A 57671-nucleotide genomic window follows, 5' to 3' on the forward strand; every position below is an offset into this window, starting at 1 on the left:
GTGAAACCGCTCAGCGCCGATGGTAGTGTGGGGCCTCCCCATGCGAGAGTAGGTCATCGTCAGGCACTTATCTGAAAAATCCCCCCGGGCATGCGCCCGGGGGGATTTTTTTTGGAACTTTAAAGGAATTATTTGTTGAAGCTATCAAACGCTTCAAGGGCTTGAGCAGCATAGGTAAAAGAAGGGCCACCACCCATATAGATACATACGCCTAACATTTCCATAAGTTCTTCTCTTGTTGCCCCGAGTTCCGCGACGGCTTTTGCGTGAAACGCGATACAGCCGTCGCAACGAATGCTTATACCGATAGCGAGGGCCATGAGTTCTTTGTGCTTATGTGAAAGGGCGCCATCTTGGTTTGCGCTCTTCGCCATCTGTGAAAAACCTTTAGTAACGTCAGGTATGTTTTTACCAATATCTTGCATTAAGGCTGAAAGGTCTTGCGTTGTCTTTTGCCAATCTTTATGCATCGAAAACTCCTCGTTCTTAGTACAGGCTAAATGACGAAAAGAGAGTATAAGGCATGATATTTTGTTATGGAATTAGCATATTCTTTATGGGTGATCTGAGTCAGGTTTGACTCTGCAAAAGAGTAAGTATTTGCTTGTGCCTTTCTAAAGCAGCCCATTGAATCGCCGTGCGCTCTTCATTATCGCTTTGATGGGGATCTGCGCCATGTTTTAAAAGCCTACGGGCGCTATCGATTTCATTCTGCTTTGCAGCCCAGATCAAGGCTGTCCAACCCAGTGTATCTTGATGATTAACTTCAGCATCATGAGATAAAAGGTAGTGAACCGCCGCCGGCTTTTTGCTGACGACAGCAATCATTAGGGCTGTATAGCCACTTTCATCTTTGTGTTCGATGTTTGCCCCGGCTTGATGAAGCGTTCGTAAAATTTCAATGTCACCCAGCGATGCGGCTTTGATGAAGGGAGACCAGCCGCAACTATCATCTAAATCGACTTGTGCACCGTTTTTGATAAGTTGCTCGACGGCGGCCACATCTCTTTCTTCTACGGCGCGAAATAGAGCGGTTCTGCCTAAATTGTCGCGTTCGTCAATATTGTAATTGAGCCACTGGTATACGCTAAAAAGCGCTACCAGTGCGATCAACATCGATACTATGCCGCTTATCAAAGGATAGCGCGCAAAAATGGTGGGAGAGAAAACAGGCACTATGTCTTTTCTCTTACCAAGTAACTAGCCGGATGAAGGAGCAGATACGCCAAAATAAAAATACCCACCACACCGCTTATTAAGGCCACCCAGTCAGAAGCCGTTGCGATATAGCTAAGTTGAGAGTTAGTCATCATGGGTATCCAGGCGATGGCGGAAAGTCCAACCAGTCCTGAAACAATTAATGCTCCGTTACAGCGGTAGTGGGTAATCTGATAGCCGCGTAGATAGGCTACGATGTGCAGTATGACCAGGAACACTGCGCCAGCCACTAGCCACCAGGCATAGGGCGCAATGGCGTACATCAAAATGGTTAAGGCGCCATAAAATGTCATTGCTCTCTCCTCGGTTACGCTTGGCCTTCAAGCACGGCATAGTAAGCAGGTTGCAGCATACGGTCTTTCATAACCCAGACTGCCCAGGATTCGTCTTTTGGATCGATAAACGGGAAGGAGGGCATAAAGGCGAAGTCGTCTTCATAACCAAACTCGACAAGCATTGCTTTTCCTATACCGGTAATTAGCGGGCATGACGTGTAACCGCGGTGCCGCGCAGGGGGCTCTTGACCCTGCATCACCGCGATGAGGTTTTCTTCGACAATAGGGGCTTGGGCTTTTACGCTTGCTGCGGTCTTGTTGATAGGAGCGCCGATAACATCACCGATACCAAACACTTCCGGGTAGCGTTTATGTTGCAGGGTGTGAATATCAACATCAATCCACTCACCGCGGTAAGGCCCTTCTTGAGCGATAAGGTCGCTTTGTTTGATAAAATCATGGGCGCTCATTGGTGGAACGACATGAAGAAAATCATAGTCGGAAACAACGGTCGACAAGCCTTCACGTTGGTACTCTGCTGCACGAAGCTCATGGTGTGAGGTAAATTCACTCTCGGGCCCAACGAAGGTGAATTCAGCTTGTTTTGCCTGTGGGTCCACCGCTGACAAGCGAAATTGATGCCGTATATTAACGTTTTGTTGAGTAAAACGTTCCCGTACAAAGTCATCGACCCAAGGTTGTGAAAAAAGCCCGGTACCCGGTGTCATATAATCGACATCAAAAGCCTCTCTACGTCCACTATCTTCCAGATGGCTCAGGGTAGTGAATGTCATTTTTAGTGGCGCACCAGCACATTTCACGGGTGTAGGCGCAGCCGTAAAGATACCTTTACCCCCTCCACTGTCGACCCATGTTTTGATCGCTTGACGTGTGCGTGAAGCTGCTTCGATGCTAGCGTAAACGCTACCGATGCCGTGTTGGCCGACGAGGTCAGGTGACATCCCTTCGATTAAGTGATAATTCAGCTGAATCCCGGTGGCGACAATAAGATAGTCATAACTAAGAACTTCTCCATTGGCGAGCTCAACGAGGCGGTTTTCCGCATCAACGCCAGCGGCATACTCGCGTACCCAGGTAATTCCCTGTGGCACAAATTGTGCGTTGGGCCGCATGGTTTTATCAGGGTTATTCCATACGCCTGAGGCCACCATGGTCCATCCTGGCTGATAGTGGTGCGTCTCGCGTGGTTCGATTAGCGTAATTTTACCGCCTCGCAGGCGAGAAGCTAGGCGGTTGGCCATCGCCATGCCTGAAGCACCGCCCCCCATAATGACGATGTGTGCTTGGGTGTCGACGGTGTTGGCAGATAATGGCGAAAAGAAAAGCGTGCTAGCACTGAGGCCGGCCCCTGTTTTTAATAACTGACGGCGGCTGAGTGTTACCTGGCGGTAGCTCATTGTGTGCTCCCAAAAAGAAATATGTCGTCAAAGTATTTATAGTTATATTCTTATTATTAAGTATAGGTTCACAGAGCCGTTCTGATATAGGCATTTTGTCGCAGTGCCTAAGTCGTAGAGGGTCCATGTGAAGGCCGAGCGGGAGTAAACCGGTAGAATGAGGCGGAAGGTAAACGTTACTGCTTTAAAAAATAAAAGAGCGTTGATAAAAGAGTGCTAATGAAAAAGGGCTGCCATTTCTGACAGCCCTTCACGCTCTTTATGCGAAGCGTATTTTTGCTTGGTGCTTATGGGACTATCGCGAGTCAAAGTGGGCTTTCACTCGCTAATTGGCACAGTGGGTATATGCATCAACCGGGATAATTGCGATGAGCGTCCTTCAAGCAAATCCGCCAACGTATAATGATCCAACACGGCCAGAAACGCTTTCAGTGCCTCGTTAAGGATGGGCTGTAACCGGCAAGACGGGGTGATGATGCAGGCGTTGTCCTCACGGAAACACTCCACCAGCGCCATGTCGTGCTCGGTATCCCGCACTAAGTCGCCGAGCGTGATGCTTTCGGGTGGCCGGTCTAGTGATAACCCCCCGTTTTTGCCCCGGATCGCGGTCAAATACCCCTTTTGGTTAAGTTCCTGAACAATTTTCATCAAATGGTTGCGCGAGATAGAAAACGTCTCGGCAATCTCGGTAATGGTCGCACGCTGCTCACCCTTCACTGCGAGGAAGAGCAAAACGCGAATGGAGTAGTCGGTAAAACGAGTGAGATGCATAAGGCGCCGCTAGTATGCGAAAGCCCCCATTGTACGGCGTTCACCAGCGAGGAGGAATGTTTTGCTGTGGCGTATTTACGCAGGAATACGAGGCTGATATCTTAAAAATGTATTTTAAATAAATCTTTAAAGAGACATTTATGCTCTCATCGGCACAAGAAGACATCATCGAAGCCACCGCGCCTATCGTGGCCAAGCACTTAGAAACCATCACGGCGCGTTTTTACCCGCTAATGTTTGCGCGCTACCCGCAGGTCGTGCCGCTGTTTAACCCAACGCACCAGCAAAACGGCGGCCAGCCGCGCGCGTTGGCAAAGACCGTGCTGGCTTACGTGCAGCTGCGTCAATCGCCGCAAAAGGCCCGCGAAACGCTAGAAACCGTGGTCAATAAACACGTGTCGTTGGACATTCAACCGGCGCACTACCCAATCGTCGGCGAGTGTTTGATGGCCGCGATTGGCGATGTGCTCGGCGATGCCGTCACGCCGGAGGTGGCTGACGCCTGGAGGGCACTGTACCAAGAGCTTGCGGATTTGCTGATCGAGCTGGAAGCCCAGCGCTACAGCGCTTTTGAGCAGCAAGTCGGCGGTTGGCGCGGACCGCGGCGTTTTCGTATCGCGGAAACACATCAAGAGAGCCGTGTGATCCGCTCGTTTATTCTAGAACCGGAAGACGGCGGTGCGGTGGCGGCGCACGCGCCAGGGCAGTACATTGGGGTGAAGCTTGAAATTGACGGTGAGCCGGTTTATCGCCACTACAGCCTTTCCGATGTGCCCAACGGTCGTACTTATCGGCTTTCTATCAAGCGCGAGGCGCACGGGGTAGCGAGCCGACACTTCCACGACCACCTGAATGTTGGGGATACGCTAGAACTGTTGCCGCCAGCGGGCGAGCTAACACTGGCCGGTGATGAAGAGCCGCTTGTGTTGATTAGCGGCGGCGTTGGGCAAACCCCGCTGCTGCCGATTGCCAAGCAGGCGCTTGAGCAAGGCCGCCAGGTGACGTACCTGCACGCCGCCTTGGACGCTGAGCATCACGCTTTTGCGGAAGTGATTACCGAGCTACGTAAGGCGTATCCCGATCAACTCAACAGCATCACCGTTTACGAACAGGATGACAGCGGCAACTATCAGGGGCGTATTAATCAGGCGCTGTTGGCCGATTACGTGCCGTCACAGGCGCGCTGTTACTTTGTCGGGCCGCACGGCTTTATGGCGGCGGTAAACCAAGGGTTGGAGCGCTTGGGCGTGCCGGCAGACAAACGTCACTTCGAGCACTTTGGGCCCGAAGAGGCGCTAGACGCGGCGTAACCCTGGGGCATTGTAATACTGAAGTGGCACTGAACAAGAGCGCCATCGCCGCGAGTGGCGTGGCGCTCGTCCCCTTTATCAGAGCATTCCCACGGTCATCCCAGCCAAAATAGGCGCTTCCCGCAGCGACCAAAAGGCGCGCAAAATAAAGAAAAGCAGGCTCAAGTACGCCGCTGTAATATGCAGGTGTTTGAGCATCAAATAGTGTTCTGCCACGTCTATTTCCTTCGATGATCGCTACGTTAATGATGCTGCCCGTCGCTAACCGTTCTTGCCGTCAGCACGAGCGCTGAGCAGCGGCACACTATAGTGCAAGACAAAGACGAAATAGCTTAAGCACCATAAAATGATGACCACGCTGTAGACCCAGTGGCTCGATTGTGGAAACAACCAAAGCCATACCGAGCGCAAAAGCGCGGCGAGCACAAGTCCCACGAGTGCCAAGCCAATGCCGGGCAGCGTGCGGATGACACGTCCGGTGTGGCCGAGAGAGACGCGCGCCATCATCGCCAGCATCATGGTGCCGATGCTTCCTATCGCCAAGGCGTGAAGCGCGGTTTCCACTCGCTGCCCGGTGAATAGCTGCCACGCCCACAGCAAAAGCCCCAGCGGGATAAATGCATAGCTTAAATGCAGCCCCCAAAGAAGCGGCTCGCGAACGCTTAACCACCCCCGCCAGTGCGCTAAACGCCACGCATTCGCCCCAGCGGCAATCATCAGAAGTGTAGCCAGAAGGGTATCGGCGCGCATATCGCTCAGGGTAATCAGCGTTTGCAGTAGCACCACCGCACTCATGGCGCCTAGGGTTAACTGCTCGATAACGCGGCGCGGCTCCGGCTTTTGAAATCCCAGCGTGTTCGCGGTAAAAAACGGAATCACCCGGCCGCCTACCACCACCATTAACGTGGTTATCAGAAAAATCGCCAAATGTCCGGCTTCACGTATGAGCAGCGCATCGCCTTGCATGGCGCCCCAGTGCATGGCCGCGTTTGCTAGGGTGAGAAGTAGTAACACTGGCACAAATAGCAGGTTGCGCCACATGCGCACGGCTACCACGCGCTGGGCCATCACGTAGGCGACTAGCGGTAAGAATGCCACGTCCACTAACAGCAAAAGGCCTCCGGGCAGCACGGCGTAAGCCAGCAGTAGCCGGGCGGCAAGCCACAACGCGACAAGCGCTAAAAGCGGCCCGCCCGAGAGGCTTGGACGCCCGGTCCAGTTCTGCACTGCAGTGAGCAAAAAGCCCGTGATGACGGCGCTGGCAAAACCAAACAGCATTTCGTGCTGGTGCCACCACAGCATGCCGCCGTAAGGCGTGATCCACAGGTTGCCGTGCCAAAAGCCGAGCCACACCAGCATCGCAAGTACGCTAAAAAGCGCGCCAATCAAAAAGAAAGGCCGAAAGGCCAGGCGCAGTAGCGGGACGTGTTGGGGTGGCGCAGGGTCGCTCATGAGATTTCACCTTTTGTCGTAGTCGTCGAAGGGGAAGTTGCCTGAGTGTATTGGTCGGCTTTTGGCCATTGTAATAAAGATGTATAAATAATGTATGATTTAGGTCAAGCGCATCGCGACCCAAGACGTGGCGGGGTAAAAACTGGATAATGGTGTGCAACAAGCGCGAATGCGCGCCCTCTCTTTTTTATCTATTTCAGGCCCTGCTCATGGAAATCAAAGTCAACTATCTCGATAACCTCCGGCTAGAGGCCAAATTCGATGATTTCGCGGTTATCTCCGACCAACCAATTCGCTACAAAGGCGATGGCTCGGCGCCCGGCCCATTCGATTATTTTCTGGCGTCTTCGGCCATGTGCGCAGCTTACTTTGTGAAGGTGTACTGCAACGCCCGCGATATTCCCACCGAGAATATCCGTCTGTCGCAGAACAACATCGTTGATCCGGAAAATCGCTACAAACAGATCTTCAAAATCCAGGTGGAACTCCCCGCTGATCTTTCCGATAAAGACCGCCAAGGGATTCTGCGCTCCATCGACCGCTGCACGGTGAAAAAAGTCGTGCAGATGGGGCCTGAATTCCAAATCGAAACCGTCGAGAACATCGACGAGGACGCCCAGGCGTTGCTGATGGGCGCGCCAGAAGGGGGGGCGCGCACCTATATCGAAGGCAAGGATCTGCCGCTGGAAGACACTATTGCCAATATGACCCGTATGCTGGCGGATCTGGGTATCAAAATCGAGATCGCTTCCTGGCGCAATATCGTGCCGCACGTGTGGTCGCTGCATATTCGCGATGCCGCCTCGCCGATGTGCTTTACCAACGGCAAGGGCACCACTAAAGAGAGCGCGCTGTGCTCGGCGCTGGGTGAGTTTATCGAGCGCCTAAGTTGCAACTTCTTCTACAACGATCAGTTCTTTGGCGAGGAAATCGCCGGTAGCCACTTTGTCCACTACCCCGATGAGAAGTGGTTCACGCCCGGGCCCAACGACGAATTGCCCGAGGAAATCCTCGATGAGCACTGCCGTGAAATCTACAACCCCGAAGGGGAGCTTCGCGGCTCGCATCTGATCGACACCAATTCCGGCCGGGCGGACCGTGGCATTGTTTCGCTGCCGTTTGTGCGCCAGTCGGACGGTGAGACGGTCTACTTCCCGTCGAACCTGATTGAAAATTTGTTTCTGAGTAACGGTATGAGCGCGGGCAATACCCTCGCCGAAGCGCAGGTGCAGTGCCTCTCGGAGATTTTCGAGCGCGCGGTGAAGCGCGAAATCATCGAGCAGGAAATGACGCTGCCCGATGTACCGCGCGAGGTGCTGGCTAAATACCCGCAGATACGGGAAGGCATCGATGCGCTAGAAGCCCAGGGCTTCCCGGTGTTAGTTAAAGATGCCTCCTTGGGCGGGCAATTTCCGGTGATGTGCGTGACGCTGATGAACCCGCGCACCAGCGGTGTGTTTGCCTCTTTTGGTGCGCACCCAAGCTTTGAAGTGGCGCTTGAGCGTAGCCTTACCGAACTGCTGCAGGGCCGCAGCTTTGAGGGCTTGAACGATTTGCCGCAGCCGACCTTTAACTCGCAAACCGTGGCCGAGCCCAATAACTTCGTTGAGCACTTTATCGATTCGGTAGGGGTCGTGTCCTGGCGCTTTTTCAGCGCCAAGGCCGACTTTGATTTCTGCGAGTGGGACTTCGCTGGCACCACCGAAGAAGAAGCTGCAACGCTGTTCGGCATCTTTGAAGAACTGGGTGCGGAAGTGTACATGGCGGTACACGAAGAGCTTGGCGCGCCAGTATGTCGGATTCTGGTGCCCGGCTACTCGGAGGTTTACCCGCTGGAAGACCTAATCATCGATAACACCAACAAAGCGCTTGCCTTCCGCGAGGATATTCTCACCCTGCATCGCTTAAGTGATGCTCAGCTTGAGCATCTTGTCGCGCGGCTGGAAGAGAGCGATGTCGACGAGCATAGCGATATCATCACCCTGATCGGCATTGAGTTTGACGAAAACACCGTGTGGGGTCAGCTGACGATTTTGGAGCTGAAGCTTCTGATTTATCTGGCCCTTGAGCGCCATGAAGAAGCACTGGAATACGTCGAAATGTTCCGGCAGTACAACGACAACACCGTCGAGCGTGGGCTGTTCTACCAGGCGATGCAGGCGGTGTTGGAAATCGTGCTCGATGATGAACTCGACCTAGCCGACTACTTACCCAATTTCCAGCGCATGTTTGGCGAGAACACCATGGCAGCGGTAGTGGGCTCGGTGGAGGGAAGCGAGCGCTTTTACGGCTTGGAGCCCATCGGTATGGGATTAGAGGGGCTGGAAAGGCACCAGCGCCTGATCGATAGCTACAAAAAACTCCACATAGCCCGTGCCGCCAAGGCAGGGATTGGCGTTTAGCGCTGCAACACGGGGTAGCCTAGCGTTATGATCAAGCGCTACCCCTAAAGCGCGTTAAGCGGATAAAGACAGAAAAAACAGTATCAGCGGCGGGGAGAGCAGCGACAGGATAAACCCGCTGACGACGGCGATGGGTACGCAAGCGACGCCGCCGTGTTGTTGAATCACCGGTAGAGTGAAATCCATCGAGGTGGCGCCGCCGTAGCCAATCGCTAGCGCCGTATGGCGGTGAATCATAAGCGGTATCAGGATGAATGCGAGCAGCTCACGGGTGAGGTCATTGAAAAACGCCACCCCGCCCATCAGCGGGCCTAGCTGGTCGCCAATTAAAATCGCTGAAAGTGAGTACCAACCAAACCCTGCCGCCATGGCGAGCCCCTCGTTCCACTCAAGGGCGAGCAGCGGTGCCGCCAAAAGCCCGGCGAGTAAAGAGCTTGCCGCCAAGATGAGCGCAATGGCCAGCCCCATCCGGTTGAGCAGAATCTGCTTGAGTGGCATTCCAGAGTTTCGAAGCTGACAGCCAATTAGCGCAAGCAGGGCATAGAGAGCCCACTCCGCCAGCTTATCAGCGTAATCAAAAAGTGCTTCACCCAGCCGTGGGCCAAACAGCACGCCCAAGATGACGCCCAGTGCCACCACGCCAACCAGTAACAGCGAGCCCTGCATGGCGGCGAGTTTGCTAGTGGGAGCGTCTTTGACTATCGGTGAAATGCCGGCTTTCAGCGCCATACGCTGTGAAAGCCACCAGAGCGCGGCGAGGTTAAAGGCCGTGGTGATGCTAAAGAGCAGCAGGGCGTTGCCGCCCAGTTTGGAAAGCTGTGAAGAGAGGTTCTCAAGCCCGGCGAGGCTTATGCCCATCAGCAGCAAAATCACATAAACCGAGCCATTCACTGCATGGTTGATGAATGTTTGCCAGTGAGGCCGGCGCACGGGCACTAAATACCCCAGCACCAGCGGGAGCAACACAATCAGTAAACCAGAAAGCATAATGCGCCTTAATTGCCTCCGTGCGCGCTCAGGTGGGTGAGCGTAATTTGGGTGTCGCGTTTACCGTCTTTTTGGTATATCGCTTGGAGAATCAACCCAGGGTAGTCGGCGTGGTAGCTGATGCGAATCTGACGGTCGGGCTTTTCAACATCGAACAAGACGACTGAATGGGCGTCAAACGTACCTGCGGGTACGTCGATACGTGCTTGGTTTTCGCTACCCTGGGGTAGCGAATAGTACTGAAAGAATTCATCGCGGCCGCGATGATCGACGAAAGTGACCTCGCAAGGTGCGTTCTGTGTGCAAGTTTCGCTTTCGGCGCGACGGGCGAGATCGATAATGGTTGTCTGCCTGTCCAGCGAAGAAATATCGGCTTCGCCTAGGTGGTGACGGTCACCAATCCCCAGTAACGAATAGCCGCTTTCGTACATCAGTGAGTGTGCCTGGTCTTCTATCAATGTGAAGCGACTGCTTTCATGACCCCGCGCCACGGCCACCGAGAAACGCATGTCGCTTAACCAATGGTGCCCCTCATCCACCAGGCGGTGTGTGATGGTCGCGCTGGGCCAACCACGAACCTCCAGCCGGTACTCGGCCTCAAACGGCTGCAATTCGCCGGGTGCGGCAGTGTCAGTGTTGTTGGCGCCAGCGACAGACGCGACGAGTGTTAGCCATAAAGCGCAAAAGTGAGCAATTCGCACAGCGTGTCTCCTAAAAGGGGTGGAAAGCGCGCTTACGATTGCCCCAAAACTGAAATCGCGCGATCAAGCCTTTTTTGCCAGATCGCGAAGGGCCGCGCTTTCTTCAACGGTATAGTCGCTTTCACCCTCTTCCAGGGCGGTAACGTGAGTGGGAAAGTGGCGAAGCGCTTCACGCACTCGGGCAGGCGCGTTTTCGGTTTGCGCTAGCGTTGCCGTTTGCAATTCGCCGCCTTTCACCAGAGGCGCGAGTAGGGCTTCACCGTCAAGGCCGGTCTCATCACGCAAGGCGATGACATCACCACAATAGCGCCCTTGGGCGTCTTGGCGGCGATACACTTGTTTGCGCGAGGGGAGGTTAACTTTGCCGGTCGAGTATTTTACGCGAGGTTGGCCTGCATATTCGACCAGTTTGTAGGAAAGATCAATCACCGGTGCATCGGCAGAGACGCCCATTTGCGTGCCAACACCAAAGGCATCAATTGGCGCCTCATCATTGATAAGCTCGGCGATGCTATGCTCATCCAAACCGCTGCTGGCGATGATTTTGATTTCGGAGTGACCCGCGTCATCGAGTAAGGCGCGGGCACGCTTGGCGAGATCGCCTAAGTCGCCTGAATCCAAGCGTACCGCGCCGACGGTGAGCGATGGCTCTTCACGCAGCAAATCAATCACCCGCTCAACGCCGGTTATGGTGTCGTAAGTGTCCACCAGTAGTGTGGTGTTGGCGTAATGGCGGGCAAAAGCGCGGAAGGCATCGCGCTCGTCATCGTGGGCCAGAATGTAGCTGTGGGCCATGGTGCCATTAAGGGCCAGGTCATGACGTAGCCCGCCAAGCACGTTGCTGGTGCCGTGAAGCCCGGCGGTTTTATAGGCGCGTACGCCGCGGACGGCGGCATCAATGCCATGCATACGACGCATACCGAAATCCACCACGGGGTGATCGCCCGCAGCCCAGGTAATACGCGCGGCTTTAGTCGCCAAGGTGGTTTCCAGCTGCACCAAGTTCATCACCAGACTTTCAAGAAGCTGTGCTTGTCCAATCGGCGCATCGACTTCGAGCAGGGGCTCGTTGGGGAACAGCGGGGTGCCTTCTGGAACCGTCCAAATATCGCCCTCGAAGCGCCAATTCGCCAGCCAGTCGAGAAAGCCTGTGTCGAACATTTGCGTGTTTTTTAGCCGCTTAATAGCGGTGTCGTTGAAACGCAACTGGCTTAGCATCGCCGCGGCGTGTTGTTGCCCGCAGGCCAGAATAAAACGCCGTGAGGCGGGCAGCTTGCGAAAGAAGAGGCTAAACGTGGCCGGCGTTTCGTGCAGCGACTCTTTCCAATAGGCCTGGGTCATCGTCAACTGGTAGAGATCCGTTAACAGTGCCAGTTCTTCGTCGGCAACATTTGGCGTTATGAGTTCGCTCATGTGCGTACCTCCGCACCGGCATCCTGCATTTCACGGCGGCAACCGTTGATAGCTTCGGGGTCAGCCGCTGCGGATAACGATTCCAATAGCACTGTGTTAAAGCCTTCGCGGCAGGCGGCTAATACCGTCGCGTGAACGCAAACATCCAACGCAAGCCCGCAAATCACCACGCGCTCCACGCCTTTTTCGCGTAAGTATTCCCCCAGCCCCGTACCGTCAAACGCTGAATAGGCATCGGCATTGAAGGCCGTGGCTTTGCTGAGACGAATCACTTCGTTAGGCAAGGTAAGCTCAGGGTGGAAAGCCGCCCCCGGTGTATCTTGTACGCAATGAACGGGCCATGGCCCACCGCGGTGATCAAAGCTTACGTGATCAACCGGGTGCCAATCGCGGGAGGCGACAACCATAGCACCCGCATCACGCGCGGCGCCGATTTCGGCGTTGATACCGGGCACCAAGGCGTTGCCGCCGTCAATGGCAAGCGCTCCGCCTTCACAGAAATCGTTTTGCATATCGACAACCAGCAGCGCGTCATTGTGGTGATAAGTCGTGGGTGTTTTCATCTCCGGTCAATCTCCTTGGCCTGTGCTTAAGTGGACGATCTTGACGGCGTGAGACAGTCTCAGCACTGTCATGTTTCGCCTCTCTGTACGTCTATGTAGCTTATACGTTATATGGCGTCGTCGGCGTGTCGATTCAATAGCCGTCGCTGGGGTTGATCGTTGTCACGGGGTCGCCGGCCTCAAAGGCGCGCAAATAGGCAATCACTTGATCTATCGCGGCATGAAGCGGGGTAGGAGCCGACATATGCGGTGTGATTATCACCTTCGGGTGTTGCCACAACGGGGCTTCTTGAGGCAGCGGCTCCTCGGCGAATACATCAAGTATCGCACCACGCAAATGGCCCAGAGAGTCGTGGTTGCCAAGCGCCGCCAGCAGTGCGCTTTCATCAATTAATGTGCCGCGGCCAGGGTTAATCACGCTGGCGCCTTCGGGCAGCTGGGCTAGGCGTTTCTCGTTGATGATCCCGCGCGTCTCTGCGGTGTCCGGTAGCAGGGTGACCAGCGTTTGGGCTTGGCTAAGCACTGTGACTAATCCGTCATCACCGTGGTGGCAGCTAACGCCGTCGATTTGTTTGGGCGAGCGGCTCCAGCCAAGGACAGGAAACCCAGCCTCGCTGAGCGTTTCGGCGACATGAGAGCCAATGGCGCCAAGTCCCAAGATACCCACTGGCCACCGTGACTTTTCCATGACGGGATGAGGCCGCCAATGCGCTTGGGCTTGCTGATTGGCGTAGCGGTCGAAGCTGCGGTAGAAGTGCAATACGCCGTATAGCACGTAATCGGCCATCAGTTCGCCCATGCCAGCATCGCGTAGTTTGACGATCGGCACGTCTTGCGGGCGTCCTGGTGAGCGCAACAGGTGATCGACCCCGGCGCCTAAGTTGATGATGGCTTTAAGCTGGGTCTGTTCGCGCAGCAAGTGTTCAGGTGGCTTCCACGCCGCCAGGTAATCGGCGTTTTGACGCGCCTTCTCCGGTGCCTCGCTGGTGATGACGTTGGCCTCGGGAAACGCCTCTGATAGTGCCTTGCGCCACTGTTCGGTTTCGCTTTCAATGTGCACGACAATTTTCATTTTAGCCCTCTTTGGCTCGGGGTTAGTTAGCATTAAGACTTACGCTATCACGAGTGAATGCACTTTTTGTCATAAAGGCTTTGACCGGTAGCCAAGGAGTGGTGCTAGTATCGGCTCAAGACGACATTGGCGGGCCTACAACGGTGATAGTCAGGGTCGATTATGTGGTCCGAAAAAGCGACGCTTGTCGCTTTTTCGGTTCTTGATGATCTTTAACGGCGAGTAGCCTAATGACTGAGGTATCCCTGCCTTTCACACGCGAAGAGTACGCGAATCGGCTGTGGAAGGTGCGCGCTGAAATGGCGGGTCGTGGCATTGACGTGATTATCGTGAGTGACCCCTCAAACATGGCCTGGCTGACCGGCTACGACGGCTGGTCGTTTTATGTGCATCAGTGCGTTCTGGTGGGCCTTGAAGGCGAGCCAGTATGGTTTGGTCGCCGCATGGATGCCAATGGCGCGCTGTTGACGTGCTGGATTGATCCAGAAAATATTACCTACTACCCGGATTATTACGTGCAAAATCCGGACATGCACCCGATGGAATACCTGGCACAGTCGATCATGCCCGACCGCGGCTGGCACGAGGGTGTCGTGGGCATGGAAATGGATAACTATTACTTCACCGCCAAGGCGTACCAAAGCCTGCTGCGCGAATTGCCCCACGCCAGTTTTATGGACGCCAATGGGCTGGTCAATTGGTGTCGGGCGATTAAATCGCCCCAAGAAATCGCTTACATGCGCACGGCGGCGAAAATCGTTGAGGGCATGCACTCGCGGATTTTGGAAGTGATCGAACCGGGGTTGCCCAAAAGCAAACTGGTTTCCGAAATTTACCGGGTGGGTATCGAGGGCTACGTGGATGACAAGGGCCAAGTGTTCGGCGGCGATTACCCGGCGATTGTCCCCATGCTGCCCACTGGCAAAGACGCCGCTGCCCCGCACTTGACCTGGGATGATTCGCCGTTTCGTAAAGGTGAGGGCACGTTTTTCGAAATTGCCGGCGTTTATAAGCGCTACCACGCGCCAATGTCGCGCACGGTCTTTTTGGGGACGCCGCCCAAAGACTTTCTGCGAGCTGAATCCGCTCTCTTGGAAGGTATCGAGAACGGTCTCGCCGTGGCGAAACCTGGCAACCGTACGGCGGATATTGCCATGGCGCTGGGTGCCGCGATGGATAAATACGGTTTTGACCGTGGCGGCGCGCGTTGCGGCTACCCAATCGGCATTTCTTATCCCCCCGACTGGGGCGAGCGCACCATGAGTCTGCGCCCGTCAGATGAATCTATTTTAAAACCGGGCATGACGTTTCACTTTATGCCCGGCTTATGGGTGGAAGACTGGGGCCTGGAAATTACCGAGAGCATTCTGATCACCGAGGATGGCTGCGAAACGCTGGCGAATTTCCCCCGCCAGCTATTTGTTAAATAGCGCAAGCACCACCGAGACACGCAAGGAACCTCTTATGAGCAAGCGACCTAGCCCGATTTCCGCCACTGTTGATTTTGACGCCGATGGCGTGCAGCACGGTTTTTTGAAACTGCCCATCTCCACCGATGAATCGGCCTGGGGTGCGGTGATGATTCCGGTCACCGTGGTGAAAAATGGCGATGGCCCTACGGCACTTTTAACCGGTGGCAATCACGGCGATGAGTACGAGGGCATCACGTCGCTACTAAAACTGTCTTCAACGCTGAAAGCGGAAGACGTCACTGGGCGAGTGATTATCGTGCCATGCATGAACACCCCAGCGGTGATGGCGGGCAAGCGCACCTCCGGGCTTGACGGCGGTAACATGAACCGTAGCTTTCCTGGCGACCCCAACGGCAATGCTACCGCTCAAATCGCCGACTATTTTACCCGCGTACTGGTGCCGATGAGCGACGTGGTGCTAGATTTGCACTCTGGCGGGCGCACGCTGGATATCCTACCGTTTGCCGCCTCTCATGTGCTGGAGGACAAAAATCAGCAGCAGGCCGCGCTTGAAGGTGCCAAGGCATTTGGTGCGCCCTACGCCATGGTGATGTTTGAGCTCGACGCGGAAAAGCTCTTCGATACCGCTTGCGAGCGCCAGGGTAAAGTCTTTGTCGCCACCGAGCTTGGCGGCGGCGGCACCTCGACGCCCGAAAGCATGGCGATTACCCAGCGCGGCGTGCGTAATTTCCTGATTCACTATGGCTTGGTGGCGGGCAAGGTCGAGATGCCAGAAAGCGGGCAAGTCTATCTTGATATGCCCGATGCTAGCTGTTATGTGCAGAGTGAGCATTCGGGTGTTTTAGAGATGTTGGTGGCGTTGGGTGATGAGGTAAAAAAAGGCCAAACGATCGCCTATGTGTATGACATGAGCCGCAGCGGCACTGAGCCGGTGGCCTACCGCGCTGAGCGTGATGGCGTGCTGATGGCGCGTCGTGCGCCCGCACTGATTAACATGGGCGATACGCTTGCGGTGATTGCTGACGTGGTGGAGCGCCTTAACGCTTAGGCGTTTTCGTATTCACCATGATCAAACTCGACCGATACGACGTCAAAATTCTGGAAATTCTTTCCCGCGACGGGCGGATCACCAAATCCAAGCTCGCCGCGGCGATTAATCTTTCCGTCAGCCCCTGCTGGGAGCGGGTCAAGCGGCTGGAGCAGGCAGGCATTATTCAAGGCTACAGCGCGCGCATCGACACCGAAATACTGGTGCCGCGCAACTTCGTGTGGGTACAGATTGAGCTGAAAAAGCATAATGCCGATAGCTTTAAGGCCTTCGAAGCACTGGTCATGCAAACCCCGGAGGTGACAGAGTGTGTTGCCGTAGGCGGTGGGGTGGATTACTTGGTGAAGTTTGAAGCGCGTTCGATCGACAGTTACCAACGCCTGATGGATCAGTGGCTGGTGTCAGAGGTGGGGATCGAGCGCTATTGCACGTATATCGTGACCAAGACAGTTAAGCAGTCTACCCCCGCTGTTGTCGCCGAAGATTTCTTGTGATTCTTCGCCGCTAAATTGAAACGAATGGTTTGGCTAGAGGGTGAGTTTGGCAAGAAGCTTAGTTTGGCTAGAGGCTTAGTCAACGCCAATTCAGCGTTTCATTGGCCTAAGATGGACAGGAAAACTTATTCACTGATTGGCCCAGCGAAATACCTGCCTTCTCATTAAACGCTGAGGTAAACCGGTTGAGGCTAGCCGGGTAAAACAAACAGTGCGGAAATCAGTACGAAAAAACGTTTTTTAACAGTCCTTTAAAGCAGTCTTTTAAATAAATCGCCTAACGCAGAGAGAAACTAATGTCTTATTTCACCATTGCCGGTGTTCAAATGCATGCCCTGCACCATGGCGACAATACCGAAGCCATGCGTCATCGAGTTGACGCACTGATGACCCGCTTTCCTCAGGTTCAGATGGTGCTGTTCAGCGAATTGATGCCCATGGGGGCGTCACCGCACCACGCGCAACCCTTACCTAGTGATACCGAGGCGATGTTTTGCCAATTAGCCGCGCATCACCATATCTGGTTAATTCCCGGGTCGATGTTCGAGCAAGTGGGCGAGCACATTTACAACACTTCTGTGGTGATTAACCCCTTGGGTCAGGTGGTGGCGCGTTACCGCAAAATGTTCCCTTTCCGTCCCTTCGAAGCCGGAGTGGAAAGTGGCAGTGAGTTTGTTGTTTTTGACGTTCCACACGTGGGACGTTTTGGGATATCGATTTGCTACGACATGTGGTTCCCGGAAACGACCCGCACGTTGGCCGCGATGGGTGCCGAGGTCATTCTGCATCCCACCATGACCGATACCATTGATCGGGATCTGGAGCTTTCCATCGCTCGCACCAACGCAGCGCTCAACCAGTGTTACTTCTTCGATATCAATGGTGCTGGCGCCTTGGGCAATGGCCGCTCGATTGTGTTCGGGCCTTCTGGTGACGTCATTCACCAGTCAGGCGCTGGTGAGCAAGTGATACCCATCGAGATCGATCTGAACCGGGTGAGACGCGAACGCGAGAGAGGCCTGCATGGACTTGGTCAGCCGCTCAAGAGCTTTCGCGACTGCAAGGTGAACTTCTCCCTCTATGCCAACGAAGGCGGCTCTTCACCTTTTTTGGATACCTTAGGACCGCTTGCCAAACCGGTGCGTAACGACCAAGACATCTTCTAGGAGGTTGTTTAATTTGACCGATCATCACAAGAAGCATGGATTTCGCGCCAAATTGATAAACCTGTTTAGACAAGCAGTGTGTCTTTTGACTCACCGTTTAGCTGATACTAACGACACGCGGTCACCAGTAGCCGTTACCGAAGGAGCGACAACAATGACGAAAATATCTTCCATTGCAGATGTTCGACGACATTTTCGTAACAATAAAGAGCCGGTTTATTTCATTTCAGCGACCAACTTTAATCTCCTGGGTATCGGTGATTGGGTCGGAGGCTTTCGCCACATTAACTACATCGACTGCTTTGAAGGCAAGCAGCGAAATGTCTTCGTGCCTAAGGAAAAGTTCCCCCGCGATTTCGAGGGCATCGAAGACATCAACAACTATCTGCTCGAACACAAAGAAGTGATTAATTTTATTCAATCACGCGCCGACGGCGACAATGCCGGGGTGGCCGCGTTTTTGATGTTTGACCAGCACACCGAAGAAATCTGTAAGCAATTGGGGCTGCGGGTTGCCTTTCCGCCGGCGGAGTTGCGCCAGCGAATGGATAACAAAATTGAGACGGTACGTATCGGCAACAAAGCCGGAGTGCCCAGCGTTCCCAATGTGCTGGCTAAAGTGGGCAGTTATCAAGAGCTCGTTGAGGTGAGTAAAGAGCTTGGCAATGACTTGGTGGTGCAGACCGCGTTCGGTGATTCCGGTCATACCACCTTCTTCATCGCCAACGAAGAGGACTACTACAAGCACGCCGAAGAGATCGAAGCCGAGCCCGAGGTTAAGATCATGAAGCGCATCAATTGTCGCGGTTCGGCCATTGAAGCGTGCGCTACGCGCTGCGGCACGGTGGTCGGCCCCTTGATGACCGAGCTTGTCGGGTTCAAAACACTGACGCCCTACAAAGGCGGTTGGTGTGGCAATGAAATGTTTGCCGGAGCTTTCAGTCAAGAAGTGCGTGATCTGGCGCGTGAGTACACCTTCAAATTCGGTGAAGCCCTGCGTGAAGAAGGCTATCGGGGTTACTTCGAACTCGACTTCCTGATCGACATGGACACCAACGATGTGTACCTGGGTGAGCTTAACCCCCGCGTGACCGGGGCGAGCTCCCTGACCAACGTGGCGGCTTTTGCCCACTCTGATATACCGCTGTTCTTGTTCCACTTGTTGGAATTCTCGGAGGTCGACTTCGATCTGGATATCGACGACATCAACGAACGTTGGGCACACCCCGAAAGCGTTGATAGCTGGAGTCAGCTGGTGATCAAGCATACCGATGAAAGTGTCGACTTACTGACCCAGGCGCCAATTACCGGGGTATGGCGGATGAGCGACGATGGCGAGATCGCCTACGATCATTACAGCTATCACCCGCATGCGGCGGAAAACGAGCAGGAAGCCTTCTTTCTGCGCATCAGCGGCGCCGGTGACTTTCGCTATGAAGGGGCCGATTTGGGCATCCTGATCACCCGAGGCCGGTTGATGGATGATGACTTCCAGCTGAACGAGCGGGCCAAAGCATGGATAGACGGCATTCGTAAGCAGTACACCGGGCAGGCGTTACAGGACCCTGTGGTGGAGGAAGTTGCCGTCAGCCATGCCATCGGCGGTGGCAACTTCAAGATTCTGTGAGCATGGACGGCTACAGAGCCGCAGGGCGAGCGCCAAGTGTTGAACTTGATAAAACACTGACGTTCCGCACAGTGCATGAAGAGGTGGCGGGTCCCAAATGGCAATCGTTGTTTCATTACCATTGGCCCGCCTACGAACCTTGGTATCTGGCCGAAGGAGAACGCGAGCGCCCCTCTTACCTTCAGTGTTACAACGCCTTGCGTCTCCACATGCCGGAGTTGCTGGGCACTTACCACACCTTGTGCGAGTTGGCCGGTGGCGGCGATCTCTCGTCACGGCTATTAAGCCTTTACCGGCCGCCGCCGTACATCACCGGCTGCTCCCAGGCGGTGTTGGCAAGCCCAACCTCCACTGTGTTAGCGCGTAACTACGATTATCCGCCTGAGCTTTGCGAGGGCACCATTCTCTACACCCGTTGGAATCAACGTCGGGTGATTGCGATGTCGGATTGCTTGTGGGGCGTGCTAGACGGCATGAACGATTCAGGGCTTGCGGTTTCGCTGGCATTCGGTGGGCGCAAGGTGGTGGGAGATGGCTTCGGCGCGCCGATCATCCTGCGTTACATTCTTGAATTCTGCGATACGGTGCCAGAAGCAGCGGCGGTGCTGGCACGGGTGCCGACGCACATGGCGTATAACATTACGGTGGCGGATGCCTGCGGGCGCTATGTGACGGCCATGATCGCGCCGGATCGTCGCGCCAGCATCCGGCGGGTGGCGGTGGCCACCAATCATCAAAAGAAGATCGAATGGTACGCCCATGCACTGGCCTCGGAAACCTTGATTCGCGAGCGTCAACTGTCGATTCTGGTCGATGACGAAGCCACCACCGATGAGCGCTTGGTGGCGGCTTTTTCCGCCCCGCCTTTGTTTCGTCACGACTACCGGCGCGGCCTAGGAACGGTGTATACCGCCGTGTATCGCCCCAACGAAGGCCGGACGCAATTTCGATGGCCAGGCATGGCACTGGATTTGACCTTTGAGGCCTTTACTGAAGAGCAAATCACCGTGCGTTACGGTTCACGCGGCCTGCACAGTTGATTGAGAAGTACAGTCGAGTGAGAAGTACAGAAGTACAGTGGGTTAGGAAGTACAGTTGATTGATAAGCACTGCTGTCGAAACCAGTGCCTTTACCAGATAAAAAACGATAAGGATGGTGTCGTCATGCAAGAGAGCAATCCTACCGAAACGTCTTACACTGCCCTGGGCTTTTATCACAAGATTTCCCAGTTGCGTTCCGATACGTGGAATGCGCTCAAGCGTGACTTAGGTATTTTAGTGCGCCTTGACGGTGACAGCAGCGCTAAAAACCTGATCAAGGCGGTCGACGTTAAATTAACCCGCCTAGAGATCATCGAGGATTATCACGCCTTTCCCTCCAAAGAGGATTTTCGCTACCTTTGGGCGCTGTTTCATCGCGGTGAATATGCGCTGCTGGACAAAGTGGTCAAGCGCCTGGTACGAGCGCTGATTAGCGAGTCTTATCGGCGCCGTCATGTGGATCTCTCCGAGACCGATGCCGGGGCCGAAGACATGGAAACGCTTGATGCCCTCAATCAGCTTAGGCGAGGCCACCCAGCGTCCAATAGCTCGGCACAACCGTATTTTGAGCTGTTGATCGTCGATAACCTTTCTAACCAGGAAGAGGAAGTGGTGCGCGAGGCGTTCCACAATATGCGCCGCCCCGAGGACCGCTTTGTCTATGACGTGGTGACGGTAAAAAGCTTCGAAGATGCCTTGATTGCCATACTGGTGAATCCCAATATCCAAGCCTGCCTGATTCGCTACGAGTTCCCTTACAAGTCGAAGTACAACCTCAGTGCGCTGCGTAACTATCTGGAAGGCCTCTCGGAAAAGAAGCTGGAACACCAGACCGAAGCTGAGCGCAGCATTCTTCTCAGTTCAATGATTCACGAGCTACGCCCAGAAATTGATCAGTTTCTGGTGACCAGCGGCGATGTCGAGGCCACGGCAAGTAAAGACATTCAACATTTCAACCGCATCTTCTACCGTGAAACGGATTACATCGAGCAGCACCATACGATCCTGCGCGCCATCGATAACCGCTACCGCACGCCGTTTTTTGATGCCTTGCGTGAATACAGCAAGAAACCCACCGGGGTCTTTCACGCCATGCCCATCTCGCGGGGTAAGTCGGTCACCCGTTCCCACTGGGCGGGGCATATGATTGACTTCTACGGCATCAACATTTTTTTGGCGGAAACCTCGGCGACGTCCGGCGGGCTCGACTCGCTGCTGCAACCCTACGGGCCAATCAAGAAGGCGCAAGAGTATGCCGCTCGGGCGTTTGGCGCGCGGCGCAGTTTCTTTGTTACCAACGGCACCTCCACCGCGAATAAGATTGTGGTGCAGGCGTTGATCAAGCCGCGGGACATTGTGCTGGTTGACCGCGACTGCCACAAGTCACACCACTACGGCATGGTGCTGGCCGGTGCCCACGTCAGTTACCTGGATTCCTATCCACTCGACGACTACTCCATGTACGGCGCGGTGCCGCTGCGTGAGATCAAAAAGACCCTGCTTGCCTACAAGCGTTCTGGCGAGCTGCATAAAGTGAAGATGCTGCTGCTGACCAACTGCACCTTCGACGGTATCGTTTATAACGTACGCCGGGTGATGGAAGAGTGCCTGGCGATCAAGCCGGATTTGGTCTTTCTGTGGGATGAAGCCTGGTTCGCTTTTGCCGGCTTCAACCCCACGTATCGCCCGCGCACCGCCATGAACGCAGCGAGCACCTTGCGCTATCGTTACCGCAGCGATCGCTATCGCGAGGAGTACAACGCTTGGAAAGCGGAGTTCGACAAGCTCGACCCGGAAGACGACGCCACCTGGCTCGATCAACGCTTAATGCCCGACCCGGATCTAGTGCGCATTCGCACCTATGCGACCCACTCGACGCACAAGACGCTGACTTCTTTGCGTCAAGGCTCGATGATTCATGTTTGGGATCAGGACTTCCGCCAGAAGGTGGAGTCTTCCTTCCATGAAGCCTATATGACCCACACCTCGACCTCGCCCAATTATCAGATTGTGGCGTCGTTGGATGTGGGCCGTATGCAAGCCGAAATGGAAGGTTTCGAGCTGGTGCACGCGCAGGTCGAGACAGCACTTTCACTGCGCGAGCAGCTTTACAATCACCCCTTGTTGCAGAAGTATTTCCGCGTATTGAAGAATAGCGACATGGTGCCTGAAGCTTACCGCGAGTCGGGTGTCGAGTCTTACTATGACCCGGTGACCGGCTGGAACAAGATGGAAGAAGCCTGGGCACACGATGAGTTTGTGGTTGACCCAACCCGTGTGACGATTGCCATTGGTAACACCGGTGTCGATGGCGATACCTTCAAAAACGAATATCTGATGAATAAGTACGGTATTCAGATCAACAAGACGTCACGCAATACCGTGTTGTTCATGACCAATATTGGGACGACGCGCGGGTCGATCGCCTATCTGCTGGATGTGTTGATGAAACTGGCTAAGGAGTTCGAGTATCGCTTGGAAGACAGTAGCCGCCCCGAGCGCAAGATTATCGAACAGCAGGTGCATTCGTTAAATCATGAACTGCCGCCGCTGCCGGATTTTAGCCGCTTTCACGATGCATTCCGGCCCAATCCCGAAACGCCCCAGGGCGATATTCGCACCGCCTACTTCCTCGCCTACGACGAAGAAAATACCGAGTACTTGCGCTTCGATAATGGCAAATTGCAGGCGCAGATGCGTGAAGGGCGCGACGTCGTCTCAGCAAGCTTCGTGATCCCTTACCCGCCAGGTTTTCCGGTGCTGGTGCCAGGGCAGGTTATTAGCGAAGAAATTCTGTACTTCCTTCAGGCGCTTGATGTCACCGAGATCCATGGCTATCGGCCGGAGTTAGGGCTGGTGGTCTTTACCGAGGAGGCTTTGCTTAACCCGGCTGACGGCTGAAATAACGCCGCCGCCAAAAAAAACCACGTTAACGTGGTGTTTGACAAAAAAAGTGCCGCTTATCGGGCGGCCTTTCAAAAGCACTTCGTGTGCTTTCTCCCTTACCCTGAACACATCAAAACGCAAACGGCCACGCTGGCCGTTTTGTTTTTTTGCTCGCATTGAAAACGGTTTCGCAGCGCCCGATTCGCGCTGGCGTTCAGGGGAGGTTCCCATGACGACATTATCCACAACACTCGCAAAGCGCCTGGAAGACCCACGTCTTTTCCGTCAATACGCCTACGTGAACGGCAAATGGACCCATGGCGAGGGCGGCCGTGAAGAAGCGGTAACCGACCCGGCGACCGGTGAGGCGCTGGGCCACATTCCGTGGCTTGAACCCGAGCAAATTACCGCCGCGGTGGATGCCGCCGAAGCCGCTTTCGTCCACTGGCGTGCCCTGCGCGCCGACGAGCGCTGCGAACGTTTGCTTGCCTGGTATGACCTGATTCAAGCTAACCGCGAAGACCTGGCCATCCTCATGACGTTGGAGCAAGGCAAGCCACTGCCGGATTCGCGCGGCGAGGTTCAATATGGCGCCAGTTTCGTGCGCTGGTTCGCTGAAGAGGGCAAGCGCACTTACGGCGAGACGATTCCAAGCCCTATCCCCAACGCGTCACTCGGCACCATCAAAGAGCCAGTCGGCATTGCCGCGCTCATCACGCCGTGGAATTTTCCGCTGGCGATGATTACGCGCAAAGCCGCCGCCGCCTTGGCCGCGGGCTGTCCGGTGATCGTCAAACCCGCCAACGAAACGCCGTTCTCCGCGCTGGCGTTGGCCGAGCTTGCCGAGCGCGCGGGTATTCCAGAAGGCATCTTTAACGTGGTGCTGGGCGACCCGCCCGAGGTATCCAAGATTCTGTGCGCCGAGCCGCGCATTAGGGCGCTCTCGTTCACCGGTTCCACCCGTGTCGGGCGCATCTTGATGGAGCAAAGCGCGCCTACCGTTAAACGGCTGGCATTAGAGCTAGGCGGCGATGCGCCCTTTATCGTCGGGCCGGATATGGACCCGAAAGAGGCAGCGCTCGCAGCGGTGGCGGCTAAGTTCCAAACCGCCGGGCAAGACTGCCTTGCCGCAGACCGCATTTTAGTGCACGAATCAATCCACGATGAATTCGTTGAGCACTTTGCCGAGCGCATGTCAGCGCTAACCGTGGGTAACGGCTTGGAAAGCGAAATTGACCTCGGCCCGCTGATTCACGGCCAAGCGGTCGAAAAAGCCGCGGGCATTGTCGATGACGCCATTTCCAAAGGCGCGACCTTAGTGGCCGGCGACCAAAGCCAAGCACCGGGCCCTAACTACTTCATGCCGGTGTTGCTCACGGGCATTACCCGCGACATGCGCCTGTGGCAAGAAGAAAGCTTTGCGCCCATTGCGGGTATCACGCCCTACGCTGACGATGATGAGGTCATTGAGCTTGCCAACGATACCGAATATGGCCTCGCTGCCTACGTATATACCCACGATATTCGCCGTATCTGGAAGCTTCTGCGCGCGCTGGAATTCGGCATGGTGTCCGTCAACTCGGTGAAAATGACCGGCCCGCCGGTACCCTTTGGCGGCGTGAAACAATCCGGCCTTGGTCGTGAAGGCGGCAATTGCGGTATCGATGAGTATCTGGAAACCAAATACTACTGCTTAGGCGCGCTGGGATCGGTTTCCGGTAGTTAAACGAGATACGCGTTTGAGGTTGTAAAAGCCCAATTTATCGGGCAAACCCACACCTTATCGCCCAATGAATAGAGCTCCTACACTTATTCACGAGCATAAAGTGTTTGTAGGAGCCTGATTTATCGAGCGAAACATAGTGATTACGAAGAGAGAGCACCATGAGCTTGCATCAAGATTTAGTCGACCGCGACCGCCACGTGACCTTCCACGCTTCGACCCATCTGCGCGACTTCGCCCACGGCGACGCGCCGGGGCGTGTGATTACCGGTGGCAAGGGTATCAATATCGTCGATAAAGACGGCCGTGAATTTATCGACGGCTTCGCCGGGCTTTATTGCGTCAATATCGGCTATGGCCGCACGGAAGTGGCCGAGGCGATCTACAAGCAAGCCCTGGAACTCTCGTATTACCATACCTATGTGGGCCATTCGAACGAGCCGCAAATTGCGCTTTCCGAGCGTATTTTGAAAATCGCCGGCATGAACATGTCCAAGGTGTATTACGGCATGTCAGGCAGTGACGCCAATGAAACGCAGCTCAAAATTGTGCGTTATTTCAACAACGTGCTTGGCCGTCCGCAGAAGAAAAAGGTCATCTCGCGCATGCGCGGCTATCACGGCTCCGGCATTGCCTCAGGCTCGCTGACCGGTCTTAAGGCATTTCATGACCACTTCGATCTGCCGATTGACACCATCCGCCACACCGAAGCGCCGTACTACTATCACCGCGCCGCTGAGCAGCACGGCATGACCGAGCGTGAATTTTCCTCGTTCTGCGCCGAAAAGCTCGAAGCGATGATTCTCGAAGAAGGCCCGGATACTGTCGCGGCCTTTATCGGCGAGCCAGTGCTCGGCACCGGTGGCATTGTGCCGCCGCCCGAAGGCTACTGGGGTGAAATCCAAGCCGTGCTGGATAAGTATGACGTGTTGTTGATTGCCGACGAAGTGGTGTGTGGCTTTGGCCGTACCGGCTCTGATTTTGGCAGCCACCACTACAACATTCAGCCTGATTTGGTCACCATCGCCAAGGGGCTAACCAGTGCCTATCAGCCGCTTTCTGGCGTTATCGTTAGCGATAAAGTCTGGAAAGTGCTGGAAGCTGGCACGGGTGAATACGGCCCCATCGGCCACGGTTGGACGTACTCCGGCCACGCGCTGGGCTGTGCGGCGGCGCTGGTTAACCTGGATATCATTGAGCGCGAAAACCTGGTGGGTAACGCTGCCGAAACCGGCGCGTATTTCCAGCAGCAGCTCAAGGCCACCTTTGATGGCCACCCGCTTGTCGGCGATGTGCGCGGTGTCGGCTTGATGGCGGCGCTGGAATTTTCGCCCGATGCTGCACAGCGCCTTCACTTTGATCCGGTGCTGAAAGTGGGGCCGCGAGTTTCCGCCGCCGCATCGGAAGAAAACCTGATTGCGCGTGCCATGCCGCAAGGCGATATTCTCGGTTTTGCCCCACCGCTGACCATTAATCGCGATGAGGTCGATGACATGATCGGCCGTGCCAAACGCGCGATTGACCGCGTCACCGATGAGCTTTCGCGCTCGGGCGATCTCAAGCAAGGGCAAAAAGACGCCGCGCTGACGATCTAGTCGCCATCGAGTCGGCAACGCACCAAGACGGCAACTCATGTGATAACCCACTTACGAAAACGCCGCTGCGCCTTGATGGGGTAGCGGCGTTTTTTTAAAGGCCGGCTGGTAAGGTGTTGGCTATGCTGTACACACAGTGTGGTTTACGCGTTAAAGGAAAGGAGCATGTATGCAACCCGTGATTGCTTTTGATGTTTACGGCACCTTGATTGATACCCAAGGCGTTACCGCTGAGCTGGAAAGGCGCCTGACACAGCCGGAAAAAGCCACCGAGTTTGCCCGCCGCTGGCGCGATAAGCAGCTCGAATATAGCTTTCGTCACGGGTTAATGGGGCACTATCTGCCGTTTTCTGAGTGTACCCGCGAAGCGTTGATATTTACTGACCGTGCGCTACGAACCGGCCTCAGCGATAATGACCAAGACCACCTGATGGCGGTATATGCCGAGCTGCCGGCCTTTGTGGACGTGGCGCCCGCACTGGATACCCTGCGCGGGGCGGGTATGCGCTGCGTGGCATTCTCCAACGGCACTCGTGACGCGGTGGAAAAGCTGCTTGAACGCGCCGATGTCTTGCACCACATGGACGACGTGATCAGCGTTGATGACGTGAAGCGCTTCAAACCCGACCCCGCGGTTTACGCGTATTTGCGCATGCGTTTGGAAACCCGCCCAGATCAAACATGGCTGATTTCCAGTAACCCATTTGATGTGATTGGCGCCACCCACGCCGGACTTCGCAGCGCCTGGGTGCGTCGCAGTTCGGATGCCCCGTTTGACCCCTGGGGGATCGAACCGGATATGACCGTTGCTGATTTAGACACACTGGCCGAGCGCCTGTTGCGATAAAGCTTGCGCGGTTGTCCATCGAGACGGCAGGCGCGCATAATAGAGCTTGTGTCACACACTACGAAACCGGAATCAGGACGCCACATGTCACAAAAAATCTACTGCACGGCAAGCTTCAAACCCAAACCCGGCAAAGAAGAGGCCGTTTTTAAAACGCTGCAGGCACTAGAGCCCAACGCGCATCGAGAAGACGCTTGCCTGCTTTACACCGTCACACGGCAAATCGAAAACCCCTTTGCGGATGGCACCGGCTTCCCCATCGTTTTTCACGAGATCTGGGCTAACCGGGAAGCGTTTGAAGCACACTGCCAACGTCAGGAGATACAAGACTTCTTCGCTCAAAACGTCGAGTCTCCCGACGGCGATATCGAAGATGCCAATGTCTGCGTCTATACCGACGAGCCGTGGAACTTTGATGCCCCAAAAGTGTAGACAGAGGGTGTACAATAGAAATAAGTCTCACGATTCGAGACAGAGCAAAAGGAGCAACCATGACTGAACAAAAGATGAATGTTGAGAGCTTTAACCTAGACCACACCAAGGTCAAAGCGCCTTACATTCGCCTTGCGGATATTAAAGAGGGCGAGAAGGGCGATCGTATTCATAAGTACGATTTGCGCATCTGCCAGCCCAATAAAGGCCACATGGACATGCCCGCGTTGCATTCCCTGGAGCATTTGTTGGCTGAACTTTCGCGCAATCACTCCGATAAAGTCGTCGATATCAGCCCAATGGGCTGCCAGACCGGCTTTTACATTGCCATGATCAACCACGACGACTACGACGACGTGGTGAACATGGTCGAGCAGACGCTGAAAGACGTACTCAACGCCAAAGAAGTGCCTGCCTGTACCGAGTTGCAGTGCGGCTGGGCCGCCAGCCACAGCCTGGAAGGCGCCCAAGAGCTCGCGCGCGACCTACTGGACAAGCGCAGCGAATGGACCCAAGTGTTTGCCTGATTGCCTGTTAGCGATGTAACGCAATCAGCAAAAACGCCTCCGACATAGGAGGCGTTTTTGTTTCGCGCAATGGTTTAATGCGGAAAATAACCCTTCATTCGTCGCCATGCTGTCGAAACGACTTTAGGGGATGGCTATGTGGCAGACAATTCTCCGCTTCTGGTTCGACGACGTCGAGCCCAAACAATGGTGGCGCGTTGACCGGGATTTTGACGCAGCACTTAAGGCACGGTTTCTCCCTGTGCTTGAGCAGGCGATTGCGGGGGAGCTTGATACCTGGCGCAACAGTGCCAAAGGGCGCCTGGCGGAAGTGATCGTACTCGATCAGTTTTCCCGCAATATTTACCGCGACACGCCGCAAGCGTTTGCCCAGGACCCGCAGGCCCTGGCGCTGGCCCAAGAAGCCGTGTCCGGTGGCGCTTTAAATGCTTTGGGGCAAGACGAACGCACCTTCCTGCTCATGCCGTATATGCACAGCGAATCACGCATCATCCATGAGCAGGCAGAAGCGTTGTTCAAGGCGTTCGCACCGGCGGACAATACCCACTACGAGCTGCGCCACAAGGCCATCATTGACCGCTTCGGCCGTTACCCCCACCGCAACGCCATCCTCAAGCGTCGCTCCACCCCCGAAGAGCGTGAGTTTCTTAAACAGCCTGGGTCGCGATTTTAAGTGTGGTGGGCTCTCGCCACAGCCTGTAATGCGTTTTTAACGATACGCTTTGACCAATACGTGTTTAGCCATAAAGCTCTCACGACACGCCTCAAACGAGACGCCGCCCCATGCGGAGGCGTCTTTATGATGGGTGCTCTCACTAATAGAAAACGTAAGCCAACGGTGAGATGCTTAGCACAGTGAACGTACTTCTCCACACGTGAGGCACGGTTATGCTGCTGGACACTTGGTTTTTATATGCCATTGCCTGCATGGGGCTTTCGCTTTCCCCAGGGCCAAATGGTCTGCTGGCGCTCACCCACGGCGCACTGCACGGTAGTCGTAAAACGCTCTTTACGATTGTCGGAGGCGCTTCAGGATTCGTCTTAATTATTGCCCTGTGCATGTTTGGCATTGGAGCGCTGCTCAAGTCATCGATGGTATGGCTAACGGTGCTGAAATGGGTTGGCGGGGCCTATCTTGTTTGGTTGGGTATTCAGGTATGGCGCTCACCACCTGTGACGGGTGAAATTGATGTGCAGGCAAGCCAAACAAGTGCAGGGTACCTATATCGCCAAGGCGTGCTGGCTTCCATTACCAACCCGAAAGTGCTGCTGTTTTTTAGCGCTTTTTTGCCTCAATTCATCGATCCGCAACGCAGCCTAATACTGCAGTTTTTCTTGTTAGCAGGCACCTTCGTGGCCATTGAATGCCTTGTGGAAAGCCTGCTGGCCAATATGACCAACCGTATTCGTCAATGGCTCAAGCGCGTAGGCCGGGGCTTCAACCGTACCTGCGGAGGCATCTTCGTGGCCATTGGTGCTGCGCTGCCGCTAAGAGCGTGAGTTGCTACACCAACTGCGCGCAGAAAAAGTTCACGCGGCGCGCGGTGAAAACATGAAAATCGCCAATGTACACCTGCCATATGCTGCATAGATTCGGCCAGCCGCCGTTGCACCTTCCTACTGGGCTTGGTCGAGGGCGGCTAGTGTGAGAGCACCTCATTAACGCCTTTAATGGTTTGCGTTTGAACTGGCTCGCCAGGCTCTAATCGCTTTACGGACTGGCGGCAATCGCGCACTGGGTGGCTTTAGTTTTCCGTACCGGTGGTGCTTTTCTAGCGGGTTTAAAGCGGAGATAAGCTTAGCATGACTGCCTTATGAAAAGCTGTGACTAACGAAAGTAAATGATAATCATAATTGTTTATTTTTGTTTTGTATTTCATTACACTCTGCGCCTAATCAACAACCGCACTAACAATAATACCTGCGCAGTCGCGCAGAAGCCGTGCAGTGAAGAGTGGAGCTCATCGCTTTTTCCACCTTAAGCAAGGGAATACATCATGCCGTTATGCCAGAAAAAAGCGTTGTCGAAAGCGCTGGAAACACGTCCCCAGGCGTCAACATTCTCCACATTAGGCCGTAATGTGCTGGCAGCCGGTGCCTGCATGCTGACGGCGATCAGCATGAACAGCCATGCACAGACAACCGAGGAACCCGCTGCCGCATTGGATACCGTAACGGTAACGGGCTATCGCGGTACCTTCATGGATAGCGTGAAGTATCAGCGCAGCGTGCAAGAGACGCCGCGTATTGTGACGGTCCTTACGAATGAGCTGTTAGAAGACCAGAACGTGACGGAATTACGTGATGCATTGCGTAACGTGTCAGGTATCAGCCTTCAGGCAGGCGAAGGTAATCCACCGGGCGGCGATCAGTTAAAAATTCGTGGTTTTAACGCTCGTGACGATATCAACGTCAACGGCTCTCGTGATCTGGGTAACTACTTCCGTGACCCCTTCTACGTTGATCAAATTGAAGTGATTAAAGGCCCTAACTCAGCCTTTTCCGGCCGTGGCTCCGCCGGGGGTACCGTTAACTTCGTGACCAAGCAGCCGCTAATGGAAGACCGCAACCGTGTGGAAACGTCAGTTGGCACGGATAAACTGTTTCGCGTTACCGGCGACTTCAACCGCCGCATTGACGACAACAGTGCGCTACGTCTCAATGTGATGAATCATACGCAAGACGTTCCGGGCCGTGATGAGACCAACCAAGAACGCCATGGTTTTTATGCGGCCTATGTCTGGGGCCTTGAGGGCGATACCCAAGTAGAAGTCGACTTTTTGCACACGCGCCAGAATAACCTGGAAGATAAAGGTCTGCCGTTTGACCGGGCAGGTTTCAGTGGCGATACCGCTGAACTGACCGAGAAAGGTGGAGAGCGGACGTCGGGTGGCCAGCGCGCCCCAGATGGTTATTACACCGGCAAGCTGCCGCCAGGAATCGATTACAGCAATTTCTACGGCCATAAAGACGACTACCAGGACATCGACGTTGACCAGTTGGGCGTGGCGGTTGAACATCGCTTTAGTGATCAGGTTGCGGTGCGCAACCAGTTTCGCGTTAGCCGAGTACACAACGATTCGATCACCTCATCCCCACGCTTGATTATCCCCGAGGCGGCATGGGGCAGCGGCGATTTTTCCCAGGCCCAGGTGCGCGGTGACTTGAAACCCCGCGACCAGGAAGACCTGTCGTTTTTCAACCAGACGGACGTGATTACTTCGTTTGAAACCGGCGCGCTGTCGCACGACCTGGTTGTGGGCGCCGAGCTTGGCTATGTGGATATCGAAAACAAGCGCCGTCCGGATGTGAAAGGCCCAGCGACGGACCTGTACAACCCGGCATCGCGGACGCGGCCCGAAGCGCCTTATGACGGTACGCGCCACCGCTTAGAATCCGAGCAGATAGGCCTGTATGCACTGGATACCATTGCGCTGAATCCGAAGTGGGATCTGCACGGTGGGTTACGTTGGGATCATGTGGAGTCAACGGCAACCGACTATGGTTGGGAAAATCCCATAGGGCCAGCATCGCGAACCGACAGCGAATGGAGCGGTAACCTGGGACTGGTCTTTAAACCCACGCAAAATGGCTCTATTTACGCTTCTGTGGGCACCGCGTTTGATGTCACCGGCACCTTTGACCGTGGGCTTGTGCAACTAGCGGGCGGTGGTAGTGCATTAAAGGATAAACGAGAAGATATTATCGATGAAGACGCCTTTGATACCGACCCCGAAAAAACCATCGCTTATGAGGTGGGGACTAAGTGGAACCTGGCGGATAATTTGCTCGTCAGCGCCGCGCTATTCCGTACCGACAAAACCAACGCGCGTACTCCTGCCCAGGGCGGCGGAGATTTGCTCGACGTGCTGGATGGCGAGCAGCGCGTGGAAGGGTTTGAAATCGGCGCGATGGGCAGCTTGACGCCCGTTTGGGATCTCTACACTAGCTATACCTTCATGGATTCCGAGGTGCGTAGTTCTAATAATCCATGGGAAGAAGGCTCACGCCTAGGCGGCACGCCAGAGCACAGCTTTAACCTTTGGACCACTTACGATGTATTGCCCGAATGGACTGTCGGTGGGGGGATGGAATACGTGGCCGACCAAGTCAACAACGTAACCTCCGAGCCAGGCGCACGCCGTCGGCAGGTTGATGTTGACAGCTATACGGTCTTGCACGCCTCGACGACGTATCGCTTCACGCAAGATCTGCAGCTGCGCGTCAATGCCTTTAACCTGGCCGATAAGGAATACATTTCGCAAGTGGCGGAAGGTGGGGCTCAGGGTATTCCCGGACCCGGTCGCCATGTCATCGCCAGCTTACGCTACGATTTCTAACCCGTGAGTGACTTATGATTGTCAGTTTCGATAACGTTCTGACACCTGATGAGCTGGCGACTATGCGTCGCCAGCTGCTTGGCGCCGACTGGGCCCGTGGTATCAGCGCCGGCCCCCAAGCCAAACAGGTGAAAAAGAACTTGCAGATACCCGAGGAGTCAGCAGTGCTGTGCGATTTGCGCACCCTAGTGATGCGTGTGCTCAATCGCACACCCGAGGTGATGAGTGCGGTGCTGCCCTTCAAAATCATCCCGCCCAACTTCAATCGCTACACCGTGGAAGATAGCCACTACGGCAAGCATATCGATAGTACGCTGCGCCCATTGCCAGATGGCAGTTATCTGCGTACGGATGTCTCCGCTACGTTGTTTTTGTCTGATCCCGATGAATACGAAGGCGGTGAGCTCAAGATTACCGACACCTTCGGTGAGCAAACGGTAAAACTGCCGGCAGGAAGCCTGGTGACTTATCCGTCAGGCTCGCTACATGAGGTGACGCCGGTAACGCGTGGTGAGCGCCTTGGCTGCTACATGTTCATGCAGAGCCTGATTCGCGATACCGAAAAGCGTCGGCTGCTTTATGAAATGGATAATTCGTTACGTCGGCTGCGGACTGAGCAGGGTGAGGCGCATGACGAATTGGTTGCTTTAACCGGTACCTATAACAATCTGGTCAGAATGTGGTCTGAGTGTTGATAAGTAGAGTGTGTTGATGGATTGAGTTGACTCGCTCACTGCGAGGTCGTTTTCTGCCGGTGCCCATGTGCATCGGCTTTTTTTTAAGTAAACATAGGGTTTTGTGCCTGCACTTGGCTTGCCAGCGTTGATTTGTGGCGGCAGAAGGGGTAATTTAAATAAGTTAATGAGAATAAGTTTTATTTATAGGTGATCCCATGGCCGCTGAACACCGTCAGCTCCGTCAAACGCTTATTTTTCTCCGTACCTCGTTTGAAGCGGTGCAGCATTCTATCGCTGGCCGCCTTGATGACCCGCTGCCGTGCTGGCTCGATGCGAGCCTGCTCGCGATGCTAAGCCGCGAACTCAAGCGCTGTTATCAAGAAGCCGCATTGGTCACTCCATCCGTTGCGAAACAGGTGCTCATGGCGTCTCAAAACAGCGATTTACTGTTAAAACAGTGCCCCGGTGTGCTGAGTAGCGCCGTATGTCACCGCCAGCTCGATGCGGTATTGCTGCCGCTGGAGGCGGCGATTTCCCTTTTGACCTACCCAGAAAAACGTCGCTGGCCGTGGCAACGGCACTGAGCAAGCACCGCGTAGGCGTTTGTTTGCGTGCATCGCGCGGCATTTTGTCTACCTTGATATAAGGTTATACATTGATATGCCATTGTAAGGCATTGACTTAATGATCAGGGAGACAACGTATGCAGCAGCGTCATACCGATATCGCCGTGCTTGGCGCCGGAAGCGCGGGCTTGAGTGCTTGGCACGCGGCCAAAAAACACACCAATGACGTGGTCTTGATCGAAGCCGGTGATTACGGTACCACCTGCGCGCGCGTTGGCTGTATGCCCTCTAAACTTCTGATCGCCGCCGCAGAAGCCGCGCAGCGGGCGCGAAGTGCCAGCACGTTTGGTGTAAATGTCAGCGCTATCGAAGTGGATGGCAAAGCGGTCATGGCACGGGTGAAAAACGAACGCGACCGCTTTGTTGGCAACGTGCTCAACTCCATGAAACGTATTCCGGAATCCCAACGTCTTCGCGGCCATGCGCGCTTTGTTCAGCCGCATACCTTACAGATCGACGACCATACCCAGCTCACTGCTAACGCGATCGTTATCGCGACCGGCTCGCGGCCGACATGGCCGGGCATGCTTGAACCCGCTGGCGATCGTTTGATTGTCAACGATGACGTGTTCGAGTGGGATACATTGCCCGAATCAGTGGCAGTCTTTGGTCCGGGCGTGATCGGCCTGGAGCTAGGCCAAGCCTTGAGCCGCCTGGGCGTGCGTACGCGTATGTTCGGCGTGGGCGGCGCGATTGGGCCTCTGCAATCGGAAAAGGTGCGCCAAACGGCTGACGAGGTGTTCAACCGCGAGTTTTACCTTGATGCTGACGCTGAGGTTAAGCATATCGAGTATCAGGGCGATAGCGTCGCGATTACGTTCATTGAGCGTGACAGTGGTCGCGAGCTAACCGAAACCTTTGACTACGTGCTCGCCGCCACCGGGCGCCGGCCCAATGTCGATCAGCTCGATATTGAAAACGCTGAGCTTGCGCTGAATGAACGCGGCGTGCCCAACTTCAATCGCTTTACCCTTCAGTGTGTGAACGCCGATAACAGCGAAAGCCATATTTTTATCGCCGGCGATGCTAACCAAGCGGTGCCGCTGTTGCACGAGGCGATTATCGAGGGGCAGATTGCCGCCCGCAATGCCGCTAATCTTGAAAATGTGCAGGTAGGGCGACGCAATGTGCCGCTATCGGTGGTGTTTACCGAACCGCAAATGGCCATGGTGGGGGAAAATCGAGCGACGCTGGAAGCGCGCTACGGCGGTTGCGACTGTATTGCCGAAGGCGGCATGTCGTTTGATGACCAAGGGCGTGCCACTGTGATGGGCGAAAATCACGGCTATATGGCGCTTTTTGCTGAGCACGGCAGCGGGCAGTTTTTAGGAGCGGAGCTTTTAGGGCCACGAGTCGAGCACATAGCCCATTTATTGGCCTGGGCATTGGAGCAGAAGCTTACCGTCAGTGAGATGCTGGCGATGCCGTTTTATCACCCGGTGTTGGAAGAGGGATTACGTACCGGGTTGCGTGATCTGAATGCCAATTTGAAACAAGGTCCGGCGGTTAGCGAGCGCTGCATGGAGTGCGGGCCGGGGGATTGAGTGCTGTCGGTGGACTGGCAATTTTTGCCGCTGTGAATCACAACGCTTCTCATTTGCGAGCTGGGATGCTATCTTTGAAATGCAAATCGTTAGCATTTAATGGTGGCGCTGATTGGGTTGATGCTGTTTGGGTTGATAGACGTATCGCAATCAGATTCACCGCTAAGCCAAATGGAGAAGCATGTTATGAAACGAATCGCAGCGTTAGTTCTTGCCGGAATGGTAAGCAGCGGTATCGCCGTGGCGGATGAGCACGATCATGAGCGTGGGGATCACTTCACAAAGGAAAGCCGTCTGAGACGCTAGAAGAGGCCGTGACGAACTTTTCTGAAGGCAATGCACAGCTAGCGGAAATTCTTTCCTCAGACACCCTCTCCAATGAGCAAATGGGTGAAATCCACATGCTGACCTACACCATCGAGAATGCGCTACAAAAAATCGATGCCGAAGTCGACGCGATGGCGGTTGCACTGGAGGAAGTTCACCTAGGGTCTGAAACGCTGGATCAAGAGCGCGTTAGCACTCATGGTGCCGATTACTTAGACACCGCGCAAACGCTGGTCGAATAACGTTTCGGTGGTACACGATGTCAACGTTAGCGGCCCGGTCAGTGTGACCGGGCCGCTTAGTGAGGGGTAGCGTTGGCGCTAAGCGGCGTTTATGCCAAGCGGCTGGAGGAAAAACGGACTTTCCAGCTGATTAGCACGATAGCCACCAGCACAATCGGGGCAAGCATCGCGAGGTTTAGTACTTCCCATCCCAGTCGATGAATCAGTTGGCCGGACATTAGCGAGCCGATGGCTACCAGCGTAAAGATGATCAAATCGTTGACTCCCTGCACCTTACCCCGCTCGGCCTCGCTGTGAACGGAGGAGAGTAGGGCGCTGCCGCCGACAAACAGGAAGTTCCAGCCCACGCCCAGAAGCACCAGCCCCACCCAGAAGTGGGCAAGGCTTACGCCAAGGTTGGTCACCACCACGGTGCCGAGCAGAATCACCACGCCCGCGGTCAGAATGCGTTCAACGCCGAAGCGCGTGATCAAGCTGCCGGTGAAAAACGACGGGGCGTACATCCCTAGCACATGCCACTGCATAATGAATGCCACTTGCGACATCTCAAACCCTTGGGTTCGCATCGCCAGTGGGGTAGCGGTCATCACCAGCACCATCACCCCGTAGCCAATGGCGCCGGCAATCACGGCCACCACAAAGCGCGGTTGGCGGGCAATTTGCGCCATTGGGCGTGAGGTGTCGCCTGGTTGGGGCTCGCCGCGCGGGGGGACTTTGAGCTGACTCAGCAAGCCAATGGCGATAAGCGCCAGTATCGCGATAATCATATAAGGCCCGCCTGACGGCACGCTAGGCACCCAGTCAAGCGTGGCACTAGCGTTCCACGGGCCGAGAAATGCCGCGACCACACCACCGGCCATCACCAACGAAATCGCCTTGCTACGAAACGTCGGGCTCGCCACATCGGCGGCGGCAAAGCGGTAGTACATGGCAAAACCTTGGTAGAGCCCGAGCAGCAAGTTACCCGCGCAGAATAGCCAGAAAGAGCCTGCGGCAATACCCGCGACACTCACAAGCCCACCGCCGATGCCGCCCACCGAGGCGCCGACGATAAAGCCAAGGCGCCGCCCGACCCGCTTCATAAATAACGATGCGGGGAGCGTCGATGTGACGGTGCCCAGCATCATAATCGCAATCGGAAGGGTGGCGAAAGCGGGATTGGGGCTAAGCGCTTGGCCGACCACACCGCTAAGCGTCATCACCGTGATGGTCGCGACCATAAACAGCGTTTGGCTGGCGACCAAAATACCGACGTTGGCTTTTTCGCGGGAGACGAGAGGCATGCCAGTCACTCCGTTATTAGGTTTCAGGTTTAAGGTTAATACCTTAGCGCATAACGGAGAGATTTATAATGTTTGGGGTGAAGAAGAAGGAAAGCATTGGCAAGTCAACCCGCTTGCTGCTCCCAGTAACGTAGCGTCGAGGGGTGAACGCCAAATTCTTTCGGTAACGTAATGCCAAGTATTTCGCATAGCAGGCCAATGAGTGCCATGTGGTGAACGCTGTGGCTGGTTAAAAACGCCAGTTCGCGGCCAAGGCTGGTGGGGATGTCCAGTTCATTGGCTTTGATGGGATAGCGAAGGGTGAGAGGGGTGTCGTGAGGCATGACCGTGAGTGTCGCTAGGGTGTCTTGAAGCATTTTGACACGCGCCAGCGCCTGTGCGGGGTCGTTTTCAAGAGCGGCTTCTCGCTGGCGCCGCTCATAATCTAGCGTGGTTGGGGTAGCCAAGGCAGTGCAAGCGTCCAGCAACGTTTGGTAGTGCTCAAGCACATGGCGGACGTGCCTGCCGAGTGACTGAGTGGACTGCGCGCCTAACAGACGTTGGTACGCCTCAGGTTCCACGCGTGGTAATAGCGCCTCAAGCTGGTTGAGCGCGTGTTGGTTTTCGCCAATGAGTTGCGCGGTGATTGATGACGGCATGGTGTTTTGCCTCCCTGTCAACTGCACCGGTGCGGGCACCGGCGCAGAAGGTTGCGCTTGCGTTGTGAAGCCGATCGACAATCGGCAAGTTTAGCCGGCTTCGGGGCTTCCCTCTCCTTCGCCCTCTCCTTCGCCCTCACCTTCACCTTCTTCCTCGCCTTCGGCACCGCCTTCGGCACCGCCTTCGGCGTGATGGGCTTCAGCGAGCATCATTGGCGCTTCTTGCAGGTCAGTGAATCCTTCCGTGGGATCGTCGGCGTGGGCGTGAAATGCTACCCCACTTGCTACCAGGGCGAGGGCGGGCGCGGTATAGCCGAACTGACGGCTTAAGCGGCTGAGTAAACGGCGTTTTGCTTCGTGTTGTGACATGACGTTTCTCCTAGGAATTAATGCTTGTGGTGAGATTACAGGCGCCTAAAGGCGCGACTTCCAGCTGCTAAACAGCAGCGCGGGAAGAGGAAAAAAGGGGTGTTTGGGTAAGCCAATGCGCGATGACATCACGCGTTGCATCTTCCTCCGTATAGACAAGCCGAGTGCGAATAACGCCTTGGCTAAACCACTGCAACGCGGTGAGCGCCGCTGGGCTCAAGCGGTGCTTCCCTTCGATAGCAACGTCCTCGATAGCAAAGGGCAGCAGGGCTCCTAGTACCTCAAGCGCTGTAGGCGGCTCGGTGGTAGCTGTCGTTGGCTCGGTATCAAGCCACAAAAGCCCAGCGCAATGACCGCGCTCTGCGGCTGCCAGCGTGGCGTCGCTAAACGGCGTTTCAGCAAGCGGCGTTTCAGTAATAGGAAAGTTGAGCGGCTCCAACACATTGGGTGTCTCAAGCGATAGGCGCGCGCCGCGTGAAAGGGTTAATCCGTGCGCGTTTGCTGCTGTTTTGAGAGTGGCCAGCACATTGGCGGTTTCTTGCGCGGGCAGAAGGCACACAATGTGCTGTGCGCCCTCGCTTAGCAGGGCAACGTCGAGCACGAGATGATCACAGCGGGTGGCCTGAGTGAGACAAAATTGCGCGATGGCCGGTAGTATCTCATCGGCATGCAGGCGCGAGCGAATTACCCGAGCGTCGTTGGTCAGACAGTACCCGCTGGCACTTTCGAGAACATGCAGCGCATCTTCGGTGCCCTCGTGGTTTGCTTCAGCCGGGCGTAAAAGCCGCGCAAGCGAGACGGTAAGCTTGTCAGCCACTGGGCCAGCGGGCGCGGTCAGCGGCCAAACGCGATGATCAAAATGTAACGTCCCGCGCCAAGTGGCGGGCGCGGCACGCTCAGGTGTGAAAGGATCGGGAGGAGATGGAATGGGAGCGTCGCTGGGAGCTAAAAGCCCGTTCTGCCACCAAGGGTGTAGGGTTGCCCACAGGTCTTCTTCTAATTGCGCCCGGGGCACCTTGTCGCCGCTTGCGTCCTGCAAATGTGCAAGTATTGTCTTGGTCGATTCGCCTTCGCTTGCCAGCAGCCAAATCAACGCAGCGGTGTCGTTGAGCTGATAATAAAGCCCGCTGTCGTGATGGTAGAGCGCCAGGGTTTCCCCATCGATCAACTCGCTGACGTGATGAGGTCGAAAGGAGATCGTGGGGGAAGACTGCTTAGGCAAGGTGGCTAAACGGTAATCCGCCAGACTCGGTAGCCCAACAAATGGCATATAGCGGCCGTCATGAGAGGGGTAGAGCGGCACAAAATCACCGGCGCGGTCGCGCTCATCCGCTAGGGCCGTAGTGGTAAACGTTTCGGGGGCGGGCGAGTCGAGCCCGATCAACGCGATCGTATCGCGCACCAAGCTCTCTTTGACGCGCTCTTCCACCACGCCACCGTGTTCAGGCGCGGCACAAACGCCAAGCGACGGGCTTAAATTGCACTCCAAAATCCAGGGTTTGAGGTCATCATCTACCAGGCAGTCGAGCCCGATGAGTTCGTAGCAACCGCGAGGGTCCGCACCTGCCTCGTGGCTACGCGCGCGCATCGCTTCTACGCTGGAAAGCGCGGTGAGCGTGGCGAGATCCTCAAGCTTGGCGAACAGCGCGTCGTCGTCATGGCCCTGTTCGCGTAGCCACGCGCGGTAGCGCTCCAAGTCGATAAACTCCACCGGGATTTCCGCTTCTTGGTTACGCGCGTTGATATCGGGATTAGTAAGCTGGCTGTAGACGTTGTCGATATCATTCGGGTCCCATGGCGCCGAGGCGAGCTTGGCAAAGCCCTGGCGATAGAGGTAAACCCGCAGCGGGTCGATGCTGGCGATGAGCATATAAAGGCGCAGCACGTATTTGTGGCCGCGAATCGTGTGGGGATTGCCGACGTACTCCTGTACCAGCCAGTTGGGCGCGAGCGGCGCTGTGGCGGGATCGCGCAAAACTCGCACACCTTGGCCTTTGGAGGCGTTGGTGGGTTTTAAAATCCAACGCTTCTCCGGGTGTGCCGCAGCGTCTTCGACCAACGCTGGATAATCGTGGGGCATCTCGTAGGCACGGGGGAAAAAGTAAAGCCGTTGGGTATGGGGGTGTTCGGCGCCATAGTGGCGTATGGTCCGCTCGCGTAGCGCGCTTAAACTTTCATGCAGACGGCTTTTAACCGTAAGGGCCGCATTCCCTGGGATGTGATTCATTCGCCGCTCGGGCGAGGTATGGCGAAACGCCGCTTTGGGCGGCATCCCCGTCACCCATGCAGCCTGCCAGTGCTGATCATCGCCCTCTTGCCAGCCTTGGTTTTCCAGCGCCTGACGGAAAAAGTGATCCTGTTCGGCGTGACGTTGGCCGCTTAACCAAAACCGCGGGGATGTCGGGGTGGGCGCACTCATCTCAAGCTCCTTAACAGGTTGTATAGAGTAAGTGGTACGGCTGAGGGATTACTTACACCCAGTAAAGTAAAAATCTTCGCGTCGTAAAAACATCGTCGATGGCTGAAAGAAGGTGGCTTCTGTCTATACGCTTATTCTTAAAATTTATTTTAAAAACGTTTTTATATAGCTGAATATAATATTAAAGGACATGCCGCCCCTGCGCCATGCCGAATGTAGGGACGTAAACAAATAACGTTACCCCTTGACCCTTTTAGGAGGCTATATGACCCGCTTACTTTTTAGCTTAATAGGCGCGCTGAGTATTTCAACGCAGGTGTTTGCCCTTGATATGAAACCGCTGGTGGATGCTGAATGGCTCAACGAGCACCGTGACCAAGACGACCTGGTGATTCTGGACGTTCGCTCGTCGATTGATAACGGCGGCGATGCCGAGAGTTTTCGTGAGGCGCACATTCCGGGTAGCCGTTATTCCAGCTACACCGAGGCAGGCTGGCGCGAAGCCCGCGACAGTGTTGTCGGCATGATGCCGTCGGTGTCTAAGCTAGAAGCGCTGATTGGTGCATTAGGCATCGACAGTGGCAGCGATGTGGTCATCGTTCCCGCCGGCACCGGCCCGACCGATTTCGGTAGTGCCGCACGGGTTTACTGGACGTTCAAAACATTGGGCCACGATGATGTGGCGATCTTGGACGGTGGCTTCGCCGGTTGGCAGCAGCAAGGTTTCGTGGTGGCAAGCGGCGAGCCAGAAGGCTACAGCACAGCCGACTTCGACGCGACGCTGCGCGAAGAGCTGATTGCTTCGACTGAAGCCGTAGAGGCGGCCCGCGAGAGCCAAGCGCAACTGGTGGATGCACGCCCCGCTGACTATTTTGCCGGGCAAAATCAGTCGCCCGCCGCACGTATGGCCGGCACAATTCCTGGTGCGCGCAACCTACCGCATCACGCGCACTTAAACGCCCAAAACGGCGCTTATTACCTCGATGTGAACGGCCTGCAATCACGCATCAACGCTGCCGAACTCAATCGCAATGAGCGCACGATCGCCTTTTGCAACACCGGACACTGGGCCGCCACCGACTGGTTTGTCCTCAGTGAAGTGGCCGGTTTCGATAATATTGCCATGTACGACGGTTCGATGGCTGCCTGGACGGTAAGCAATTCGCGCCCCGTACAGCTGGCTCGCGAAGGTATCAAGCAGGCGAAAGCGCTGTTAAATTAAGTAAAGATAAATAAAAGCATAAGGATATGCGTCGTTGTGTCCGGGGTGGTTTGCACAGATATGCATGCCACCCTAAAATGCGTCCATGACTTTCTTACGCCCCTCCTTATATAACCCCGACACTGTCTTAGCTGTCACAGCGCGCTTTTGCTCGTTGGGGTGCCGCTTGCGTCATTTTCCGATTTACCACGGTGGTAAGTGAGCGGTACTTAATACGCACGGTATTACAGCATAAGGCCAACAACGCACATGGAAAACACGGTAGTAGTGGGGTTTCTCGGCAGCCTTATTGCGGGGTTGTTGACCGCAGTCGGCGCCTTGCCGGTATTGTTGGGCAAAACGCCCGAGCGCGCTTTTCGCGATCTCGCGCTAGGGTTTGCCGCTGGGGTGATGCTGGCGGCGTCGTTCTTCTCGCTGATTATTCCGGCGCTTGACGCTGCAGAAGTCTATTACGCCGGTGGGGCGATGCCGGCGGCCATTATCTGTATTTCCATCTTGATCGGGATGGGGGCGATTGCGCTACTCAACGAGCGCTTGCCCCACGAGCACTTTCAGCAAGGGCGCGAGGGACCAGAAGGCGCGGCCTTGCGTCGGGTGTGGCTATTTGTGTTTGCCATTGCGATTCATAACTTTCCCGAGGGGCTTGCGGTCGGGGTAGGGTTTGGCGCCAACGGCGTCTCCGGTGGGATGCCGCTTGCGATCGGGATCGGCTTACAGAACATGCCCGAAGGGCTGGCGGTGGCAATCGCGCTAATGGGTGAAGGCTATTCAAAATGGCGCTCTTGGAGCATTGCCGCCTTAACGGGACTCATCGAGCCGATCGGTGGGTTGTTCGGGGCGAGTGTGGTCAGCGTTTCGCAGGTGCTTTTGCCCTGGGGGCTCGCGTTTTCCGCCGGCGCCATGCTGTACGTCATCAGCCACGAGATTATTCCCGAATCGCACCGCTGCGGGCATCAGCAAAAAGCCACCTTCGGCTTGGCGATGGGGCTTGTGATTATGCTGTTTCTGGACGTGTGGCTGGGGGTGTAAACCGGCACCCTTCGACGTCCTCAGGGTGAGCCGTTTTTTTGCACGACTGGTCTATTAATGGCTAACGGCAACATTTCTAAGCTGGCGACGTAGCGGCTTAACCGCGAGCACGACCAGCATGATCAGCGCAGTGCCCTCAAGCCAGAGTGGCAGCAGCTCATCGATACTTTCCACCTGAGCGATAACATTAACGCCGAATAGGTGAATGACGCCATCGACGGCCAACCCCACCACTACTGCGCTTGCCAAAATACCGGCTAAATAACGCATCAGCACGGCGGTACCAAATTCGCGCCGCACAATACCCAGCGTTGCGATGCTCGTCACTGGCCCGGCGATCAGAAACACCAGCGCCGTGCCGGGCGAGACGCCGGCGAGAATTAACCCGGCGGCAATGGGCGTGGCAGCGGTGGCACAGATATACAGCGGAATACCTATCACCGACATCAACAGCATAGCGCCTAAGCCGCTGCCGTAAGCGGACAGCGCCGTGGTTGGCACTAAAGTCGTCAGTACGCCGGCAAGCAACAGGCCGATGCCAAGCCATAAGCTGATATCGTCGAGCACGTCAGTGAAGGCGTATTGGATCCCGCTGCGCAGCCGAGCACCTAGGCTGGCTTTGGCAGGCTGAGACGCTGCGGTGCTGCCGCTACCCTCACAGCAGCCACCGCAGCACGGCGTCGAGGTGGGTTCAGCGGCAGGGGCGGGCTGTTTTGTCGCCACGCCGATGCCCGTGGTAATCGCCACGACCACCGTGCCGCAGAGCCGTGCCAACAGCATGAACGGCCCGAGCAGCGCATAGGTAATGGTGAGCGAGTCAACTCCCACCCCAGGCGTGCCGATCATGAAGGCCGTGGTGGGGCCACGCCCGGCGCCTTGACGATGCAGGGTGAGGGCAGTGGGTATCGCCCCGCAGGAACATAGCGGTAGCGGGACGCCAAATATCGCCCCCCGCGTTACACTCGCCAGTGAGTTACCGCCTAGCCAGCGGGTCAAGTAGCTTTCATCGACCAAGGCTTTGATCAAGCCTGCCGCCAAAAGCCCCAGCAAAAGCCAAGGCGCTGCCGTAAGCGCGACATCCAGCAACGACATCACAAACGTCATCGGCATCTCCGTGTACAGAGGCGGTAAGCAAAAAGCCGCTGGTGACTGCTTATTTTGCTTTGACCTGCTCAACCAGCGCATCGGCGAAGGTGTCGGTGCTGCCGGTGCCGCCCATGTCCGGTGTGACCATATCGCGGCGGCGTTCGAGCACATCGCGAATGCCTTGACGGATGGCGTTGCCTTTCTCGTTCATGCCCAGGTGGTCCAGCATTTGTGCGGCGGCAAGCAACAGCGCGCAGGGGTTAGCCAGTTTTTTACCTTCAATATCCGGGGCGGAGCCGTGAACGGCTTCAAAAATCGCGGCTTTCTCGCCGATATTGGCGCCCGGTGCCAGGCCTAAGCCGCCGACCAAGCCCGCGCACAAATCGGACATAATATCGCCGAAGAGATTAGTGGTGACGACGACATCAAACTGGTGCGGGTTCATCACCAGCTGCATGCAGGCGTTATCGACGATCATTTCTTGGAACTCGATCTCGGGGTACTCTTTGGCAACTTCCCGCGCGACGTCCAAAAACAGCCCCGAGCTTGTCTTGATGATGTTGGCTTTATGTACGGCGGTGACTTTTTTGCGGCCGTTGTTTTTCGCCAGCTCGAAGGCGTAGCGCACGATGCGCTCGGAACCTTCGCGAGTCACTTTGATTACCGAAATCCCGGTGTTGCCGTCGTCGATAAACTCCTGACCGTCAGAAAGATAAGCGCCCTCGGTGTTTTCGCGCACGGTGATCATGTCGATATCGTCGTAGCGCGAACGCGTACCGGGGAAGCTCACTGCCGGGCGCACGTTGGCATAGAGATCAAAGTGGCGGCGCAGCTGCACGTTGATCGAAGAAAAGCCTTTGCCAATCGGCGTGGTGAGGGGGCCTTTTAGCGCGATACCCAGTTTTTCGATGGTGTCGAGCGATTCTTGCGGAATCAGTGTGCCGTGCTTTTCCAGCGCCGTCAGGCCCGCATCGATGAACTGATACTCTAAGCCGCAGTCTAGCGCGTCAAGAACGCGCAGGGTGGCATCCATAATTTCGGGACCGATGCCATCGCCTTTAATGACCGCAATAGACTGGCTCATGTGTCGTACTCCTCTTGATAATGGCGGGAAATCGGCGGGGTAGTGCCGATTCAACGTGGGCTGACGGGTATCGTCTTGTACGTGACAATGGTACGCCAACCTAGGACAAAACGTCACCCTGCGAAGGCAGTAGAAAAGGTGCTTGCGGGTTGTTCAAATGTTATCCATGATTTGTACGTAACATGAAGGTACGTGAAACGAAAGCACGTGAAGTGAAAGCACATTAAGTTAACGCACGTTGAGTAAAAAAAGCGCAACCTGCTAGCCTGAAAAGATACCTCATCGTGATGCCGCCATGCTTTTCAAGGAGCACCCATGCACATGCAACGCTGGGTAATGTACAGAAAGGTCATTGCACTAAGTTGTTTTCTGGTGGGCGCGCTGCTGCTTACCTGGCAAGCCGTGGCACAAAATGGCGAATCCACTAATGGGTCGGCTAGCAGTAGCAGTGCGTTGGTGCTCACCATTGAAGGGGCGATTGGCCCTGCCACCAAAGATTACTTTGAACGTGGTTTGCGCACGGCGCGCGAGCAGGGCAGCGAAGTCATGATTGTGACCCTCGATACGCCCGGCGGGTTAGTCGACACCACCCGCGACATAATCCGCGAAATGCTCAACGCCGATATTCCGGTCGCGATGTACGTATCGCCGAGCGGCGCACGGGCGGCGAGCGCGGGCACCTATTTGCTTTACGGTAGCCACGTCGCGGCGATGGCACCCGCGACCCACTTAGGCTCCGCCACGCCGGTACAAATGGGAGGTGGCGGGTTCCCTGGGTCAGGCGACAGCGACGATGCCGAGCCGGCTGAAGACAGTGAAAGTGACAGTAAAGAAAGCGAAAACGGCACCAGTCCGGCACAAAGCGATGGCGGTAGTGCCATGGAACGGAAGGTATTGGAAGACGCGGTGAGCTTTATTCGCAGCCTCGCCGAGCGCCACGACCGCAATGCGGATTGGGCCGAAGACGCGGTGCGCAATGCGGTTAACCTTACCGCTTCAGACGCGCTGGAAAACAATGTCATCGATATTGTCGCCAGTGGTATCGATGATTTACTTACCCAGATGGACGGCATGACGGTGGTCATGGAGCGCGGCGAACGCACGCTGAATACGGCCGACTTGCGCATTGAACGCTTCGACCCGGATTGGCGTACCCAAGTGCTTTCGCTGATTACCAACCCGAATATTGCCTACTTTTTGATGATCATCGGTTTTTACGGGCTGATTTTTGAGCTCTCCAACCCCGGCAGCTTGTTTCCCGGGACGATCGGTGTGATTTCCTTGCTGCTGGCGCTCTTTGCGTTTCAGGTGCTGCCAATTAACTACGCGGGATTGGCGTTGATTTTGGTGGGGCTGGCGCTGATGGTCGGTGAGGCGTTAATGCCTAGCTTCGGTGTGCTGGGCGTCGGCGGTATAGCGGCTTTTGTGTTGGGGTCGGTGATGCTCATGGATGCCGAGTACATGGCGATTTCGCTGCCCATGATTGGTGGCGTGGCGCTGGTGTCGGGCGGGCTGATGCTTTGGACCCTTACGCGCTTTATGAGCCTGCGGCGGCGCCCGGCGCACACCGGTGCAGAGCAGCTGGAAGGCGCTCGCGCCACGGCGCTTGAAGATTTTGACGATAAAGGGCATGTGCGCCTATACGGCGAGCGCTGGAATGCGATCAGTGATGCCCCGGTCAAACAAGGCGACGAGGTAAAGGTTTTGCGCCTAGAGGGTTTAATGCTTCACGTCACACCGCTATAGCGGCAGTGGCGCCTTTGTGCTTTTCTCAATGTGTTCTCTCCCAATGCTAAGAGGTGCCCGATGATTCTTTCGTATCTTGTTCCCGTCGTTTTGGTGGTGCTGCTGATCGCCGCCTCGATTCGCATCTTGCCCGAGTACAAACGCGGCGTGGTGTTCTTTCTGGGCCGCTTCCAGACGGTGAAAGGGCCGGGTCTGGTGATCGTGATCCCCGGTATTCAAAAAATGCAGGTGATTGATCTGCGCGTCATTACCATGGACGTGCCCGAGCAAGACGTCATCTCCCAAGATAACGTCACGGTCAAGGTCAACGCGGTGCTTTATTTCCGCGTGGTCGATCCGGAAAAAGCCATCATCCAAGTGGAGAACTTTACTCAGGCCACCAGCCAGCTGGCGCAAACCACGTTGCGCTCGGTGCTGGGTAAGCACGATCTGGACGAAATGCTTTCCGAACGCGATAAGCTCAACGACGACATTCAGGAAATCATCGACACGCAGACGGAGGCGTGGGGCATCAAAGTCGCTAACGTTGAGATCAAACACGTGGACCTGGATGAAAGCATGATCCGCGCCATTGCTCGCCAGGCGGAAGCCGAGCGTGAGCGGCGCGCCAAGGTGATTCACGCCGAAGGTGAGCTTCAAGCCTCGAAAAAACTGGTCGAGGCGGCCAACGTGATGCAGGAAAACTCCGCGGCGTTGCAGTTGCGTTATCTGCAGACCATGAGTGATATGAGTAACAAAAACGCGTCTACCATCGTCTTCCCGCTACCCATGGACATTATGGAGGCGTTCAAGGACATGAAAGCCAAACACGTGGCGCCAAGCGACACACGTAAAAACGACACAGGTAAAAACGACGCGTGAGCCAAACGTTACGCAAAAACGGTGCTGAATCTCTCTCGTCACGCCAGCAAGGGCTATTAATGACCGCTGGCGGGGCGCTGATTATCTCCCCCGATGCGTTGCTGATTAAGCTTATCGGCCTGCCAGACTTGGATATCTTGCTGTGGCGCGGCCTGCTCACAGCGCTGGGTTTTATGCTGATTGTGGTATTGCGCCAAGGCCGTGGTTTTGTGAACGCCTATCGCCGTTGTGGTTGGACCGGCATTGGCGTTGCCGTGCTATTTAGCTTTTCCACCTTTGGTTTCGTGCTCGGTAATCAGTACACCAAAGGCGGCAATGTGCTGATGATTTTGGCCAGCGCGCCGCTGATTGCCGCGGCGCTTTCGCGGATTTTCCTCCATGAACGTCAGCCACGGCGCACCTGGATGGCGATTTTTCTTTGCCTGTTGGGCACGTCGTTGATCGTATTGGACGATGCCGGCGCGGGCTCCTGGGTGGGCAATGCCTTTGCGCTGCTTGCCGCCACGGCCTTGGCGGCCAACTTTACCCTTTGCCGCACGCGCACCGGCGTGGACATGAGCCCGATGCTGACGCTTGCGGGGCTGATAGTGGCCACGGTGGCGTTTGTCGTTAGCGGTTTTGGCGCAGGTTTAATCATGCCGTCTCAGGCCAGCTGGCTGTGGCTGGTGGTGTTGTGTTTGGGATTGTTGCCGCTCGGGTTTACCTTGATTCAACGTGGGCCGCTTTATCTGCCGGCGGCGGACGTGGGGCTTTTAATGCTTTCTGAAGTGGTGGTGGGCACGCTTTGGGTGTGGTGGATACTCGGCGAACAGCCTGCGCCCATTGGGCTTTTTGGCGGGGTAATCGTCATTGGCACGCTACTGGTGAAAGGGCTTTATGAACGCCGTATCGAGATGCGGCAGCGCAGCAGGGTGCAGGCAGGCTAATTTGCTGCTAAAATCTTCCGCTTTCGTTGCGCGGCTCTAAGCGCGTTGTCTTTAAAACAGCGTTAAAAACGCATAGGCGTAGATCACCTCCATGTCGATAACCCTCGTGTCGATCTTTTGCACGGCATCCACTGCCTTGTCAGGGCTGATGACTCCGCCCTAGGTTTCTCTGTCTATCTCGCTTATGGCCGTTTGGCGGTCACGACGCTGTCATGGCGACGCGGTAACGTTTCATCTCCGCACCCGCAGATCTCTTTTTTCTCATGTTTTCGTACGATTCTGGCGTGTCGTTTGGCGTCGTCATTGAGTCGTTTGTTTTCACCCCTAACCCTGGACCCTCGAATGTACGAAAAATTCAAACTCTCTTGGCTCTCTAATTTAAAGGGCGACTCCCTAGCGGGGATCGTCGTGGCGCTAGCGCTGATTCCCGAAGCCATTGCCTTCTCGATTATCGCCGGTGTCGACCCCAAAGTGGGCCTTTACGCTTCGTTTGCCATCTGTGTGATTATTGCCTTTGCCGGTGGGCGCTCGGGCATGATTTCTGGCGCGACGGGCGCGATGGCGCTGCTCATGATCACGCTGGTTAAAGACCATGGTCTTGAGTACTTGCTGGCGGCAACGCTGTTAACCGGTGTGCTGCAAATCATCGCCGGTTACTTGCGCCTGGCGGATTTGATGCGCTTTGTGTCGCGCTCGGTGGTAACCGGTTTTGTCAACGCGCTGGCGATTTTGATCTTTATGTCGCAGTTGCCCGAGCTGACCGATGTGACCTGGCATGTTTACGCTATGACGGTCGCGGGCCTGGTGATTATTTACGGCTTTCCCTACCTGCCGGTTATCGGTAAATCCATTCCCTCGCCACTGGTGTGCATTGTGGTGTTAACCGCGGTCTACATGGCAACCGGCATGGAAATCAGAAGCGTGGGGGATATGGGCGACCTGCCGGATACCTTGCCCGTGTTCTTGTGGCCTGATGTTCCGCTGAATTTAGAAACCTTGATGATCATCCTGCCGTATTCACTGATGCTGACGGTGGTAGGGCTTCTAGAGTCGATGATGACAGGCACTATCATTGATGACTTGACCGACACCAAAAGTAATAAAAGCCGTGAGTGTAAAGGCCAGGGTATTGCCAACATTGGCTCGGGCTTGATCGGCGGCATGGCGGGTTGTGCCATGATCGGTCAATCAGTGATTAACATTAAATCGGGCGGTCGTCGTCGTACTTCGTCGCTCATTGCCGGGATCGTGCTGCTGTTGATGGTGGTATTCCTTGCTGACTGGGTCTCACAGATTCCCATGGCGGCGCTGGTGGCGGTGATGATCATGGTGGCGGTTGGTACCTTTAGCTGGGAGTCCATTCGTGACCTGAAAAAGCACCCGATGAGTACCAATATGGTCATGGTCGCAACGGTGGTGGTCACCGTGGGGACGCATAACTTGGCGATTGGCGTGTTTGTTGGCGTATTGTTGGCGGCAATGAACTTCGCCAATAAAGTCGGCAGGATTCTTTACATTGGCTCGAAAGAAGTCGAACCGGGCGTTGAGCGTGAATACGAGATTGTCGGGCAGGTGTTCTTTGCCTCTTCTGAAACGTTCATCGGCGCTTTCGATTTCAAAGAGAGCATCGATAAAGTCACCATTAATCTTTCTCGTGCTCACTTCTGGGATATAACCGCCGTGCAGGCGCTGGATCGGGTGGTGATCAAGTTCCGTCGTGAAGGTACCGACGTCGAGATGATTGGCCTAAACGAAGCCAGTGCCACCATCGTTGACCGTTACGCGGTACACGACGACCCCGAAGCCGTGGAAAAACTGATGGGCGGCCACTAATGGTTCTACGATCAGGTCGTTGCCAATCGACCCAGACAAGGAGAGGAAGATGAGTGATCACGTAATGGCCGCGATTGACGGCTCGCAGTTTTCCGAAAACGTGTGTGACTACGCTGCGTGGGCAAGCCTGGCGCTGGATGCGCCGCTCACGTTTGTACACGTGGTGGATAACCACTCACAAGTGCCTGATGACGCCAATCTGTCAGGTAATTTGCGCCTAGGCGCGCGCGAAAAGCTGATGAAAGAGCTCTCAGACCTTGACGAGCAGCGTGCCAAAATCAACCGCGAGCAAGGTAAGCTGATGCTTGAAGTTGCCAAGCAGCGCGCGATTGATGACGGTGTGGCCGAGCCAGCCACGCGCCAGCGTAACGGCACGCTAGTGGAAAGTCTGGTAGAGCTTGAGAAAGACATACGCTTGTTGGTGGTGGGCAAGCGCGGCGAAACCGCCGATCAAGCGTCTGGCCACTTAGGCTCTAACCTTGAGCGCGTGGTGCGCGAAATGCACCGCCCGATTTTGATGGTGCCAAGCGCTGCGTACAAGGTGCCGAAAAGGGTAATGATGGCCTTTGACGGCAGCAAAACCGCGCGCAAAGGCGTGGAAATGCTCGCCAAAAGCCCGCTATTCCAAGGCGTCGCTTGCCACGTGGTGATTGTCGGTGCGGATACCGGGGAAAACCGCTCGCAGCTGGAATGGGCGCTCACCACCCTGCGCGACGCGGGGCACGAAGCCGAAGGCGCTATTCGCGCTGGTGAGGTGGAAACCACGTTGCACGCCTACGAAAAGGAGAACAGCATCGACATGATGGTGATGGGGGCCTACGGGCACTCGCGTATTCGCCAGTTGCTGGTGGGCAGCACCACCACGGAGATGTTGCGCAAGAGTCATATTCCCGTCTTGATTTTGCGCTAACCCTTAAAGCCGGCCCGCCTTGCGAGAGCCGGCTTTTTTCATAGTGTCCTAATTTCATAGTGCGCCCATTTCATAGTGGGCTAAGTTGCGGCTAAGATTATTCAATAAAGTGTGGCTTTTTCTCCAACAGCAAGAGGAAAGCGTCTTGAGTACGACACCGTTGAAAAAAAATGACGTAAGCTTTGATCCGTCGTTATCTTCCCACCAATACGTGGCGGACCTGCTTGCGCAGGCGAACATTGAGATTAACGGCGAGCGGCCGTGGGACATGCAGCTCAACGCGCCTGGCGTGATTGAGAATGCCTTGTCCCGCGCTAACCTTGGGCTAGGCGAAAGCTATATGAACGGCGACTGGGATGCCGAGTCGCTGGATCAGTTTTTCTATCATTTAATGCGTGCCCAACTGCACCTGCGCGTGAAACCCACGCAGCTGGTGTATCACTCACTGAAAGCGAAGCTTTTTAACCGGCAAAGTGCCAAGCGTGCCTGGGAAGTGGGGGAGAAACATTACGACCTGGGTAACGAATTTTATGCCGCCATGCTTGATCAGCGCATGACCTATACCTGCGGCTACTGGAACAACGCCACCAATCTTGACGAGGCGCAAGAGGCGAAGCTCGACTTGATTTGCCGCAAGCTGGAGTTAAAACCCGGTATGCGCGTGTTGGATATCGGCTGCGGCTGGGGCAGTTTCATGGCTTACGCCGCCGAGCACTACGGCGTGGAGTGTGTGGGCCTAACCATTTCCAAAGAGCAGGCGGATTTTGGTAAGCGGGTGATGAGAAAAGGGTTGCCGGTTGAGTTTCGCTTGCAAGATTACCGCGATGAAACGGAAGTTTTTGACCGCATCGTGAGTATCGGCATGTTTGAGCACGTGGGGCGCAAAAACTACCGTGAGTTCATGAGTGTCGCGAACCGCTGCCTAACAGACGATGGCCTATTTCTGCTGCATACCATTGGCAAGAATGTGTCCAGTACCCCACCCGACCCTTGGATTGATAAGTACATTTTCCCCAATGGCGAGCTGCCATCGCTCTCTCAAGTCAGCAACGCGGCGGAAACATTGTTCGTGGTCGAAGACGTCCACAACTTCGGCGCCGATTACGATAAAACGCTCATGGCGTGGCACGATAACTTTGAAGCGAATTGGCTGGATTTTCGTGAGCAGTTTGACGACGAGTTTTACCGCATGTGGCGTTATTACCTACTCAGTTGCGCCGGTGCCTTCCGTGCCCGTGAAATTCAGCTTTGGCAATTTGTGCTGAGCAAAAAAGGCGTCGTCGGCGGTTATTCACGCGTGAGTTGAGTTGTGTTGAGGAGTTCCTCCTTTTATTAACGGCGAGGTAAACGGTTCTCGATGCGTGACGTGTTGGAAAAGCATCAAATGTGGCTCTATCTCGTGGCGATTGCGGCCGGCATTGCGACGGGCCTTCGCTGGGAAGCGGTGCACACGTGGGAGGCGGCGTTGTGGCCGCTACTCGGCGTGCTACTTTACGCGACCTTTACCCAAGTTCCCCTTTTGCATATCTCGCAGGCGTTTCGCGATAGGCGATTTATGGTCGCGCTTGTGTTGGGTAATTTTGTGGTTATGCCACTGTTGGTATGGGCGCTGGTGGCGCTTTTTGCGTTAGAGAGCGCATTGCGGCTGGGCGTGTTGCTGGTGCTGTTAGTGCCCTGTACCGATTGGTTTATCAGTTTTACCCATCTTGGGCAGGGCGATAGTGCCGGTGCGATTGCGGCGACCCCAGTGCTGCTTTTACTGCAAATTGTGCTGTTGCCGTTTTATGTCGCGATCATCATGGGTGAGCAACTGGTCGGGGCCAATTTGTGGGCTCAGTTGCTGCCAGTCTTTAGTGGCCTCATTCTTACGCCGTTACTGCTGGCGTGGCTTACCGAGAAAGGGGCCGAACGTTACGCAGCCCTTCAACACGGGGTAACGGTGATGGGCTGGCTTCCTGTGCCGTTGTTGGCAGCGGTGGTGTTTTTGATTGCTGCCTCCCAAGTTCAGTTGGTCATCGATACCCGCGAAACCCTGTGGCAGGTGGCGGGTATTTTTGTGCTGTATCTACTTGCCGCCCTTTTGATCGGCAAACTTTTAAGTTTGCTTTTTCGCGTGCCTGTGGCGTCAAGCCGAACGCTAGTGTTTAGCCTAGGGACGCGTAACTCCTTTGTGGTGTTGCCCTTGGCGATTGCGCTGCCGGAGATCTGGGCAGCAGCGGTGGTGGTGATTGTGCTGCAATCGCTGATTGAACTGCTGGGGATGGTGGCTTACCTAACGTGGGTGCCGCGGTTGATAAAGCCGCCGCGATGAACGCTTGGCGTCACCATCAAGTGAGACGCGCTAGGGGGCCAAAAACGCCGACGGTTTATCCGTATAAGTGAGCGTTAAACGGTGCATCGCGCGGGTACACGCCACGTAAAGCAGGTTTCGCTCCATATCGGTGGCGTAGTTTTTCTCGCTCGCGTCCGGGACAATCACCCGGTCAAACTCCAGCCCTTTGGCCATGTGCGCGGTACAGACGACAATCCCCTGGCCAAACGCGGCGCTGTGTTCGCTTAATAGCTGCAAGCGTTTGAAGTCGCCATCCAAGGCATCAAACACTTTGCGCGCCTGTTTTTGGGTTTTGCACACGATGCCGAGGGTGTTGTGGTCGGATTGCGAAAACGCGCGGGCAAAATCGGCAATCGCGGCGAGCTCGTCTTTGCGGTTACGGTAGCGCTCAACACTGGGCGGCTCGCCATGGCGCTCAATCGCTTCAAGATCGGGGTTATAGGCAATTTGCTGAGCAAAATGCGCAATCTCGATGCTGGAACGGTAGCTTTTGTTGAGCGTCACGCACAATGCTTGGCGCAGCACTTGGCGGATTTCCTCGGCTTTTGAGGCGCTATACGGGTTCACCGATTGATACGCGTCGCCCAGGATGGTTTTCTTGCACGAAAATAGCCGCCCAATCACGGCGTATTGCACCGGCGTGTAATCCTGCATTTCATCGATCAGCAGGTGTTTGACGTTACGCCACGACGATTGCACGCCTTCCAGGCGCATTTTGAGATAAATCAACGGGAACACATCGGCGTATTCCAGCCGCCCGCGCGAGGCGGTTTTGAACATTTCCGGCTGCCCAATCCAGTCATAAAAGCCTTTGTACGTCTCGCGCAGCGTGGCTTGTTGGAGCATTTTTTTGATCGCGGCTTTAAGTTCTTTGCGCTCTTCACGTTCCAAGTCGTAGTTGTACTGATTGCCGATTTTGCGCTCGATCTCCCAGCTGACCTGCTTTAAGCGCTCGTTGGTGGGCAAGTGGCGGTGCTTGCGGAAGACCTCTTCTAAAAGCCAAGCGGGGATTAGTCGCCTGGCGATCCAAATATCCTCGGCGGCAAAGCGGTTCGCCTCGATGTGCTCGGCATAGCGGTCAAGTTGGGCCAAGAAATCGGGCGAGGCTTTAAAGCGCAGGCGCGCTTTCGCGGCGTCGTCGTTTTTCTCCAGCAGGGCCGTGGTTTGCTCGAAAAAGGTCTCGAAGCGGTATTGGCTATCGAGCAGTTCGTCGGCTAAGTCTTCCATGCCGATTTCATTGACTGTCTCTTCACCAAGCTCCGGCAGTACGTTGGAAATGTAGTCGGCGAACACGCGGTTAGGGGAGATAATCAGGATATCTTCTGAACTCAGCGTGTCTTTAAAGCGGTAAAGCAAATAGGCGATGCGGTGCAACGCAATCGAGGTTTTACCCGAGCCGGCCACGCCCTGGATGATCAGTACATTCGCATCATCGTTACGAATGATCGCGTTTTGGTCACGCTGAATGGTGGCGACGATGTTCTTCATGCCTTCATCAGAGGCACGACTGAGCTCGTCTTGCAGCACCTCATCCACCACGTGAACGGCGCTATCGATCATTAGCTCAATGGCGCCGCCGTTAATGCGAAACTGACGCTTGAGAGAGATTTCCCCGGCGACGCTACCCTCGGGGCTTTCGTACCTGGCGGGGCCGGTTTCGTAGTCGTAAAACAGCGAGGCGATAGGTGCGCGCCAATCGTATACGCGGTTTTGCCCGGCCATATCATCGCGGAAGTGGTGCACGCCGATGTAAATCGGCTCTTGTTGACCGTGGCGGGTAAAGTCGAAGCGGCCGAAATAGGGCGAGTTCTTGAGTTTTTCCAGGCGCTTGCGCCGTGTCAGCGCATTGTCACCCGTCATCACCGCTTGCTGGATGGATTCGCGGGCCGAGATTTTTTCGATGTGATCCATCTCGTCGCGGCTTTCCCACAGGTACTCTTTTTGCGCCTGAATATCATCCGAGTAGGCGGTGAGGCGCTCATCAAGCTGGGTAATATTGGCACTGATGCGCTGCAAAACGTCATCAAGATGGCGTTGTTCCGCGTTGCGTTGGGGTTGGTCGTTAGAGGTTGTCATTGCGCCTGCTAGAAAGTGGAAACAAGGGAAAAAAGTCGGCGGCCGGTTTACTCGCTCATGTAACGCCAGGTCTTAACACCACGTACTAACGCACGGTTTGTGGTACTTAGGAAGCGGCCTTTCTCTAAGATGGCCGAGGTAACGCCAGCGTTATGCATATCTTGGTAAACAACAAGTAAAGCGGCCTTGGGGTCAATAGGTAAGTACTGATGTACGCTGACCCAGCCGTCACTTGGCGAAAGTTGGCTAAGATCAGCGATGACGGTATTGTGAGTATCCATGCGTTTTCCTTATCAATCCGAACATTAAAAACGGATGTGAAGTGTTGAACACGTATAAACAAACATAAGGAAAAGCGGAGACGTTATGGTGGCGTGGGCCGTAGAAACAGGAAGAGAGGGCAGGCGTTGTTTAGTAACTGAGACATGAGTCACCTCGTACAGTTACCAGTGACCTCGAAGTTAAGGTACCTGGAAGGGTTAACAACGATAATCCTACCAGAGTCAAGGCCAAACGGCACCAAAGTGGTAAAAACGCATTTTTAGCGGCTTCTAGCCCATGCCCAACTGCCGAGGGTTCCTGACGCCATTCAGTGGCGCAGGAACCCTTACTTGGCTTTGGTAGACCCTTGTTGCGCTTATTGAGCCAGTTCTTAGTTACCAGCCGCGTCACGCAAGGCTTCCGCTTTGTCGGTCTTCTCCCACGGGAAGGCGGTAAAGGTCTCCACTTGCTCTTCGCCTTTATCGTTGACCCAGCGGTAGCGGTGCTCAAACGGCTCGCGGCCAAAGTGACCGTAGGCCGCCGTGAGCTGATACATCGGGTGCAGCAGGTCAAGCATCTTGGTGATGGCAAACGGGCGCAGGTCGAAATGCTCGCGCACCAATTTGACGATCTGGTCATCATCGATTTTGCCGGTGCCGAAGGTGTCGATGGACACCGAGGTCGGCTCGGCCACGCCAATGGCGTAGGACACTTGAATTTCACACTTGTCGGCAAGCCCGGCGGCGACGATGTTTTTTGCCACGTAGCGGCCGGCATACGCGGCGCTACGGTCCACTTTCGACGGGTCTTTGCCCGAAAACGCCCCGCCGCCGTGGCGCGCCATGCCGCCGTAGGTATCGACGATGATTTTACGCCCGGTCAAACCGCAATCGCCCACCGGGCCGCCGATCACGAACTTACCGGTCGGGTTGATGTGGTACTGCGTTTTCTCGTCTAACCACGCCGCTGGAATTACCTGCTCGATGATTTCATGTTTGACCATCTTGCGCAGGTCTTCCTGATCAATCTCCGGGTCGTGCTGGGTGGAAAGCACCACCGCATCCACGCCACAGGGCTGGCCGTTGGCATCGTAACGGAAGGTCACCTGGCTTTTGGCATCCGGGCGTAACCATGGCAGCAGGCCGTGCTTACGCAATTCCGCCTGACGCTCGACCAAACGGTGTGCGTAGTGGATCGGTGCCGGCATGAATGACTCGGTTTCGTTGGTGGCATAGCCAAACATCAGGCCCTGGTCACCCGCGCCTTGATCTTCTGGCTTGCTGCGATCAACGCCTTGGGCGATATCGACACTCTGCTTGCCAATCAGGTTCACCACCCCACAGGTGCCGCCATCGTAGCCCACGTCGGAAGACGTATAACCGATATCGGTGATCACCTCGCGCACTAAGGTTTCGAGATCCACCCAGGCGTTGGTGCTG

Annotated in this window: 52 protein-coding genes (1 of these 52 running past the window's edge); 30 read left to right on the plus strand and 22 right to left on the minus strand. The window is 55.4% G+C overall.

Annotated elements, in window-relative coordinates; all coding sequences use genetic code 11:
• Nucleotides 1-128: 128 nt before the first annotated feature.
• From QC823_RS12910 to QC823_RS12930, 5 genes are all read right to left on the minus strand, one after another.
• Nucleotides 129-470, minus strand: a complete 342-nt coding sequence (locus QC823_RS12910; RefSeq protein WP_309656765.1) for a carboxymuconolactone decarboxylase family protein — start codon at nucleotides 468-470, stop codon at nucleotides 129-131.
• 100 nt (nucleotides 471-570) lie between these two features.
• The gene (locus QC823_RS12915; protein WP_309656766.1) at nucleotides 571-1176 is read right to left on the minus strand and encodes an ankyrin repeat domain-containing protein; all 606 of its coding nucleotides are present in this window, start codon (nucleotides 1174-1176) and stop codon (nucleotides 571-573) included.
• Nucleotides 1176-1511: a hypothetical protein gene (locus QC823_RS12920; RefSeq protein ID WP_309656767.1), complete on the minus strand. Its 336-nt coding sequence runs from the start codon at nucleotides 1509-1511 to the stop codon at nucleotides 1176-1178. Before QC823_RS12920 ends, QC823_RS12915 begins: the two co-directional genes overlap by 1 nt.
• A gap of 14 nt (nucleotides 1512-1525) precedes the next feature.
• Entirely contained in the window at nucleotides 1526-2911 is a 1386-nt protein-coding gene (locus QC823_RS12925) for an NAD(P)/FAD-dependent oxidoreductase (RefSeq protein WP_309656768.1), read from the minus strand.
• 318 nt (nucleotides 2912-3229) lie between these two features.
• Nucleotides 3230-3682, minus strand: coding sequence for an Rrf2 family transcriptional regulator (locus QC823_RS12930; RefSeq protein WP_309656769.1), 453 nt, complete (start codon nucleotides 3680-3682; stop codon nucleotides 3230-3232).
• A gap of 140 nt (nucleotides 3683-3822) precedes the next feature.
• Here QC823_RS12930 and hmpA point away from each other — a divergent pair, with 140 nt between their 5' ends.
• Entirely contained in the window at nucleotides 3823-4992 is a 1170-nt protein-coding gene (gene hmpA, locus QC823_RS12935; RefSeq protein WP_309656770.1) for an NO-inducible flavohemoprotein, read from the plus strand.
• Between the two features lie 78 nt (nucleotides 4993-5070).
• On the opposite strand, the gene QC823_RS12940 is transcribed toward hmpA, so the two are convergent.
• Entirely contained in the window at nucleotides 5071-5208 is a 138-nt protein-coding gene (locus tag QC823_RS12940; RefSeq protein WP_309656771.1) for a SirB2 family protein, read from the minus strand.
• A gap of 45 nt (nucleotides 5209-5253) precedes the next feature.
• Nucleotides 5254-6444: an NnrS family protein gene (locus tag QC823_RS12945; RefSeq protein ID WP_309656772.1), complete on the minus strand. Its 1191-nt coding sequence runs from the start codon at nucleotides 6442-6444 to the stop codon at nucleotides 5254-5256.
• Between the two features lie 209 nt (nucleotides 6445-6653).
• On the opposite strand from QC823_RS12945, the gene QC823_RS12950 reads away from it, so the two are divergent.
• Nucleotides 6654-8846: an OsmC domain/YcaO domain-containing protein gene (locus QC823_RS12950; RefSeq protein ID WP_309656773.1), complete on the plus strand. Its 2193-nt coding sequence runs from the start codon at nucleotides 6654-6656 to the stop codon at nucleotides 8844-8846.
• Between the two features lie 54 nt (nucleotides 8847-8900).
• Here QC823_RS12950 and QC823_RS12955 read toward each other — a convergent pair whose 3' ends face one another.
• From QC823_RS12955 to QC823_RS12975, 5 genes are all read right to left on the minus strand, one after another.
• Nucleotides 8901-9833 carry a LysO family transporter gene (locus QC823_RS12955; RefSeq protein WP_309656774.1) on the minus strand — a complete coding sequence of 311 codons (933 nt, stop codon included), beginning with the start codon at nucleotides 9831-9833 and terminating at the stop codon, nucleotides 8901-8903.
• Between the two features lie 8 nt (nucleotides 9834-9841).
• Nucleotides 9842-10534, minus strand: coding sequence for a hypothetical protein (locus tag QC823_RS12960; protein WP_309656775.1), 693 nt, complete (start codon nucleotides 10532-10534; stop codon nucleotides 9842-9844).
• Between the two features lie 63 nt (nucleotides 10535-10597).
• Nucleotides 10598-11947 carry a nicotinate phosphoribosyltransferase gene (locus tag QC823_RS12965; protein ID WP_309656776.1) on the minus strand — a complete coding sequence of 450 codons (1350 nt, stop codon included), beginning with the start codon at nucleotides 11945-11947 and terminating at the stop codon, nucleotides 10598-10600.
• Nucleotides 11944-12510, minus strand: a complete 567-nt coding sequence (locus tag QC823_RS12970) for a nicotinamidase (RefSeq protein WP_309656777.1) — start codon at nucleotides 12508-12510, stop codon at nucleotides 11944-11946. Before QC823_RS12970 ends, QC823_RS12965 begins: the two co-directional genes overlap by 4 nt.
• Nucleotides 12511-12643: 133 nt before the next feature.
• On the minus strand, nucleotides 12644-13582 hold the full coding sequence (locus tag QC823_RS12975; RefSeq protein ID WP_309656778.1) for a 2-hydroxyacid dehydrogenase: 939 nt from the start codon (nucleotides 13580-13582) through the stop codon (nucleotides 12644-12646).
• 230 nt (nucleotides 13583-13812) lie between these two features.
• Here QC823_RS12975 and doeA point away from each other — a divergent pair, with 230 nt between their 5' ends.
• From doeA to QC823_RS13010, 7 genes are all read left to right on the plus strand, one after another.
• Nucleotides 13813-15012: an ectoine hydrolase DoeA gene (doeA, locus tag QC823_RS12980; RefSeq protein WP_309656779.1), complete on the plus strand. Its 1200-nt coding sequence runs from the start codon at nucleotides 13813-13815 to the stop codon at nucleotides 15010-15012.
• A gap of 34 nt (nucleotides 15013-15046) precedes the next feature.
• The gene (gene doeB / locus QC823_RS12985) at nucleotides 15047-16063 is read left to right on the plus strand and encodes a N(2)-acetyl-L-2,4-diaminobutanoate deacetylase DoeB (RefSeq protein ID WP_309656780.1); all 1017 of its coding nucleotides are present in this window, start codon (nucleotides 15047-15049) and stop codon (nucleotides 16061-16063) included.
• Between the two features lie 17 nt (nucleotides 16064-16080).
• The gene (locus tag QC823_RS12990) at nucleotides 16081-16557 is read left to right on the plus strand and encodes an Lrp/AsnC family transcriptional regulator (RefSeq protein WP_309656781.1); all 477 of its coding nucleotides are present in this window, start codon (nucleotides 16081-16083) and stop codon (nucleotides 16555-16557) included.
• A 296-nt stretch (nucleotides 16558-16853) separates the two neighbouring features.
• Nucleotides 16854-17723: a carbon-nitrogen hydrolase family protein gene (locus QC823_RS12995; RefSeq protein ID WP_309656782.1), complete on the plus strand. Its 870-nt coding sequence runs from the start codon at nucleotides 16854-16856 to the stop codon at nucleotides 17721-17723.
• Nucleotides 17724-17877: 154 nt separating this feature from the next.
• A complete protein-coding gene (locus QC823_RS13000; protein WP_309656783.1) occupies nucleotides 17878-19350 on the plus strand; it encodes a biotin carboxylase in 1473 nt (490 codons plus the stop codon).
• 2 nt (nucleotides 19351-19352) lie between these two features.
• On the plus strand, nucleotides 19353-20390 hold the full coding sequence (locus QC823_RS13005) for a C45 family peptidase (RefSeq protein WP_309656784.1): 1038 nt from the start codon (nucleotides 19353-19355) through the stop codon (nucleotides 20388-20390).
• A 124-nt stretch (nucleotides 20391-20514) separates the two neighbouring features.
• Nucleotides 20515-23292 (plus strand): aminotransferase class I/II-fold pyridoxal phosphate-dependent enzyme, encoded by a 2778-nt coding sequence (locus QC823_RS13010; protein WP_309656785.1) that lies wholly within the window; start codon nucleotides 20515-20517, stop codon nucleotides 23290-23292.
• Here the strand turns inward: QC823_RS13010 and QC823_RS13015 are convergent.
• The gene (locus QC823_RS13015; protein ID WP_309656786.1) at nucleotides 23239-23523 is read right to left on the minus strand and encodes a hypothetical protein; all 285 of its coding nucleotides are present in this window, start codon (nucleotides 23521-23523) and stop codon (nucleotides 23239-23241) included. The genes QC823_RS13010 and QC823_RS13015 overlap by 54 nt on opposite strands.
• On the opposite strand from QC823_RS13015, the gene QC823_RS13020 reads away from it, so the two are divergent.
• The 12 genes from QC823_RS13020 (at nucleotide 23507) to QC823_RS13075 (ending at nucleotide 36157) form a co-directional block, all read left to right on the plus strand.
• Nucleotides 23507-25003, plus strand: coding sequence for an NAD-dependent succinate-semialdehyde dehydrogenase (locus tag QC823_RS13020; RefSeq protein WP_309656787.1), 1497 nt, complete (start codon nucleotides 23507-23509; stop codon nucleotides 25001-25003). The genes QC823_RS13015 and QC823_RS13020 overlap by 17 nt on opposite strands.
• A 158-nt stretch (nucleotides 25004-25161) precedes the next feature.
• Nucleotides 25162-26595: an aminotransferase gene (locus QC823_RS13025; protein WP_309656788.1), complete on the plus strand. Its 1434-nt coding sequence runs from the start codon at nucleotides 25162-25164 to the stop codon at nucleotides 26593-26595.
• Nucleotides 26596-26764: 169 nt separating this feature from the next.
• Nucleotides 26765-27442, plus strand: coding sequence for a haloacid dehalogenase type II (locus QC823_RS13030; protein ID WP_309656789.1), 678 nt, complete (start codon nucleotides 26765-26767; stop codon nucleotides 27440-27442).
• An 84-nt stretch (nucleotides 27443-27526) separates the two neighbouring features.
• Nucleotides 27527-27874, plus strand: a complete 348-nt coding sequence (locus QC823_RS13035; RefSeq protein ID WP_309656790.1) for a putative quinol monooxygenase — start codon at nucleotides 27527-27529, stop codon at nucleotides 27872-27874.
• A gap of 59 nt (nucleotides 27875-27933) precedes the next feature.
• A complete protein-coding gene (locus QC823_RS13040; protein WP_309656791.1) occupies nucleotides 27934-28401 on the plus strand; it encodes an S-ribosylhomocysteine lyase in 468 nt (155 codons plus the stop codon).
• Between the two features lie 136 nt (nucleotides 28402-28537).
• On the plus strand, nucleotides 28538-29074 hold the full coding sequence (locus QC823_RS13045) for a DUF924 family protein (protein WP_309656792.1): 537 nt from the start codon (nucleotides 28538-28540) through the stop codon (nucleotides 29072-29074).
• Between the two features lie 215 nt (nucleotides 29075-29289).
• Nucleotides 29290-29901 carry a LysE family translocator gene (locus QC823_RS13050; protein ID WP_309656793.1) on the plus strand — a complete coding sequence of 204 codons (612 nt, stop codon included), beginning with the start codon at nucleotides 29290-29292 and terminating at the stop codon, nucleotides 29899-29901.
• Between the two features lie 497 nt (nucleotides 29902-30398).
• Nucleotides 30399-32741 (plus strand): TonB-dependent receptor, encoded by a 2343-nt coding sequence (locus QC823_RS13055; protein ID WP_309656794.1) that lies wholly within the window; start codon nucleotides 30399-30401, stop codon nucleotides 32739-32741.
• A gap of 14 nt (nucleotides 32742-32755) precedes the next feature.
• Nucleotides 32756-33436 carry a Fe2+-dependent dioxygenase gene (locus QC823_RS13060; RefSeq protein ID WP_309656795.1) on the plus strand — a complete coding sequence of 227 codons (681 nt, stop codon included), beginning with the start codon at nucleotides 32756-32758 and terminating at the stop codon, nucleotides 33434-33436.
• A gap of 197 nt (nucleotides 33437-33633) precedes the next feature.
• Nucleotides 33634-34002: a hypothetical protein gene (locus tag QC823_RS13065; protein ID WP_309656796.1), complete on the plus strand. Its 369-nt coding sequence runs from the start codon at nucleotides 33634-33636 to the stop codon at nucleotides 34000-34002.
• 119 nt (nucleotides 34003-34121) lie between these two features.
• Nucleotides 34122-35588 carry a dihydrolipoyl dehydrogenase gene (locus tag QC823_RS13070; protein ID WP_309656797.1) on the plus strand — a complete coding sequence of 489 codons (1467 nt, stop codon included), beginning with the start codon at nucleotides 34122-34124 and terminating at the stop codon, nucleotides 35586-35588.
• A gap of 314 nt (nucleotides 35589-35902) precedes the next feature.
• Complete coding sequence (locus QC823_RS13075) at nucleotides 35903-36157, plus strand: DUF6746 family protein (protein ID WP_309656798.1); 255 nt, start codon at nucleotides 35903-35905, stop codon at nucleotides 36155-36157.
• Nucleotides 36158-36246: 89 nt separating this feature from the next.
• Here QC823_RS13075 and QC823_RS13080 read toward each other — a convergent pair whose 3' ends face one another.
• The 4 genes from QC823_RS13080 to QC823_RS13095 all read right to left on the minus strand — a co-directional run bounded on the left by QC823_RS13080 (nucleotide 36247) and on the right by QC823_RS13095 (nucleotide 40866).
• Nucleotides 36247-37440, minus strand: a complete 1194-nt coding sequence (locus tag QC823_RS13080) for an MFS transporter (RefSeq protein WP_309656799.1) — start codon at nucleotides 37438-37440, stop codon at nucleotides 36247-36249.
• A 104-nt stretch (nucleotides 37441-37544) separates the two neighbouring features.
• Nucleotides 37545-38078, minus strand: a complete 534-nt coding sequence (locus QC823_RS13085; RefSeq protein ID WP_309656800.1) for a DinB family protein — start codon at nucleotides 38076-38078, stop codon at nucleotides 37545-37547.
• Between the two features lie 90 nt (nucleotides 38079-38168).
• Entirely contained in the window at nucleotides 38169-38447 is a 279-nt protein-coding gene (locus QC823_RS13090) for a hypothetical protein (RefSeq protein WP_309656801.1), read from the minus strand.
• A 67-nt stretch (nucleotides 38448-38514) separates the two neighbouring features.
• Entirely contained in the window at nucleotides 38515-40866 is a 2352-nt protein-coding gene (locus QC823_RS13095) for a PqqD family peptide modification chaperone (RefSeq protein ID WP_309656802.1), read from the minus strand.
• Between the two features lie 265 nt (nucleotides 40867-41131).
• On the opposite strand from QC823_RS13095, the gene QC823_RS13100 reads away from it, so the two are divergent.
• Together QC823_RS13100 and QC823_RS13105 are read left to right on the plus strand one after the other, a co-directional pair.
• The gene (locus QC823_RS13100) at nucleotides 41132-42088 is read left to right on the plus strand and encodes a sulfurtransferase (protein ID WP_309656803.1); all 957 of its coding nucleotides are present in this window, start codon (nucleotides 41132-41134) and stop codon (nucleotides 42086-42088) included.
• Between the two features lie 249 nt (nucleotides 42089-42337).
• Nucleotides 42338-43117: a ZIP family metal transporter gene (locus tag QC823_RS13105; protein ID WP_309656804.1), complete on the plus strand. Its 780-nt coding sequence runs from the start codon at nucleotides 42338-42340 to the stop codon at nucleotides 43115-43117.
• A gap of 54 nt (nucleotides 43118-43171) precedes the next feature.
• On the opposite strand, the gene QC823_RS13110 is transcribed toward QC823_RS13105, so the two are convergent.
• Together QC823_RS13110 and QC823_RS13115 are read right to left on the minus strand one after the other, a co-directional pair.
• Nucleotides 43172-44221, minus strand: a complete 1050-nt coding sequence (locus QC823_RS13110; RefSeq protein WP_309656805.1) for an SO_0444 family Cu/Zn efflux transporter — start codon at nucleotides 44219-44221, stop codon at nucleotides 43172-43174.
• Between the two features lie 49 nt (nucleotides 44222-44270).
• A complete protein-coding gene (locus QC823_RS13115; RefSeq protein ID WP_309656806.1) occupies nucleotides 44271-45287 on the minus strand; it encodes an isocitrate dehydrogenase in 1017 nt (338 codons plus the stop codon).
• A 321-nt stretch (nucleotides 45288-45608) separates the two neighbouring features.
• Here QC823_RS13115 and QC823_RS13120 point away from each other — a divergent pair, with 321 nt between their 5' ends.
• The 7 genes from QC823_RS13120 to QC823_RS13150 all read left to right on the plus strand — a co-directional run bounded on the left by QC823_RS13120 (nucleotide 45609) and on the right by QC823_RS13150 (nucleotide 53874).
• Complete coding sequence (locus QC823_RS13120) at nucleotides 45609-47033, plus strand: NfeD family protein (protein ID WP_422823662.1); 1425 nt, start codon at nucleotides 45609-45611, stop codon at nucleotides 47031-47033.
• A gap of 60 nt (nucleotides 47034-47093) precedes the next feature.
• A complete protein-coding gene (locus QC823_RS13125) occupies nucleotides 47094-47894 on the plus strand; it encodes a slipin family protein (RefSeq protein ID WP_309656808.1) in 801 nt (266 codons plus the stop codon).
• Between the two features lie 59 nt (nucleotides 47895-47953).
• Nucleotides 47954-48820, plus strand: coding sequence for a DMT family transporter (locus QC823_RS13130; RefSeq protein WP_309656818.1), 867 nt, complete (start codon nucleotides 47954-47956; stop codon nucleotides 48818-48820).
• A gap of 342 nt (nucleotides 48821-49162) precedes the next feature.
• Nucleotides 49163-50653, plus strand: a complete 1491-nt coding sequence (locus QC823_RS13135; protein WP_309656809.1) for a SulP family inorganic anion transporter — start codon at nucleotides 49163-49165, stop codon at nucleotides 50651-50653.
• Nucleotides 50654-50702: 49 nt separating this feature from the next.
• Nucleotides 50703-51563 (plus strand): universal stress protein, encoded by an 861-nt coding sequence (locus tag QC823_RS13140; RefSeq protein ID WP_309656810.1) that lies wholly within the window; start codon nucleotides 50703-50705, stop codon nucleotides 51561-51563.
• 145 nt (nucleotides 51564-51708) lie between these two features.
• Entirely contained in the window at nucleotides 51709-52869 is a 1161-nt protein-coding gene (gene cfa, locus QC823_RS13145; protein ID WP_309656811.1) for a cyclopropane fatty acyl phospholipid synthase, read from the plus strand.
• A gap of 51 nt (nucleotides 52870-52920) precedes the next feature.
• Nucleotides 52921-53874, plus strand: a complete 954-nt coding sequence (locus QC823_RS13150; RefSeq protein WP_309656812.1) for an arsenic resistance protein — start codon at nucleotides 52921-52923, stop codon at nucleotides 53872-53874.
• 30 nt (nucleotides 53875-53904) lie between these two features.
• Here QC823_RS13150 and QC823_RS13155 read toward each other — a convergent pair whose 3' ends face one another.
• From QC823_RS13155 to metK, 3 genes are all read right to left on the minus strand, one after another.
• The gene (locus tag QC823_RS13155) at nucleotides 53905-55971 is read right to left on the minus strand and encodes a HelD family protein (protein ID WP_309656813.1); all 2067 of its coding nucleotides are present in this window, start codon (nucleotides 55969-55971) and stop codon (nucleotides 53905-53907) included.
• 47 nt (nucleotides 55972-56018) lie between these two features.
• Nucleotides 56019-56252 carry a hypothetical protein gene (locus QC823_RS13160; RefSeq protein ID WP_309656814.1) on the minus strand — a complete coding sequence of 78 codons (234 nt, stop codon included), beginning with the start codon at nucleotides 56250-56252 and terminating at the stop codon, nucleotides 56019-56021.
• 371 nt (nucleotides 56253-56623) lie between these two features.
• A protein-coding gene (gene metK / locus QC823_RS13165) for a methionine adenosyltransferase (RefSeq protein WP_309656815.1) crosses the window boundary here: on the minus strand, nucleotides 56624-57671 show its 3' portion. 176 nt of this gene lie beyond the right edge of the window; the window shows 1048 of its 1224 coding nt (coding positions 177-1224); its start codon lies beyond the right edge, outside the window — the gene reads right to left on this strand; it ends in the stop codon at nucleotides 56624-56626.

This window comes from Vreelandella vilamensis, assembly GCF_031451755.1.
Lineage (GTDB): Bacteria > Pseudomonadota > Gammaproteobacteria > Pseudomonadales > Halomonadaceae > Vreelandella > Vreelandella vilamensis.

Coding starts and splice junctions, on each gene's coding strand:
- QC823_RS12910 (WP_309656765.1), bottom strand. CDS start 470: ATGCATAAAGATTGGCAAAAGACAACGCAAGACCTTTCAGCCTTAATG.
- QC823_RS13030 (WP_309656789.1), top strand. CDS start 26,765: ATGCAACCCGTGATTGCTTTTGATGTTTACGGCACCTTGATTGATACC.
- QC823_RS13100 (WP_309656803.1), top strand. CDS start 41,132: ATGACCCGCTTACTTTTTAGCTTAATAGGCGCGCTGAGTATTTCAACG.
- QC823_RS13065 (WP_309656796.1), top strand. CDS start 33,634: ATGGCCGCTGAACACCGTCAGCTCCGTCAAACGCTTATTTTTCTCCGT.
- QC823_RS12995 (WP_309656782.1), top strand. CDS start 16,854: ATGTCTTATTTCACCATTGCCGGTGTTCAAATGCATGCCCTGCACCAT.
- QC823_RS13010 (WP_309656785.1), top strand. CDS start 20,515: ATGCAAGAGAGCAATCCTACCGAAACGTCTTACACTGCCCTGGGCTTT.
- QC823_RS13085 (WP_309656800.1), bottom strand. CDS start 38,078: ATGCCGTCATCAATCACCGCGCAACTCATTGGCGAAAACCAACACGCG.
- QC823_RS13040 (WP_309656791.1), top strand. CDS start 27,934: ATGACTGAACAAAAGATGAATGTTGAGAGCTTTAACCTAGACCACACC.
- QC823_RS13025 (WP_309656788.1), top strand. CDS start 25,162: ATGAGCTTGCATCAAGATTTAGTCGACCGCGACCGCCACGTGACCTTC.
- QC823_RS13120 (WP_422823662.1), top strand. CDS start 45,609: ATGCAACGCTGGGTAATGTACAGAAAGGTCATTGCACTAAGTTGTTTT.
- QC823_RS13125 (WP_309656808.1), top strand. CDS start 47,094: ATGATTCTTTCGTATCTTGTTCCCGTCGTTTTGGTGGTGCTGCTGATC.
- QC823_RS13005 (WP_309656784.1), top strand. CDS start 19,353: ATGGACGGCTACAGAGCCGCAGGGCGAGCGCCAAGTGTTGAACTTGAT.
- QC823_RS13020 (WP_309656787.1), top strand. CDS start 23,507: ATGACGACATTATCCACAACACTCGCAAAGCGCCTGGAAGACCCACGT.
- QC823_RS12990 (WP_309656781.1), top strand. CDS start 16,081: ATGATCAAACTCGACCGATACGACGTCAAAATTCTGGAAATTCTTTCC.
- QC823_RS13080 (WP_309656799.1), bottom strand. CDS start 37,440: ATGCCTCTCGTCTCCCGCGAAAAAGCCAACGTCGGTATTTTGGTCGCC.
- QC823_RS13140 (WP_309656810.1), top strand. CDS start 50,703: ATGAGTGATCACGTAATGGCCGCGATTGACGGCTCGCAGTTTTCCGAA.
- QC823_RS13160 (WP_309656814.1), bottom strand. CDS start 56,252: ATGGATACTCACAATACCGTCATCGCTGATCTTAGCCAACTTTCGCCA.
- QC823_RS12965 (WP_309656776.1), bottom strand. CDS start 11,947: ATGAGCGAACTCATAACGCCAAATGTTGCCGACGAAGAACTGGCACTG.
- QC823_RS12925 (WP_309656768.1), bottom strand. CDS start 2,911: ATGAGCTACCGCCAGGTAACACTCAGCCGCCGTCAGTTATTAAAAACA.
- QC823_RS13150 (WP_309656812.1), top strand. CDS start 52,921: ATGCGTGACGTGTTGGAAAAGCATCAAATGTGGCTCTATCTCGTGGCG.
- QC823_RS12955 (WP_309656774.1), bottom strand. CDS start 9,833: ATGCTTTCTGGTTTACTGATTGTGTTGCTCCCGCTGGTGCTGGGGTAT.
- QC823_RS13105 (WP_309656804.1), top strand. CDS start 42,338: ATGGAAAACACGGTAGTAGTGGGGTTTCTCGGCAGCCTTATTGCGGGG.
- QC823_RS13095 (WP_309656802.1), bottom strand. CDS start 40,866: ATGAGTGCGCCCACCCCGACATCCCCGCGGTTTTGGTTAAGCGGCCAA.
- QC823_RS13045 (WP_309656792.1), top strand. CDS start 28,538: ATGTGGCAGACAATTCTCCGCTTCTGGTTCGACGACGTCGAGCCCAAA.
- QC823_RS13070 (WP_309656797.1), top strand. CDS start 34,122: ATGCAGCAGCGTCATACCGATATCGCCGTGCTTGGCGCCGGAAGCGCG.
- doeB (WP_309656780.1), top strand. CDS start 15,047: ATGAGCAAGCGACCTAGCCCGATTTCCGCCACTGTTGATTTTGACGCC.
- QC823_RS12950 (WP_309656773.1), top strand. CDS start 6,654: ATGGAAATCAAAGTCAACTATCTCGATAACCTCCGGCTAGAGGCCAAA.
- QC823_RS13155 (WP_309656813.1), bottom strand. CDS start 55,971: ATGACAACCTCTAACGACCAACCCCAACGCAACGCGGAACAACGCCAT.
- QC823_RS13115 (WP_309656806.1), bottom strand. CDS start 45,287: ATGAGCCAGTCTATTGCGGTCATTAAAGGCGATGGCATCGGTCCCGAA.
- QC823_RS13060 (WP_309656795.1), top strand. CDS start 32,756: ATGATTGTCAGTTTCGATAACGTTCTGACACCTGATGAGCTGGCGACT.
- QC823_RS12930 (WP_309656769.1), bottom strand. CDS start 3,682: ATGCATCTCACTCGTTTTACCGACTACTCCATTCGCGTTTTGCTCTTC.
- QC823_RS13110 (WP_309656805.1), bottom strand. CDS start 44,221: ATGACGTTTGTGATGTCGTTGCTGGATGTCGCGCTTACGGCAGCGCCT.
- QC823_RS13090 (WP_309656801.1), bottom strand. CDS start 38,447: ATGTCACAACACGAAGCAAAACGCCGTTTACTCAGCCGCTTAAGCCGT.
- doeA (WP_309656779.1), top strand. CDS start 13,813: ATGACTGAGGTATCCCTGCCTTTCACACGCGAAGAGTACGCGAATCGG.
- QC823_RS13130 (WP_309656818.1), top strand. CDS start 47,954: ATGACCGCTGGCGGGGCGCTGATTATCTCCCCCGATGCGTTGCTGATT.
- hmpA (WP_309656770.1), top strand. CDS start 3,823: ATGCTCTCATCGGCACAAGAAGACATCATCGAAGCCACCGCGCCTATC.
- QC823_RS13055 (WP_309656794.1), top strand. CDS start 30,399: ATGCCGTTATGCCAGAAAAAAGCGTTGTCGAAAGCGCTGGAAACACGT.
- QC823_RS12975 (WP_309656778.1), bottom strand. CDS start 13,582: ATGAAAATTGTCGTGCACATTGAAAGCGAAACCGAACAGTGGCGCAAG.
- QC823_RS12945 (WP_309656772.1), bottom strand. CDS start 6,444: ATGAGCGACCCTGCGCCACCCCAACACGTCCCGCTACTGCGCCTGGCC.
- QC823_RS12920 (WP_309656767.1), bottom strand. CDS start 1,511: ATGACATTTTATGGCGCCTTAACCATTTTGATGTACGCCATTGCGCCC.
- QC823_RS13000 (WP_309656783.1), top strand. CDS start 17,878: ATGACGAAAATATCTTCCATTGCAGATGTTCGACGACATTTTCGTAAC.
- QC823_RS13135 (WP_309656809.1), top strand. CDS start 49,163: ATGTACGAAAAATTCAAACTCTCTTGGCTCTCTAATTTAAAGGGCGAC.
- QC823_RS13050 (WP_309656793.1), top strand. CDS start 29,290: ATGCTGCTGGACACTTGGTTTTTATATGCCATTGCCTGCATGGGGCTT.
- QC823_RS12970 (WP_309656777.1), bottom strand. CDS start 12,510: ATGAAAACACCCACGACTTATCACCACAATGACGCGCTGCTGGTTGTC.
- QC823_RS13035 (WP_309656790.1), top strand. CDS start 27,527: ATGTCACAAAAAATCTACTGCACGGCAAGCTTCAAACCCAAACCCGGC.